At 61.4% G+C, this 54,947-nt stretch carries 57 protein-coding genes, 1 tRNA gene, 1 pseudogene and 1 riboswitch (2 of these 60 only partly in view); of the genes and pseudogenes, 24 read left to right on the top strand and 35 right to left on the bottom strand.

Features of this window, described 5'->3' with window-relative positions; translation table 11 throughout:
* The 7 genes from EFQ99_RS21275 to EFQ99_RS21245 form a co-directional block, all read right to left on the bottom strand.
* Positions 1-453, bottom strand: partial view of a tripartite tricarboxylate transporter permease gene (locus EFQ99_RS21275; protein WP_126923222.1) — the beginning only. Its footprint begins 1,053 nt before the window's first position; 453 of the gene's 1,506 nt are visible here — the first part of the coding sequence; it begins with the start codon at positions 451-453; its stop codon lies beyond the left edge, outside the window.
* A 9-nt stretch (positions 454-462) separates the two neighbouring features.
* Positions 463-924, bottom strand: a complete 462-nt coding sequence (locus EFQ99_RS21270) for a tripartite tricarboxylate transporter TctB family protein (RefSeq protein WP_126923184.1) — start codon at positions 922-924, stop codon at positions 463-465.
* 222 nt (positions 925-1,146) lie between these two features.
* Positions 1,147-2,130: a tripartite tricarboxylate transporter substrate-binding protein gene (locus tag EFQ99_RS21265; RefSeq protein WP_126923183.1), complete on the bottom strand. Its 984-nt coding sequence runs from the start codon at positions 2,128-2,130 to the stop codon at positions 1,147-1,149.
* A 205-nt stretch (positions 2,131-2,335) separates the two neighbouring features.
* Positions 2,336-2,785 carry an SRPBCC family protein gene (locus tag EFQ99_RS21260; RefSeq protein ID WP_126923182.1) on the bottom strand — a complete coding sequence of 150 codons (450 nt, stop codon included), beginning with the start codon at positions 2,783-2,785 and terminating at the stop codon, positions 2,336-2,338.
* A 48-nt stretch (positions 2,786-2,833) separates the two neighbouring features.
* Positions 2,834-3,157 carry an ArsR/SmtB family transcription factor gene (locus EFQ99_RS21255; protein WP_126923221.1) on the bottom strand — a complete coding sequence of 108 codons (324 nt, stop codon included), beginning with the start codon at positions 3,155-3,157 and terminating at the stop codon, positions 2,834-2,836.
* 104 nt (positions 3,158-3,261) lie between these two features.
* Positions 3,262-4,596, bottom strand: a complete 1,335-nt coding sequence (locus EFQ99_RS21250; RefSeq protein ID WP_126923181.1) for a sigma-54-dependent transcriptional regulator — start codon at positions 4,594-4,596, stop codon at positions 3,262-3,264.
* Positions 4,593-6,467, bottom strand: a complete 1,875-nt coding sequence (locus tag EFQ99_RS21245) for a sensor histidine kinase (protein ID WP_281024254.1) — start codon at positions 6,465-6,467, stop codon at positions 4,593-4,595. Before EFQ99_RS21245 ends, EFQ99_RS21250 begins: the two co-directional genes overlap by 4 nt.
* 112 nt (positions 6,468-6,579) lie before the next feature.
* Here EFQ99_RS21245 and EFQ99_RS21240 point away from each other — a divergent pair, with 112 nt between their 5' ends.
* Positions 6,580-7,242 carry a sulfite oxidase-like oxidoreductase gene (locus tag EFQ99_RS21240; protein WP_126923180.1) on the top strand — a complete coding sequence of 221 codons (663 nt, stop codon included), beginning with the start codon at positions 6,580-6,582 and terminating at the stop codon, positions 7,240-7,242.
* On the opposite strand, the gene EFQ99_RS21235 is transcribed toward EFQ99_RS21240, so the two are convergent.
* From EFQ99_RS21235 to EFQ99_RS21225, 3 genes are all read right to left on the bottom strand, one after another.
* The gene (locus EFQ99_RS21235; protein ID WP_126923179.1) at positions 7,227-7,859 is read right to left on the bottom strand and encodes a hypothetical protein; all 633 of its coding nucleotides are present in this window, start codon (positions 7,857-7,859) and stop codon (positions 7,227-7,229) included. The genes EFQ99_RS21240 and EFQ99_RS21235 overlap by 16 nt on opposite strands.
* A gap of 49 nt (positions 7,860-7,908) precedes the next feature.
* On the bottom strand, positions 7,909-8,655 hold the full coding sequence (locus EFQ99_RS21230) for a CbtA family protein (protein ID WP_126923178.1): 747 nt from the start codon (positions 8,653-8,655) through the stop codon (positions 7,909-7,911).
* 12 nt (positions 8,656-8,667) lie between these two features.
* Positions 8,668-8,877 (bottom strand): CbtB domain-containing protein, encoded by a 210-nt coding sequence (locus EFQ99_RS21225; protein ID WP_126923177.1) that lies wholly within the window; start codon positions 8,875-8,877, stop codon positions 8,668-8,670.
* Positions 8,876-9,032, bottom strand: a riboswitch (adenosylcobalamin (AdoCbl) riboswitch). It overlaps the preceding gene by 2 nt.
* A 180-nt stretch (positions 9,033-9,212) precedes the next feature.
* Between EFQ99_RS21225 and EFQ99_RS21220 the strand changes: the two genes are divergently transcribed.
* Both EFQ99_RS21220 and EFQ99_RS21215 read left to right on the top strand, forming a co-directional pair.
* Positions 9,213-9,776: a histidine phosphatase family protein gene (locus tag EFQ99_RS21220; RefSeq protein WP_126923219.1), complete on the top strand. Its 564-nt coding sequence runs from the start codon at positions 9,213-9,215 to the stop codon at positions 9,774-9,776.
* Between the two features lie 442 nt (positions 9,777-10,218).
* Positions 10,219-11,790, top strand: a complete 1,572-nt coding sequence (locus EFQ99_RS21215; protein WP_126923176.1) for a putative bifunctional diguanylate cyclase/phosphodiesterase — start codon at positions 10,219-10,221, stop codon at positions 11,788-11,790.
* Between the two features lie 69 nt (positions 11,791-11,859).
* On the opposite strand, the gene EFQ99_RS21210 is transcribed toward EFQ99_RS21215, so the two are convergent.
* Positions 11,860-13,461 (bottom strand): inorganic phosphate transporter, encoded by a 1,602-nt coding sequence (locus EFQ99_RS21210; protein ID WP_126923175.1) that lies wholly within the window; start codon positions 13,459-13,461, stop codon positions 11,860-11,862.
* Positions 13,462-13,743: 282 nt separating this feature from the next.
* Here EFQ99_RS21210 and EFQ99_RS21205 point away from each other — a divergent pair, with 282 nt between their 5' ends.
* A complete protein-coding gene (locus EFQ99_RS21205) occupies positions 13,744-14,922 on the top strand; it encodes an acetate/propionate family kinase (protein WP_126923174.1) in 1,179 nt (392 codons plus the stop codon).
* A gap of 27 nt (positions 14,923-14,949) precedes the next feature.
* Here EFQ99_RS21205 and EFQ99_RS21200 read toward each other — a convergent pair whose 3' ends face one another.
* Positions 14,950-15,312 (bottom strand): hypothetical protein, encoded by a 363-nt coding sequence (locus EFQ99_RS21200; protein WP_126923173.1) that lies wholly within the window; start codon positions 15,310-15,312, stop codon positions 14,950-14,952.
* Between the two features lie 245 nt (positions 15,313-15,557).
* On the opposite strand from EFQ99_RS21200, the gene EFQ99_RS21195 reads away from it, so the two are divergent.
* Complete coding sequence (locus EFQ99_RS21195) at positions 15,558-15,746, top strand: hypothetical protein (protein WP_126923172.1); 189 nt, start codon at positions 15,558-15,560, stop codon at positions 15,744-15,746.
* A gap of 19 nt (positions 15,747-15,765) precedes the next feature.
* On the opposite strand, the gene EFQ99_RS21190 is transcribed toward EFQ99_RS21195, so the two are convergent.
* The gene (locus tag EFQ99_RS21190; RefSeq protein WP_126923171.1) at positions 15,766-16,668 is read right to left on the bottom strand and encodes a helix-turn-helix domain-containing protein; all 903 of its coding nucleotides are present in this window, start codon (positions 16,666-16,668) and stop codon (positions 15,766-15,768) included.
* A 117-nt stretch (positions 16,669-16,785) separates the two neighbouring features.
* Between EFQ99_RS21190 and pobA the strand changes: the two genes are divergently transcribed.
* The 6 genes and pseudogenes from pobA to EFQ99_RS21165 all read left to right on the top strand — a co-directional run bounded on the left by pobA (position 16,786) and on the right by EFQ99_RS21165 (position 21,026).
* Positions 16,786-17,958, top strand: coding sequence for a 4-hydroxybenzoate 3-monooxygenase (gene pobA, locus EFQ99_RS21185; RefSeq protein WP_126923170.1), 1,173 nt, complete (start codon positions 16,786-16,788; stop codon positions 17,956-17,958).
* A gap of 41 nt (positions 17,959-17,999) precedes the next feature.
* A pseudogene (locus tag EFQ99_RS21180) lies at positions 18,000-18,171 on the top strand (branched-chain amino acid ABC transporter permease); the annotation flags it as partial.
* A gap of 57 nt (positions 18,172-18,228) precedes the next feature.
* Positions 18,229-19,218, top strand: a complete 990-nt coding sequence (locus tag EFQ99_RS21175; RefSeq protein ID WP_126923218.1) for a potassium channel beta subunit family protein — start codon at positions 18,229-18,231, stop codon at positions 19,216-19,218.
* Between the two features lie 121 nt (positions 19,219-19,339).
* Positions 19,340-19,699, top strand: a complete 360-nt coding sequence (locus EFQ99_RS36305) for a DUF982 domain-containing protein (protein WP_126923169.1) — start codon at positions 19,340-19,342, stop codon at positions 19,697-19,699.
* Positions 19,700-19,729: 30 nt separating this feature from the next.
* Positions 19,730-19,867, top strand: a complete 138-nt coding sequence (locus EFQ99_RS35115; RefSeq protein WP_164736414.1) for a hypothetical protein — start codon at positions 19,730-19,732, stop codon at positions 19,865-19,867.
* A gap of 196 nt (positions 19,868-20,063) precedes the next feature.
* The gene (locus EFQ99_RS21165) at positions 20,064-21,026 is read left to right on the top strand and encodes a phosphatase PAP2 family protein (RefSeq protein WP_164736417.1); all 963 of its coding nucleotides are present in this window, start codon (positions 20,064-20,066) and stop codon (positions 21,024-21,026) included.
* Between the two features lie 28 nt (positions 21,027-21,054).
* Here EFQ99_RS21165 and EFQ99_RS35370 read toward each other — a convergent pair whose 3' ends face one another.
* Positions 21,055-21,357 (bottom strand): hypothetical protein, encoded by a 303-nt coding sequence (locus EFQ99_RS35370; protein ID WP_208722798.1) that lies wholly within the window; start codon positions 21,355-21,357, stop codon positions 21,055-21,057.
* A 110-nt stretch (positions 21,358-21,467) separates the two neighbouring features.
* Here EFQ99_RS35370 and EFQ99_RS21155 point away from each other — a divergent pair, with 110 nt between their 5' ends.
* The 3 genes from EFQ99_RS21155 to EFQ99_RS21145 all read left to right on the top strand — a co-directional run bounded on the left by EFQ99_RS21155 (position 21,468) and on the right by EFQ99_RS21145 (position 23,279).
* Positions 21,468-22,004: a hypothetical protein gene (locus EFQ99_RS21155; protein WP_126923167.1), complete on the top strand. Its 537-nt coding sequence runs from the start codon at positions 21,468-21,470 to the stop codon at positions 22,002-22,004.
* Positions 22,005-22,129: 125 nt separating this feature from the next.
* Entirely contained in the window at positions 22,130-22,813 is a 684-nt protein-coding gene (locus tag EFQ99_RS21150) for a methyltransferase family protein (protein ID WP_208722797.1), read from the top strand.
* Positions 22,814-22,877: 64 nt separating this feature from the next.
* On the top strand, positions 22,878-23,279 hold the full coding sequence (locus tag EFQ99_RS21145; RefSeq protein ID WP_126923166.1) for a hypothetical protein: 402 nt from the start codon (positions 22,878-22,880) through the stop codon (positions 23,277-23,279).
* On the opposite strand, the gene EFQ99_RS21140 is transcribed toward EFQ99_RS21145, so the two are convergent.
* From EFQ99_RS21140 to EFQ99_RS21120, 5 genes are all read right to left on the bottom strand, one after another.
* Positions 23,274-23,350 (bottom strand) — tRNA-Met (locus EFQ99_RS21140). The two genes, EFQ99_RS21145 and EFQ99_RS21140, sit on opposite strands and share 6 nt — an antisense overlap.
* A gap of 136 nt (positions 23,351-23,486) precedes the next feature.
* Positions 23,487-24,686, bottom strand: a complete 1,200-nt coding sequence (mnmA, locus tag EFQ99_RS21135) for a tRNA 2-thiouridine(34) synthase MnmA (protein WP_126923165.1) — start codon at positions 24,684-24,686, stop codon at positions 23,487-23,489.
* 404 nt (positions 24,687-25,090) lie between these two features.
* Positions 25,091-25,579, bottom strand: coding sequence for an SRPBCC family protein (locus tag EFQ99_RS21130; protein ID WP_126923164.1), 489 nt, complete (start codon positions 25,577-25,579; stop codon positions 25,091-25,093).
* On the bottom strand, positions 25,579-25,938 hold the full coding sequence (locus EFQ99_RS21125) for an ArsR/SmtB family transcription factor (RefSeq protein ID WP_126923163.1): 360 nt from the start codon (positions 25,936-25,938) through the stop codon (positions 25,579-25,581). The genes EFQ99_RS21130 and EFQ99_RS21125 overlap by 1 nt, the downstream gene beginning before the upstream one ends.
* A gap of 125 nt (positions 25,939-26,063) precedes the next feature.
* Positions 26,064-28,148 carry a putative bifunctional diguanylate cyclase/phosphodiesterase gene (locus tag EFQ99_RS21120; protein ID WP_126923162.1) on the bottom strand — a complete coding sequence of 695 codons (2,085 nt, stop codon included), beginning with the start codon at positions 28,146-28,148 and terminating at the stop codon, positions 26,064-26,066.
* Between the two features lie 208 nt (positions 28,149-28,356).
* Between EFQ99_RS21120 and EFQ99_RS21115 the strand changes: the two genes are divergently transcribed.
* Positions 28,357-28,623: a hypothetical protein gene (locus EFQ99_RS21115; RefSeq protein WP_126923161.1), complete on the top strand. Its 267-nt coding sequence runs from the start codon at positions 28,357-28,359 to the stop codon at positions 28,621-28,623.
* A gap of 79 nt (positions 28,624-28,702) precedes the next feature.
* On the opposite strand, the gene serA is transcribed toward EFQ99_RS21115, so the two are convergent.
* The 13 genes from serA to ybgC form a co-directional block, all read right to left on the bottom strand.
* Positions 28,703-30,298, bottom strand: coding sequence for a phosphoglycerate dehydrogenase (gene serA / locus EFQ99_RS21110; protein WP_126923160.1), 1,596 nt, complete (start codon positions 30,296-30,298; stop codon positions 28,703-28,705).
* Positions 30,299-30,380: 82 nt separating this feature from the next.
* Positions 30,381-31,559 (bottom strand): phosphoserine transaminase, encoded by a 1,179-nt coding sequence (locus EFQ99_RS21105; protein WP_126923159.1) that lies wholly within the window; start codon positions 31,557-31,559, stop codon positions 30,381-30,383.
* A 186-nt stretch (positions 31,560-31,745) separates the two neighbouring features.
* Positions 31,746-32,582: an outer membrane protein gene (locus EFQ99_RS21095; RefSeq protein WP_126923157.1), complete on the bottom strand. Its 837-nt coding sequence runs from the start codon at positions 32,580-32,582 to the stop codon at positions 31,746-31,748.
* 256 nt (positions 32,583-32,838) lie between these two features.
* Complete coding sequence (gene glmM / locus EFQ99_RS21090) at positions 32,839-34,191, bottom strand: phosphoglucosamine mutase (RefSeq protein WP_126923156.1); 1,353 nt, start codon at positions 34,189-34,191, stop codon at positions 32,839-32,841.
* 244 nt (positions 34,192-34,435) lie between these two features.
* The gene (ftsH, locus tag EFQ99_RS21085) at positions 34,436-36,367 is read right to left on the bottom strand and encodes an ATP-dependent zinc metalloprotease FtsH (RefSeq protein ID WP_125847151.1); all 1,932 of its coding nucleotides are present in this window, start codon (positions 36,365-36,367) and stop codon (positions 34,436-34,438) included.
* Positions 36,368-36,464: 97 nt separating this feature from the next.
* Entirely contained in the window at positions 36,465-37,805 is a 1,341-nt protein-coding gene (tilS, locus tag EFQ99_RS21080; protein WP_126923155.1) for a tRNA lysidine(34) synthetase TilS, read from the bottom strand.
* A 9-nt stretch (positions 37,806-37,814) separates the two neighbouring features.
* On the bottom strand, positions 37,815-38,804 hold the full coding sequence (gene ybgF, locus EFQ99_RS21075) for a tol-pal system protein YbgF (RefSeq protein ID WP_126923154.1): 990 nt from the start codon (positions 38,802-38,804) through the stop codon (positions 37,815-37,817).
* Positions 38,805-38,964: 160 nt separating this feature from the next.
* Positions 38,965-39,498, bottom strand: coding sequence for a peptidoglycan-associated lipoprotein Pal (gene pal, locus EFQ99_RS21070; protein WP_126923153.1), 534 nt, complete (start codon positions 39,496-39,498; stop codon positions 38,965-38,967).
* 151 nt (positions 39,499-39,649) lie between these two features.
* Positions 39,650-40,960 (bottom strand): Tol-Pal system beta propeller repeat protein TolB, encoded by a 1,311-nt coding sequence (gene tolB / locus EFQ99_RS21065; RefSeq protein ID WP_126923152.1) that lies wholly within the window; start codon positions 40,958-40,960, stop codon positions 39,650-39,652.
* Positions 40,961-41,069: 109 nt separating this feature from the next.
* Positions 41,070-42,209: a hypothetical protein gene (locus tag EFQ99_RS21060; RefSeq protein WP_126923151.1), complete on the bottom strand. Its 1,140-nt coding sequence runs from the start codon at positions 42,207-42,209 to the stop codon at positions 41,070-41,072.
* A gap of 8 nt (positions 42,210-42,217) precedes the next feature.
* On the bottom strand, positions 42,218-42,673 hold the full coding sequence (tolR, locus tag EFQ99_RS21055; RefSeq protein WP_126907430.1) for a protein TolR: 456 nt from the start codon (positions 42,671-42,673) through the stop codon (positions 42,218-42,220).
* Positions 42,674-42,691: 18 nt separating this feature from the next.
* On the bottom strand, positions 42,692-43,411 hold the full coding sequence (tolQ, locus tag EFQ99_RS21050; protein WP_064247637.1) for a protein TolQ: 720 nt from the start codon (positions 43,409-43,411) through the stop codon (positions 42,692-42,694).
* A gap of 380 nt (positions 43,412-43,791) precedes the next feature.
* On the bottom strand, positions 43,792-44,247 hold the full coding sequence (gene ybgC, locus EFQ99_RS21045) for a tol-pal system-associated acyl-CoA thioesterase (protein ID WP_126923150.1): 456 nt from the start codon (positions 44,245-44,247) through the stop codon (positions 43,792-43,794).
* Positions 44,248-44,388: 141 nt separating this feature from the next.
* Between ybgC and EFQ99_RS21040 the strand changes: the two genes are divergently transcribed.
* From EFQ99_RS21040 to EFQ99_RS21010, 7 genes are all read left to right on the top strand, one after another.
* On the top strand, positions 44,389-45,609 hold the full coding sequence (locus EFQ99_RS21040) for an NAD-dependent epimerase/dehydratase family protein (protein WP_126923149.1): 1,221 nt from the start codon (positions 44,389-44,391) through the stop codon (positions 45,607-45,609).
* A gap of 10 nt (positions 45,610-45,619) precedes the next feature.
* Positions 45,620-46,447: a glycosyltransferase gene (locus tag EFQ99_RS21035; protein ID WP_126923148.1), complete on the top strand. Its 828-nt coding sequence runs from the start codon at positions 45,620-45,622 to the stop codon at positions 46,445-46,447.
* Positions 46,444-47,361, top strand: coding sequence for an NAD-dependent epimerase/dehydratase family protein (locus tag EFQ99_RS21030; protein WP_126923147.1), 918 nt, complete (start codon positions 46,444-46,446; stop codon positions 47,359-47,361). The genes EFQ99_RS21035 and EFQ99_RS21030 overlap by 4 nt, the downstream gene beginning before the upstream one ends.
* Before the next feature lie 57 nt (positions 47,362-47,418).
* Positions 47,419-48,105, top strand: a complete 687-nt coding sequence (locus EFQ99_RS21025; protein ID WP_126923146.1) for a hypothetical protein — start codon at positions 47,419-47,421, stop codon at positions 48,103-48,105.
* Between the two features lie 97 nt (positions 48,106-48,202).
* On the top strand, positions 48,203-48,790 hold the full coding sequence (locus tag EFQ99_RS21020) for a 5-formyltetrahydrofolate cyclo-ligase (RefSeq protein WP_126923145.1): 588 nt from the start codon (positions 48,203-48,205) through the stop codon (positions 48,788-48,790).
* Between the two features lie 3 nt (positions 48,791-48,793).
* Entirely contained in the window at positions 48,794-49,618 is an 825-nt protein-coding gene (locus EFQ99_RS21015) for a TIGR00282 family metallophosphoesterase (protein WP_008536261.1), read from the top strand.
* 151 nt (positions 49,619-49,769) lie between these two features.
* Positions 49,770-50,615: an MBL fold metallo-hydrolase gene (locus EFQ99_RS21010; protein WP_126923144.1), complete on the top strand. Its 846-nt coding sequence runs from the start codon at positions 49,770-49,772 to the stop codon at positions 50,613-50,615.
* A 71-nt stretch (positions 50,616-50,686) separates the two neighbouring features.
* Here the strand turns inward: EFQ99_RS21010 and EFQ99_RS21005 are convergent, their stop codons facing one another.
* The gene (locus EFQ99_RS21005; protein ID WP_126923143.1) at positions 50,687-51,187 is read right to left on the bottom strand and encodes a pyridoxamine 5'-phosphate oxidase family protein; all 501 of its coding nucleotides are present in this window, start codon (positions 51,185-51,187) and stop codon (positions 50,687-50,689) included.
* 138 nt (positions 51,188-51,325) lie between these two features.
* Here EFQ99_RS21005 and EFQ99_RS21000 point away from each other — a divergent pair, with 138 nt between their 5' ends.
* Both EFQ99_RS21000 and EFQ99_RS20995 read left to right on the top strand, forming a co-directional pair.
* Positions 51,326-51,760 (top strand): DUF6636 domain-containing protein, encoded by a 435-nt coding sequence (locus EFQ99_RS21000; protein ID WP_126923142.1) that lies wholly within the window; start codon positions 51,326-51,328, stop codon positions 51,758-51,760.
* A 116-nt stretch (positions 51,761-51,876) separates the two neighbouring features.
* Positions 51,877-52,623 (top strand): YebC/PmpR family DNA-binding transcriptional regulator, encoded by a 747-nt coding sequence (locus EFQ99_RS20995; protein ID WP_126923141.1) that lies wholly within the window; start codon positions 51,877-51,879, stop codon positions 52,621-52,623.
* A 93-nt stretch (positions 52,624-52,716) separates the two neighbouring features.
* Here the strand turns inward: EFQ99_RS20995 and EFQ99_RS20990 are convergent, their stop codons facing one another.
* Positions 52,717-53,718, bottom strand: coding sequence for an LLM class flavin-dependent oxidoreductase (locus tag EFQ99_RS20990; protein WP_126923140.1), 1,002 nt, complete (start codon positions 53,716-53,718; stop codon positions 52,717-52,719).
* 126 nt (positions 53,719-53,844) lie between these two features.
* On the bottom strand, positions 53,845-54,947 hold the final stretch of the coding sequence (locus tag EFQ99_RS20985) for a methyl-accepting chemotaxis protein (protein ID WP_126923139.1). The gene runs 1,213 nt beyond the window's last position; only the last 1,103 of its 2,316 coding nucleotides appear in the window; its start codon lies off the right edge, out of view — the gene reads right to left on this strand; its stop codon occupies positions 53,845-53,847.

The following is a 54,947-nucleotide window of genomic DNA, read 5'->3' as shown; positions in this document are numbered from 1 at the left end:
CATCAGCGAGAAATATTCGGCCGAGCCGAATTGCAGCGCGATTGCGGTCAGCGGCGGCGCGAAGATCGCCACGAGAAAGGTCGAGACCGTGCCGGCAAAGAACGAGCCGAGAGCCGCGATCGCAAGCGCTGCCCCCGCCCTGCCCTTGCGCGCCATCTGATAGCCGTCGATGGCGGTGACGGCGGACGAGGATTCGCCCGGCATGTTGATCAGGATGGCGGTGGTCGAGCCGCCGTATTGCGCGCCGTAATAGATGCCGGCGAGCATGATCAGCGAGGAGACGGGCTCCAATTGGAAGGTGATCGGCAGCAGCATGGCGATCGTCGCCGTGGCGCCGATACCGGGCAGCACGCCGATCAGCGTGCCGAGCAGGACGCCGATCAGACAGAAGAACAGGTTTTCCGGTGTGCCGGCTGTCGCAAAGCCGAGCGCGAGATTGCTGAAAAGATCCATCATCGCCTCCTAGAACCGGACCCAGGGGCCGAAGCGCTCGAATGGCAGCCCGAGCCCATAGCTGAAGACGGCGACCGAAAAGATCGTCAGCAGCAGCGACAGCACGACCGCGAAGAACACGTTCATCTTGCGTGATGCGAAACAGGCGATGAAGGCGGTGACGAACAGCGCCGGCGCAAAGCCCAGCCCGCGTACCGTCAAACCGAAGAAGACGGGAGCCGGCAGGATGAAGAGCATGCCGCGCCAGGCGAAGGGGTCGACCGGCTCGCCCTCCACGCGCAGCGCCTGAATAAAGATGATCGCGCCGAGCAGCACGAGCGCGCAGGCAAGGATGAACGGGAAATAGCCGGGGCCCATGCGCAATGCCGTGCCGAGGTCGAGCCCGAGCGACTGAAAGGCGAAGAAGGCGCCGGTCGCGACGAAAAGCGCGCCGCAGATCGCATTGGTGCTATCGATACTGATGGATTTCATGGTGTCTCCTGGTGTTGGAGATGGTTGATGTCGTACCGTGGCGCCCCCTCATCCGCCCTGCCGGGCACCTTCTCCCTGCTGGGGAGAAGGGAACTAGCGGTACCGCCTTCCCGTCAGTTCGCGAGCGGCGACATTGCTGCAATTGGAGGCGTATCGCATGGCACATTCCCTCTCCTCAGCGGGGAGAGGGTAGGGTGAGGGGCTCCTGGCACCCCCTCACGATTAGTCGGCATATTCCCCGGCAGCTTCGATCACCGGCTTCCAACGGGCGATCTCGCTTTCCAGCTTGGCCTTCAGCGCAGCGGGCGTCGCATCAGCGTCGGAGGACGGCGCCGTGCCGAGCTCGGCGAAGCGGGCGGCGACGTTCTGGTCCTTCAGCGCCACCTGCAGCGACTTCGACAGGCGTTCGTTGATCGCAGCCGGTGTGCCCTTCGGCGTGTAGATGCCGTGCCAGATGCCGACTTCGAAGCCCGGCAGACCGGCTTCGACAGCCGTCGGAATGTCCTTCATGACATCGAGGCGCTTGGGCGAGGTCACGGCATAGGCCTTGATCGTACCGCCCTGGATCTGTTTCGTCGTATTGGTGGTCTGGTCGCACATGATATCGACCTGGCCGCCGAGCAGATCAGTCATGGCAGGGCCGGTACCCTTATAAGGAACGGTCGTCAGCGGCGTCTGGATGGCGCTCATGAACATCATGCCGCAGAGATGCGAGGCTGCGCCGATGCCGGCATTGGCGACCGTCACTTTGTCCTTGTTGGCCTTGACATAATCTATCAGCCCCTTGAGGTCGGCCGGCTCGAAATCCTTGCGGGCGACGATCGTCATCGGTACCTCGGTGACGAGGCCGACATAGTCGAAGGCGCCGAGCGTGTCATAGGCGAGCTTGCGGTAGAGCGTGGCGCTGGTCGCCATGCCGATATGGTGCAGCAGGATGGTGTAGCCGTCGGGATCGGCGCTCGCCACGCGGCCGGCGCCGAGCGTGCCGCCGGCGCCGCCGACATTTTCGACAACGATCTGCTGGCCGAGATCCTTGGACATCGATTCGGCGACGAGGCGCGCGACGGTATCGGTCGGACCACCCGCGGCAAAAGGCACGACCATGGTGATGGTGCGCTCGGGATAGGTCTGCGCCGAAGCGACGCCGGCGAGAAGCGAGACCGCGGCAGCCGCGGTCAGGCCGAGCATGGCCTTCAGAATTTTCATCGTTTCCTCCCTGATGAAACAAGCAAGCCCGCCGACACCTCCATGCCGGGGATGACTTATTTGCCGCCGGGAAAAATCGACCCGCAATCGTCACCGCCTCTTTCGAAAGACGATTCTGCGGGCGTGCGATGCAGCATGGGTCGATTTGGAAACAAACAGCGGATGCGATGGGTGGAAATCCACCCATCGCATCGAGACGACAGCCCTACTTTTTGGGTGGCAGCACCACCTCGCCGGTCTCGATCAGCGATTTGAGGTTGGAGAGAATGCGCGGCCAGCCGCCGGAAACGGCGTTGATGAGCTTGGAATTCTCGACTTCGATGGAATGGACGACCGTCAGCTTGGTGGCTGTCTCAGTCACCGGCTCGATCTCCATCACGCATCGAGAATAGCCCTCCGCCTTCAGCTCCGGCATGAACTCGTTGCGCCACTTCAGAACGAGCCGTTTCGGCGGATCGCATTCCAGGATTTCGCCGGTATCGGCAACCGATCCGTCCTCGAACAGAAGCTTCCAGGCAGCGCCTGCCCTCCATTCGGTTTCGAAATGGGCGCCGAGCCAGAACTTCTTCATGAATTCGGCTGTCGTCAACGCCGCCCAGAGCTGCTCCGGTGTCGTGCGGATAAAGGTGACATAGTTATATGTACTGCCAGCCATGTTGATGCTCCTTTTGGCCAAGTGTCAGTACTCCCGATGGCAGGGCCGTCAGTTGCGGCCCTTGGCTTCGAGGGTCTCCTTCAGGTCGGCCAGCGCATTCAGGTGCTGCCGCTCGAACTTGCTGATCCAGCGCTGCGCGATCGCGTTGATCGGCACCGGATTGATGAAATGCAGCTTCTCCCGGCCCTGGCGCTCAGATGAAACCAGATTGGCCTCCTCCAGGATCGCAACATGCTTCGCCACCGCCTGGCGCGTCATGGCGAGCCCCTGGCAGAGTTCGCCCAGTGTCTGGCCGTTCCTCGCATGCAGCCGGTCCAGCATCTGCCGACGGCTCGCATCCGCCAAAGCCCGGAAAACCGCATCATCATCCATGTCTATATACGGAACCATTTGGTTGCCTGTTGCACCCCTTATAGGCAACCAAACGGTTGCATGTCAAGTCACAAATGCCGTTGGGAAAGCATCCCCAAGAGACGCTAGCTCTCAGTGATGAGCATCCGCTTGTCGAGGCCGTATTTCTGCATTTTTTCGTAGAGGGTCTTCCGGGAAATACCGAGCGACTCGTAGACCGGCCTGAGGCTGCCGCCATGCGCAACCAGCGCGCTGGCAATAACGCCTCGCTCGAATTCAGCGACACGCTCGGCAAGCCCGGTCGCCTCCTCGGCCTGCCGCCCGCCATTGTCGAGGCCGAGGACTAGGCGGTCGGCGGCGTTTCTCAGCTCCCTGACATTACCGGGCCAGTCGCGCTGGGCAATGTCGGAGATCACCCCCGGCGGCACGGCCGCCTCGTCGCGGCCGTAGCGGGCGGCTGCTTCCCGGACCAGCTGGAGGAAAAGCAACGGAATATCCGCCCGCCGTTGCGACAGCGATGGCACGTGCAGCGTCGCGACGTTCAGCCTATAGAGAAGATCGGCGCGGAACCGACCCGCCGCCACTTCCGCCTCGAGATCCACCTTGCTCGTCGCGATGAAGCGCACGTCGAGCGCCACAACCTCGTTCGATCCGAGTCTTGTTATCACCCGCTCCTGCAGCACCCTAAGGAATTTCGCCTGCAGGTCGAAGGGCATGGAACCGATCTCGTCGAGCAGGATGGTGCCGCCGCGCCCGTGTTCGAATTTTCCGTAGCGCGGCCGGACCGCGCCGGGAAAGGCGCCGGCCTCATGGCCGAAGAGCTCGCTCTCGATCAGGTTCGCCGGGAGCGCCGCGCAATTGATCGCGATGAACGGCCGGCTCGCCCGCGCGCTGATATCATGCAGCGCCCGCGCCACCACCTCCTTGCCCGCCCCGGTCTCTCCGACGATGAGCGTATCGGCATCGCTGGCACCAATCGCGCGGATACGGTAGCGCAGATCCACCATCACCTGCGTGCGCCCCGGCAGCCGCGCCTCGATATCGTCGCGCTTGCCGGCGACTGCCTTCAGCAGCCGATTTTCGAGCACGAGGCCGCGCCGCTCCATCGCCCGGCGGATGACGCCGGCGAGCATCTCCGGGGTGAACGGCTTCTCGATGAAATCATAGGCGCCCTCGCGCATCGCCTTCACGGCAAGCTGCACGTCGCCATGACCGGTGACGAGGATGACCGGCACCTCCTGATCGATCTCGCGGATCTTCTGCATCAGCGTCATACCGTCCATCCCCGGCATGCGGATATCGCTGACGACCACGCCGGGAAAGCTGTAGCCGATCAGTTCCAGCACATGGTCACCGCTCGCAAAGGTCTCGATGCTGAAGCCCGAAAGCTCCAGCGCCTGCGCCGTTGAACGGCGCAGTTCCTCCTCGTCGTCAACAAGCAGGATCTTGGCATCGTTCATTCCGCCGCCTCCGGCATCAGCCCTGCAGCCGATTGCAGCTCGATGCGGAACACCGCGCCTCCCTCGGGGTGGTTGGCAGCAGTAAGGCTGCCGCCGAAATCCTTGACGATGTTGTAGGAAATCGAAAGCCCAAGACCCAGCCCCTTGCCGACGCCCTTGGTGGTGAAAAAGGGATCGAAGATGCGCTCGGCAATTGCCGCCGGCACACCCGGTCCGTGGTCGCGCACCGTCAGCACCACCTTGCCGGCCTCCTCGACAGCGCAAACCTCGATGCGCCTGTCATCCAGACCTTCCACCGCATCGGCGGCATTGGAGATCACATTCACCAGCACTTGCTGCAGACGCACCGAGCCGGCGCGCACGACCGGCGGCCGCATGCCGAGATCGAGCCGCAGCTCGGCGTCTGCCGCCTTCAGCCGCCAGGCGATGATCTCCAGCGTGTCGCGCATCGCCTCATCGAGGGCAACCGGTCCGAGCTTCTCGTTCGGCTTGCGGGCGAAGTTGCGCAGGTGCCGGCTGATCGAGGCCATGCGGTCGATCAGCCCGCCGATGCGCGTGATGTTGTCCCGCGCCTCCTCCATCCGGCCGCGATCGATCAGCACCGAGGCACTGTCCGTATAGGTCTTGGCGGCGGCGAGCGGCTGGTTGAACTCATGCGAAAGCGCAGCCGACATCTGCCCGAGCCCGGCAAGCTTGCCCGCCTGGATGAGATCGGCCTGGGTCTGGCGAAGCTGCTGCTCGGTCAGCCGCCGCTCGGCGATCTCCTCTCCGATGCGGCTGTTGACGCGGGCAAGATCGGCCGTGCGCTCCTCCACTCGCCGCTCCAGCTCGTTGCGCGCCTCGGCCTGCATCTGCATGCGCTCGGTAAGCCGCGCCCGCCGCTGGCGAAGGACGGCGACCGTAAGTGCGGCGATGCAGAGGATGAGAAAGACGGCCGCAAGCGCCGTACGCGCCTGGGTCCGGATGGAGCTCGTTTCCATCAGCACATTCACCGTCCAGTCCTCGGCCGGCATGTAGTGCGACAGCACCAGATATTCGCTCGCGCTCCGGTCGCTTGCGAGCGTCATCAGGTCGTGCTGCTCGAAGCGGTGTCGGGTCACGGGCAGTGACGTCAGTTTGGCATTGGCATAGCGCCGCGAAGCTTCCGTGCGGGCAATGCGATCGGCCGTCAGCGGCAGAATGGCGCCGTAGAGCCATTCCGGGTTGCCGGACATGAAGATGATGCCTTCCGGATCGGAGACGAAGATCTTGTATTCTCCGCCGCTCCAGGAGGATTCGATCATGTCGATATCGACTTTGAAGACGATGACGCCGCGAATATCCGCGCCCACCCGGATCGGAGCCGAGAAATAATAGCCGCGCTTCAGCGAGGTGGTGCCGAGCGCGTAAAAGCGGGCCTGCCGTCCTTCGATCGCCTCCTGGAAATAGGGCCGGTAGTTGAAGTTCTGCCCGACGAAACTGCCCGGTCCATCATAATTGCTCGCCGCGATCGTTTCTCCATCCGGCTTCACCACATAGATATCGGAGGATTTCAGAAGCCCGTTGATGGCCTTGAGATAAAGATTGGCCGTATCGCGCAGCGCCATGTCGTCGGGCGCGCTGACCAGTTCCTGAATATCGTCGTGATCGGCGATCAGCGCCGGCAGCGCCTCGTAGCGGTTGAGGTGGCCGCTGAGGGCCGAAACGGCAAGGCGCAGCGTCGTTCCCGCCTGCGCCGAAGCCTCTTCCATATAGGCGCGCGTCGCAACCGCGCTTCCAAAGGTGAAGAAGGCGAAGATGACGAGCGGCACCGCCAGCAGCGCCGCTATCCCACGATATCTCGAAGACAGATCCGGCTCCTCCCTTTCTGCCTCCACTCCCCAGCAAGGCATGCCCGACGAGCCCGAGTTTAGTCAGGCGAACGAGGATTTCCAAGGGCCCGCCGAAACTTGACACCCGGCGGGAGCGGATGTCCTATTGCTGCACCGCAAGGAGACACCGCTCATGAGCGACGACCAGACGCCCGCCGACAGCAAACTCACCAGCTCCAAGCGCCGCTGGGCGGCAGAGGGCAAATTCCTGACCGGCCGCACCAGTCGTCCCGAGGCCGAGCGCCTGCCGCCCGGCCAGCACCTCGTCAAGAACTGGCCGGTGCTCGATCTCGGCCAGCAGCCGGTGGTTTCGACCGACAGCTGGCGGCTTGAGGTACGCGGCCTCGTCGAAACGCCGCTGACGCTCGCCTGGGCCGATTTCCAAGCGATCGAGCAGAGCAGCAGGGTGAGCGATATCCACTGCGTCACCACCTGGTCGCGCTATGACAACAAATGGAAAGGCGTTTCGACCCGCGATTTGCTCGACCTCGCCATGCCGAAATCGGAGGCAGCTTTCGTCATGCTGACGAGCTATGACGGCTATACCACCAATCTGCCGCTCTCCGATTTCGCCGCCGAAGATGCAATCCTCGCGACCTCCTGGGAGGGCCTGCCGCTGACGCCGGATCACGGCGGCCCGATGCGCCTCGTCGTGCCGCATCTCTATTTCTGGAAAAGCGCCAAATGGCTGCGCCGCATCGAGCTGATGCCCGAGGATACGGCCGGTTTCTGGGAAAAGAACGGCTACCATATGTATGGCGATCCGTGGCGCGAGCAGCGCTATTCCGACGACTGAGCCCTCGGCCGCAGAAAGCGGCGAAGCGCGAAAGCCATAAGCCCGAGCAAGGAGGCAAGCCCCGTCAGCGACGCCAGGCTGGCCGGATGAAACGGCAACTTGCTCCAATGCGGCTTGACGATATCGGCCGTGTTGAAGGCTTCGCCGCTGAACCGGCAAGTGATGAGCGCAAGCCCGCGGCCTACCATCTCTGCATCGATGGCGGAGATGATTTCGCCCGCGGCAGGCGCCTCTCGCGGCATCTCTCGCATCGACATCAGCACGGCTTTGGTTGCCGCGAGATAGGCATGGGCGCATTCGTTGAACGGGCTTTCCTCATCCGTCACGCTGCCCGGCACCCTGCCCCACAAACAATAGGAATACTGGATTTCGGCGTAGTTCAGGACGCGCCGGAACGGCTCGTTCGTATCGACCGCGCTTGCAGCGAGATCCATGATGCGGCCGCGATAGTCGGCAATCACAGCCATCTCGCCATGGGAAATTTCCGGGATATCCAGGCCGGCATGGCTGCCACCCGCCGTCCGGCTATGCGCACAGGCATTGCCGGCGACGGCGAGAAGAAAGGTCGCGGCAGCAAACGTCGTCAGCGGAAATGGCCTGGTTCTCTCACTTTTCATGGTCGCTCGAAAAGTTGAGGGCGCCGGCAAGCGGCGCCCTTCGATGCATTCAGCGAAATGCCGTTACCGGCCGTCCGCGTTGCCCGCCCTTGGCGGCAAGCCGCCTTTCCGCCAGCGCCCCGAAGGCAAGACCGAGTGCTGCCCAAAGGATCGCATGCATGCCGAGCGAGGTCGTGCGGAAGCGCCAGAGCACCATCGCCGAGAAATTCTCGGGAACCTCGTTGATCGGCGGCAGCAGATAAAGCACGAGGCCGATGAAGACGAGATAGGCGATGCCGGCAATGATCGCGCCGTTCCAAGACCCGAAGCGCTCGGAAAGGCGGCGCGAAAGCACCACCGCCGCAATCAGCGCGGCCAGCGATACGACGATCATCAGGAAGAAAAGCTCTGTCCTGACGCCGATCGTGTCGGGATTGCCGACTGCCGGCGGGTTGGCCGGATACTTGACGGCAGGAACGAGCACGATCGCCACGAAAGCGGCAATCGCGATGACGGCCGAGGTGCCGCGCGCCGAAAGGCTACTGAAGCGGCCGTGCACGAAGGCGAAGGCGAGCGCGAAAAGCCCGCCGACGGCAACGCTGTAGGCCATGACGCCAGTGAAAAGGCCGAGGCCGGCCTGCGTGGCGCGGCTGACGATCTCAGGTTCGGCGGCTTCGCCGGCCGCCTGAGCGCTCGCCTCCTCAAAGGCGATCGCTGCGTCGACCAGCGGCTCGCCGAAGGTGTGGGCGAAGGCGAAAACGAGGATGCCAGCAATCAGGCCCGCGAGCATGCCGCGAAGCAAAAGGTTTCCAACCATGTCGGTATTCCCTTAGTGGCAGGGAAAGCCGAGAAGATGCCGGCCGTCATGCACGAATTCATGCACATACATGCCGTTGAAGAGCGCCATGGCGCCTTCCTCGGTGCCGACGAAATAAAGGGCGATGAGCATCAGCAGGCCGCCGAAGATCGCCCAGGGCAGGATCTCGCCTACGGGGATCGGTGCCGGCACTGCTGCGGGCGCGAAAGTGGTATCAGACATGTATTCCTCCGGAATGACGCGTTCAGTCGAAAGAGTGTTTGTGCGGCTGGGTCTGACTTCCAACGCGAAGAGCTTTCGACACGCTGGTCACAGTGGCGCGACCGCGCCGGATTTCCACCGGCTTCCAAACCCGCAACAGCACGGTTATATCTGCACGCCGGAGAGACTGTCAACGAAACTTCACGAGCCGGCAAAGGGCCGTCCCACTGCATAATTCCTTAACTCGGAATCGATTTAAGGATAAAATTATGCAGCAATTTAAAGTGCTACAGCGTCCTTTGCGCGCCTAAAAAGACGCGCGGCGCTGTAGCCGCGTTCCGGAGATCAGAACGATGGTGAACACGCGCCTGACCTGGATCTGCCACGGCGCGACGGCGGCAAGCCGCAAAGCCCTGTTCCCGCTCGACGAACCGCTGGAAAGCAAGGCCGCGGAGGACGCGGCCGGGATGGCCGCGCTGCCCCGCGCCGACCGAATTTTCACAAGTCCCGCCCTGCGCACCCGCCAGACCGCGAAAGCCCTCCGCCTCGACGCCGGGATCGACCCGGCGCTTCGCGATTGCGACCATGGCCGCTGGGCCGGCAGGCCGATCGTCACGATAGGGACGGAAGAGCCGGAGAATCTGGAAATCTGGATGAGCGACCCGCAAGCGGCCCCACATGGCGGCGAAAGTCTTTCCGACCTGCGCGCGCGGATCGCCGGCTGGATGGATGCTCAGTCCATCCCCGGCGGCCATGTGATTGCCCTCAGCCATGCTGCCGTCATCCGGGCGGCGGTCGTGCATGTGCTTCAGGCCCCACTCTCCTCCTTCTGGCTGATTGACGTCGGGCCGCTCGCAATCGTCCGCATGACCAGCGACGGGCGACGCTGGTCGCTGCGCTTCAGTATTAGTGACCTCTAACCCTATCCAGCCTTACGCAAGCAAATCGCGTCATCTCTATTGAACCCGGTTTCGCCGGGACTACTTCCTTGTCCCAAGGAGATGGAAGAAATGACATATGACTGGAGTGGGGAACGCACGCGGCGCCTGCGTCTGATGCGTGTCGCCACAATTGCGGTTCTGGTCGGTCTCATCGTCAGCGTACCGCTGCTGATCGTTACCGCCTGAAGCACGAAAAGGGCGAGCGGTGCCACGGCACGCTCGCCTTCGTTCTTTCCCTTACCTGCCGGTCTGCAACCACGACGAGGATCGCGCTCAGCGTTTTACCCGGTCCGGCGAAAGCGCCTTCGGTCTCGACACGGCACAGCCACAGGCTGCCGCTCCAAAAATTCGCCTTCTGGTTTCAACGAACATTTCAGACTTTCATGATTACTTCGGCGCGGGTGGAGTCGGAGAAGACCATATGCCGGTGTTTTTCCAAAGCAGGGCCGGAAGGCAATGCGTGTCGATCATGGCGTTCGGAGTAACCCTCTGGCTCCTCGGCACGCTGTTGCAGTTCGACGACGGCCTGGCCTCCTTCATGACCGCCTTCGGCGAATATGGCGCCGACAAGCTCGTCCTGGCGCTCGGCATCGCCGGCGCCATGAGCTTCGTCTATTCGGTGCTGCGCATCGCCGACCTGCGCAAGGAAATGGAACTGCGCGCGACCGCCCAGACAAAGGCCGACTGGACCGCCACCCACGATCACCTGACCAAGCTGCCGAACCGCTATGCCTTCGAGCGCAAGATCCTCTCGCGGCCGATCAAGAACGACGAGGCCGAGATCGAGGAGTGGGAAGGCAACGTCACTATCTTCTCGGTCGACCTCGACGGCTTCAAGAAGGTCAACGACCTCGTCGGCCACAAAGGCGGCGATGTGCTGTTGATCGAGGTTGCCAAGCGCATCTGCGCGCTTGGCAATGCCGATTGCGTCTATCGCTTCGGTGGCGACGAATTCATCATCGTCGCCTTCGCGCTGACGGAGCAGCGCGAGGAGCGTTTTGCCAGGTTGCTGATCCAAGCCGTCACCCGGCCCATCCATATCGACGGCTTTGCCGTCGAAGTCGGCGCCAGCGTCGGCTACGACCGCTGGGCCGAAGGGGCAGAGCCGCTGGAGGATGCCGCCCACCGCGCAGACCTTGCCATGTATGAGGCGAAATCGCGCGGACCCAACCACCATCTCGTCTTCGAAGCCTCGATGCAGGACAGGGTGACGGAACGCGCCGCGCTGGAAACCAGGCTTCGCGCGGCAATTTCAAAAAAGGCGATCAAACCCTTCTATCAGCCGCTGATCGATCTCAAGACCGGCCAGCTCTGCGGCTTCGAAGCATTGGCGCGCTGGATCGGCGACGACGGCGTCAACATCCCGCCGCCCCTCTTCATCGACATCGCCGAGGAAACCGGCATGATCACCGCGCTGTTCGAGGATCTTCTCGCCCAGGCCTGCAGCGACGCACTCAGCTGGCCGGAGCACGTGACCTTGTCTTTCAACGTCTCGCCGGTGCAGATGGAAGACCGGCTCCTGACCTCCCGCATCTTGAAGGTTCTTTCGGCAAGCCGGCTGTCGCCGCAGCGCCTGGAAGTCGAGATCACCGAAAATGCGCTGATCCAGGATCCAGCCGCAGCAGCCCTCGTCCTCGACGAACTGCACGCGGCCGGCATTCAGATCGCGCTCGACGATTTCGGCACGGGCTATTCGAGCCTCGCCCAGCTCGCCCGCTATCGTTTCGACAAGATCAAGATCGACAAGAGCTTCATCGCCACCTGTCGCGACGACGAGCGCCAGGAAAAGATCGTCCGCGCCATGTTGGGCCTCGGCAGAAGCCTCAATATCAAGACGACCGCGGAAGGCGTCGAGGAGCACGGCCAGCTCGCTTTCCTGCTGCAGCTCGGCTGTGACATCGGCCAGGGCTATCTTTTCGGCAAGGCGATGCCCGCCGCCGAGGCGGGCATCTTCATCAACGATCGCAATGCCAGTCTGGCCTCCACGGCCTGACGATACGCTCTACCTTTTCTGACACAATTCCGGACGGAAAACCGCTTCGCACTTTTCCTGGAATTTGCTCTAGAAAACCTGGCGCAGGATCACGAACAGCACGAAGGCAATCGCGATCGAGGCCGGCAGCGTCAGCACCCAGGCCATCAGCATGTTGCGCACGGTCAACCATTGCAGGCCGGAACCGTTCGCCGCCATGGTACCGGCGACGCCGGATGAGAGCACATGCGTGGTCGAGACCGGCAGGCCGAGATGATCGGCGGAGGCGATGGTGACCATCGCCACGACTTCGGCTGCCGCACCCTGCCCGTAGGTCAGATGCGTCTTGCCGATCTTTTCGCCGACGGTGACGACGATGCGCTTCCAGCCCACCATCGTGCCGAGGCCAAGCGCGATCGCGACCGCAACCTTCACCCAGAGCGGGATGAACTTCGTCGCGTTGTCGACCGCCTTGTGATAGCTCGTCACCGCGGTGAGGTCGCCGGCATCCATCGGCAGCAGCTTCTGCTTGTCGATTAGCTTCAGCGCCTCGCCGATCAGGTAGATGTCGTTGCGGACGTTGCCGACGAGATGGGTCGGCACCGCTTCAAGCGTCGGGAAGGCAGCGACTTCGGCGCTCGTCTGGTGGATATATTGCTGCAGGGCCGGCGTCGTCGCATCCGTCCAGGTCTTGTTCTTGACGGCGTTGCTGACTTCGGCCTTGTAGTCGGCGACAGCAACACCGGGCTTCACATATTTGGCGAGCGCCGTTTCCACCTGGACCGATGCCGACTTATAGGCTTCGAGATAGTTGACATCGGGCGTGCGGTTCAGCGCGAAGGCCGTCGGCACGAGGCCGATCAGGATGAGCATGATGAGGCCCATACCCTTCTGGCCGTCGTTGGAGCCGTGGGCGAAGCTGACGCCGGTGCAGGTGAAGATCAGGATCGCGCGGATCCAGAGCGGCGGCGGCTTGTTGCCCTTCGGCTCTTCATAAAGCGCCTTGTTGCGCACCAGAAACTTCATGACCACGAGAAGCACCGCGGAAAGACCGAAGCCGATCAGCGGCGAGATCAAAAGCGACAGACCGATATTGGTCGCCTGCGTCCAGTCGACGCCGCTCGTAGCGGTGCCTGCCGGCGCCAGGAACTGGTTGGCGAGGCCGACACCGATGATCGATCCCACAAGCGTATGCGAGCTCGATGACGGCAGGCCGAGATACCAGGTTCCGAGGTTCCAGACGATCGCGGCAATCAGCAGCGCAAAAACCATCGCAAGGCCGGAACCGGAGCCGACCTGCAGGATCAGTTCCACCGGCAGCAGCGCCAGAATGCCGAAAGCGACGGCACCGCTCGAGGTCAGCACGCCGAGGAAATTGAAGAAACCCGACCAGATGACGGCGAATTCCGCCGGCATGGAACGGGTGTAGATGACGGTGGCCACGGCATTGGCCGTATCATGGAAACCGTTGACGAATTCGAAGCCGAGCGCGATCAGCAGCGCGAGGCCAAGCAGAATCCAGGGAACGGCAACTGCGGTTGTCAGGTCACGGGTGAGTGCATAGGCGACATAACCGAGGCCGCAGACCAGAACGAGTGCGAATACCGGCAAGAACCATTTGCCGGATGAATTCGAACTGTGGAGCGGGTGGGAAGTGTCGCTATGAACCTGGCTGGGGGCAATATCGGCCATGACATAGTTCCTTATTCCGTTTTCAAATTTGCCTTTTGTTAATAATTCCGCAGCGTGAAGCTCTCATGACGCCCCGCCTGTCTCGCCCCGTAAGGCACTGACATCAGGCAATTTTAGCCGTCACACACTGTCCGGCGCATGGAAGAAAATACCCCATCGCACGTCCCACTGACCGGAATGACAGGCCGGGCAGCGACAAAAACACGCGACCGGCGAATAAATGCCTTTCCGTGCGAAGCCCCGGCGCTAAATTCGGCCATCGTGACGCGGAGTCTTCGAAACATGCCATCGACCGACCTCCTCCTGACCTTCAACGCCGGCTCCTCGACCGTCAAGATCGGTATCTTCGCCATGGATGGCGCTGCGGCCCGGCGCGTCGGCAAAGGTGTGATCGACTTTCGCGCCGAACCGCTCTCGCTCGGCCTGGCGAAGGGATCGCAGACATTCGCGATGCCATTGAAGGCCGAAGTGACGGACGACCTGCAGGGCGTCATCGACGAGACTTTCGCGCTTCTGGCCGATCATTTCGACATGACCGCCGCACGCGCCGCCGGCCATCGTGTCGTCCATGGCGGCGACCGCTTCACGAAGGCGATCGCCCTCGACGCCGCCGCAATCGATGCCATCGATGCGCTGACCTCGCTTGCGCCGCTGCACCAGCCGCAGGCGCTGCGTTTTATCCGCGCTCTCCGGCATCTGAAACCGCATCTTGCCCAGATGGCCTCCTTCGACACCGCCTTCCATGCCACGCAGGACGATCTTGTTCGCCGCTTCGCCATTCCCCGTGCGCTGCATGACGAGGGCGTCAAGCGTTACGGCTTCCACGGCCTTTCCTATAAGTTCATCGTCGGCGAACTCCGCCGCAAGGCGCCGCGCGCGGCAAAAGTGGTCGTCGCCCATCTAGGCAGCGGCGCCAGCCTCTGTGCGCTCAATGCCGGCGTCAGCCGCGATTGCAGCATGGGCTTTTCGACACTCGACGGCATTCCGATGGCGACGCGCCCAGGCTGGCTCGATCCCGGCGTCATCCTGCATCTGGCAGGTGAGAAGAAGCAGTCCTTCAGAGAGATCGAAGACCTGCTCTACCGCCGCTCCGGCCTGCTCGGCGTTTCCGGCATCAGCGCCGATACCCGTGACCTGTTGAGGGACGCACGGCCGGAGGCACGCCAGGCGATCGACCTTTTGACACTGCGCATCGCCGGCGAGATCGGCCGCATGGCGGCAACGCTTAATGGCCTCGACACGCTCGTCTTCACCGCTGGCATCGGCGAGCATCAGCCGGAGATCCGCGCCGGCGTGGCGAAACGGCTGTCTTGGCTCGGCCTTGCGATCGACAAAAAGGCCAATGCCGCCAATGATTTCACGATCAGCACTGGGGAAAGCCGCATCGCTGCCCATGTCATCGCCACCGATGAAGAACAGGTCATCGCCGACGAGGCGCTGTCCATTCTTCGCGCTGACTGATCCAGATCAACGGCGCCAGGATCGCCGTTATTGCGTCTTGCCGGCCGCACCGGGCGTTATCGTCTGCGTTTGCCCGCCACCGGCATCCGGTATCGTCCCGGCTGCGTTCGGAGGCAATGTCGGTCTCGAGGGCTCGGCCGCACTCGGGACACCCGGCGTCGTCGACGCGGTCTGAGTGGGATCGGTCGTCTGCCTCGGCCAGAGTGCCGCGCCTGCGGTTGCGAGAAGAACGACGACGATGCCGGTGCCGATCACATGCCAGGCCGAGAAGGCCTGCCGATCGCCGGCTGTGATATCTTCATCCTCGTCGTCCTCCGGCACGTATTCCAGCGGCAGGCCGGTCCTTTCATCCACGGGCAGATTGTTGTGGTCATCGAGATATCGACTCATGTGATGCCCTCCCATCTGTGCGGTGCGAACGCGGTATCCGGCGAAATGTTCCCATTGGCCGGGCAACGAATGGAACAGGCGTAAAATCCATAGCGTCATCGGTTTCCGCGCGCAGATTGTCCGCCCGGAACAGCCGACAAGCAAGATCTAAAGTTGGTGAAAACCATCGGCGCGCTGTTCCCGGAAGCTCGCATCGTCGGCTATGTATCTCGGACGAGCTTTCGAGGCCCAACCGAGGAAACGACATGAAGGGTTTTGCTGCCACACTCACCGCCGCCCGGCTGGAAAAGGCGCTCGCCTTCTACATAACGCCCGACGCCCGGCAGGATGGTTCAGCCGATACCGTTGAATCGACGAAAGAACGCGAGGCCTACGAGAACCGTACCAGCGAACGCCCCCATGATACCGAAGACCGCGCCGAAGCTGCGTGGTAGCTGATCGCCCTCCGGCGATTTATTGCAAGGCCGATGCTCCTTCAAGTCGGACCTTCTCCTTCATGCGCCAGACCCGCGGCGTTTCTCCGGTATATTTGAGGAAGAAGCGCGAAAAATAGGCGGGATCGGCAAAGCCGAGCCGAAATCCGATCTCCTGAACGCTGGCGAGCGTAAAAACGAGCTGACGTTTCGCCTCTTCGACAAGTTTGCCAGCAATCATTTCATGGGGAGTATTGCCCGTCATCGACCGGACGATGCGGGTGAGATGCGTCGGCGAAACCCCAAGCTCCCTGGCGTAGAAAGAAGCGGGCTTATGCGATCGAAAATGCTGCTGAATGAGCTCGCTCAGCATTTCCATCCGCCGCTCGTTCTCGTTTGACGGACGCTCATGCGCATTCTCCTCATGCGAAATCCTTGCCGTTAGCCGCAGCGCCAGGGCGACATAGGCCGCCAGCACCTCGTTGCGGCCGCTGCGGCGGTTTTCGAACTCATCGCCCAACCGCTTCAATGTCTGCATGGCATAGACAGACTCGGCATTCTCAGGATCGAGCGGCGTCAGATGCGGCGTCGCCAGCCATTCGCCGAGATGGCTTCGCTCGCCGGGCGGATGGCTGAGATGGGATCTCAAGACGGTGATGACCAGTCCATCAATATCGCGTGAAAAGCGAAAGCCGTGATTGAGACCAGGAGGAACGGTGATGATTGCCGGCGGATGGATGGCGTGGCTCCTCTCGCCGAAGATCGCATCGCCCGAACCGGCTTCGATGTACAATATCTGAAAGAAGCTCTCGTGACGGTGGAGCCGAATTTCCCATTGATGCAGGCTGCTGCGTGAGTGAATTGTTTCGCAGTGCAACCAAAAATCCGGCTCTCGGCCGGTATTTTCGCCATAGAGCTCATAGGTGGGTACATGTCTACTCATCGGGCTCCTCCCGAACTAATGTTCGATGAATGCAATTTTTAGGCTGGAATGTCCATTGTTGCGGCGGGGCCGACACGGCAGAATCTGGCAAAACGCAAAATTGCAGGGAGGAAGCATTTGCGAACCCAGGTCGCCATCATCGGTTCGGGCCCATCCGGCCTGCTGCTCGGCCAGCTTCTGACGGAAGCCGGCATCGACAATGTCATTCTCGACCGTGTGAACAAGGACTACATCCTTGGCCGGGTCCGCGCCGGGGTTCTTGAGGAAGGCACGGTCGGGCTGTTGGACGAGGCCAAGGCTGGAGCACGGCTGCATGCCGAGGGCCTGCCGCATGATGGCTTCTCGCTGGCCTTCGACGGACGCGACCATCGCATCGACCTCTACGAATTGACCGGCGGCAGACGCGTCACCGTCTACGGACAGACCGAGGTGACGCGCGATCTGATGGAGCGGCGCGAAATGAGTGGCGCCCCGTCGATCTACGATGCCGTCAATGTCACGCCGCATGATTTCGACAGTCGCTCTCCCTTCGTCACCTACGCAAAGGACGGTGTCGTCAAGCGCATCGATTGCGACTTCATCGCCGGCTGCGACGGTTTTCATGGCGTGAGCCGTAAGGCCGTCCCCGAGCGGGCGATCCGGAATTTCGAAAAGGTCTATCCCTTCGGCTGGCTGGGCGTCCTTGCCGATGTGGCGCCTGTCAGCCATGAACTGATCTACGCCAACCACCCAAGAGGTTTTGCGCTCTGTTCGATGCGTTCGGCCACGCGCAGCCGTTACTACATCCAGTGCCCACTCGACGAAAAGGTCGAGAAATGGAGCGACGACCGCTTCTGGGACGAGTTGAGACGGCGCCTGCCCGCACATCACGCCGAGGCACTAACGACCGCGCCATCCTTCGAGAAATCGATCGCTCCACTGCGCTCCTTCGTCGCCGAGCCGATGCGCTTCGGCCGGCTTTTCCTGGTCGGAGACGCCGCCCATATCGTGCCGCCGACCGGCGCCAAAGGGCTGAACCTCGCTGCCAGCGACGTCCACTATCTTTTCTCCGGGCTCCTTGAACATTACCGGGAACACTCGAACGGCGGCATCGACGCCTATTCCCATCGGGCGCTCGCCCGTGTGTGGAAAGCCGTGCGGTTCTCCTGGTGGATGACGACGATGATGCATCGATTTCCCGATACGGGCGATTTCGACCAGAGGATCCAGGAGGCGGAGCTCGATTATCTCACGCACTCCCGCGCCGCCTCCACAGCGCTCGCGGAGAACTATGTGGGCCTGCCGTTCTGATAGCGGGATAGTTCCATAACGCGCAATCATAATCGCGCGGTCTGACCCGCATGATCACGATCGCGCTGCTCGTCCTGTCGCTCGATCTCGTGACCGGTTACTGCGGCGTCGCTCGGCCATGCCGCGTCTTTCGGTTCCGGCGCCGATGCCGCCGGAATATTGTCGGCGCATTGCGGCATCAATGACCCGTTGCTGATGATGCTCGCCGGCATTGTGTTTGTTCCCTCTATGCGTCTATGTTGCCGCATCTTTGTCTCGGAGGACCGCGCCATGGAACATCGTCGTCTTGGAAAATCCGGCCTGCAGGTCAGCGAATTTTCGTTCGGATCGTGGGTTACGTTCGGCAGACAGGTCGATGGAAGCGATGCCGTCAGTCTGATGACCCGCGCCTATGACAGCGGCATCAATTTCTTCGACAATGCCGAAGGCTATGAAAGCGGAAAATCCGAGATCGTCATGGGCCAAGCCCTCAAGACCCTGGGCTGGAGCCGGGATAGCTTCATCGTTTCGAGCAAGGTGTTCTGGGGCGGCAGCAAGCCAACGCAGCGCGGGCTGTCACGCAAGCACGTGACCGACGCCGCACATGCAGCACTCAAGCGCCTGCAGGTGGACTATCTCGATCTCTATTTCTGTCACCGTCCCGATATCGATACGCCGATCGAAGAAACAGTTCGTGCCATGCATGACCTCGTCACCCAGGGCAAAGTCCTCTACTGGGGCACGTCGGAATGGTCGGCCCAGCAATTGACCGAAGCCTATGCGGTGGCCCGTGATCTCAGGATCACGCCTCCGACGATGGAGCAGCCGCAATACAATGTTTTCGAACGACAGAAGGTCGAAGCCGACTATCTGCCGCTTTACGAGCTGATGGGGCTCGGCACCACGATCTGGTCGCCGCTTGCATCAGGGGTCCTGACCGGCAAGTACAACAACGGCATGCCCAACGACAGCCGCATGAACCTGCCGGGTTATGAATGGCTGAAGGAGAAATGGACCAGCGACGCCGGCCGCGCGCAGCTTGCGCAGGTCGCGAAACTGGCCGATCTCGCCGGGCAGATCGGCATTTCGATCACCCACCTTGCCCTGCTCTGGTGCCTTTCCAACCGCAATGTCTCGACAGTGATCCTCGGGGCCTCGCGGATGAGCCAGCTGGAAGACAATCTGGCTGCGCTTGCACACAAGGACAAGCTGACCACCGATGTGCTGGACCGCATCGACGCCATCGTCGGAAACAAGCCGGCGGCTCCGCGACGGTTTTAACGAGGAAAGGATGGCAGTTAGAAGCCGTCCGTGAAGATTCCTTCGAAAGCAACTGGTCACACCGGAACGAATCGCCCCGACATCTGTTGAATCGCGAATCTGTGATTCGTGAGGTGCTGCAATGTCCGATTTGACCGACCCGTCACCCGTCCCGATCAAGATGATAACCGCTCAAATCCATGGCGCCGGCAGGTATCGAAGCGCCCGCACCGTCGCCGATCTGGCCGGAATGCTGATATCCGATGACTGGCCCAATAAAGCCGGGGATCCGATATTCCAGCGAGCGTTGGTTGTGTGCCTGACCGCTCTTACAGATCAGTCGGGCGGCGATCGAGCCCGCAAGGCTTTCATCGCCGCTGCGAGAACTGCCGGCATTGCCTTGCTTCCGGAAGATGCGCCGGACCTGATCGGCAGTCGCATGTCCAAGGCGCCACGCCACCGGACCGGCAACCGCCTGCCAGACCTTCACCATCCGCGATAACGACCGGCGTTTGCGGCGCGAGGCGAGCTCATGAAAATGTTGATGATGATCATCGTCGGAGCAATGATAGCCTCGATCCTCGGCATCCTGGTGATCAAGCCATTCGATCGAGGCAGCGGCAAGAGCGAAACACCGCCGACAGTCATCCAACAGTCGGAGCCGAAGTGACGACGTCTGAAATCAAGTGATCACCAATCCCGTCAGGCCATGACGGATGACTTCTGCCGTGCCGTTAGCGACCGGCGGCATGACGGTCAATGCTTTGTCACAACTTGTTGCTGCACGCATTCAATCTTGAATTGGGAACGATATTGCTGACGCTGGCAAAGAATGGTTGTATGCAGGCATGGGGGATAATCGTCGATTGGTCTGGGTCATCGTCGCCGTGACTGTATTGTTCGCGGCCATTGACGCCGCTTGGCTTCCTTTCTCGACGGTCAGCCTTGATCCGAGGAACCTTGGCGTCTACCTGACATCAGCGGCGGTCCTTCTTGCCGCCTACCTTTTTGGTAAAGTTATTCTGTACCGGCTCCGCGATGACACGTCACGCGGCGCTGACCGGCTGCGTTGGGCCGCAAAGAGTTTGATGACGCTCGTTCCGGTCCTAGCGATATTCACCGCGCTTGGTTGTGCGGGCGGCATATTCTCTTATTTGGCTTCCGCCACCGCCGCGCCCCTGATCGATGGTCACCTTGCGGCTATTGACGCAGCGCTCGGCTTTCATTGGCCGAGCTTCCTAGAAACAGCCAACGGGTCGCCGGTTCTGGCTACAGCTTTGGTGATCGCCTACCATAGCTTTGGGCCGCAGATCGTTGGGCTGACGCTCGTGTACAGCGCGGTCCATCGCGTGGATCGGCTGTTGGAGTTTTTGGCCCTGTTAGCCGTTTCGTCTGCCTTCACAGCCGCTCTGATGGCGCTGTTTCCAACCGCTGGCGCGTATGCGTATTTCCAACCCGCATCGGAGGCGTTTGAGGCGTTCACAGCCAAGGCGGGGATGTGGCACTATGCCGACCTGTTGAAGCTCAGGTCAGGTGAGCCATTCAACCTACTGGTATGGGAAGCCCAAGGGCTTGTGACATTCCCGTCCTATCACACGGTCGTCGCGATAATGATCGTCTATTCCTTGCGCCGTGTCCCGCATGTGGTCGGCCCCGCCGCGTTTCTGAACGCCGCCTTGATTGTCGGCACCATGCCGGAGGGCGGGCACTACCTGATAGATGTGATCGCGGGCGGGATGGTCGCTGTGGTGTCGATCCTTGCCATTCGGGCAATCACCGCTCCGGGACAGGAACGATATGAACCCGAACAGACCCCGACGCCACCATAGATAGTCGCCAAAGCAAAAGAAGGCCGGGTTAAACCCGACTTCTCGTCGTCGCATCCTGCCGGTGGGCGCAGGAATAGCAGGATTCTCCACGAGGGCAGGACGGAGCTTTGTTTTCGACCGCGCGGGCATGGCGCAGAGAATGCCATAGCGGGGCCGAATCGTCGCCGCTCTCGTGCATGATCTGCGCATAATACTGGACGGCGCGATGCGGCAGATCCAGCCCGAACATGGAGCCGTAGCTGTCCATGGCCGTGAGAACGGAATTCAGGTTACCAGCGTTCACCGCGCCGTTGGCGGCCGCGCGTAATTGCTGAGCGGAGATAGTGCTCATTGGACAGGCTCCAGATTGTGGATGTGGGAAAGGGCCGCCGCCGGGTGGCGGCGACGAGAAATTGCGAATATTATGCCCAGAACCGCGAGGCCTGCCGAGGAGGAAAGCGAATGCGTGTCTTGGTTCTGACGTTTGTTCGTCTCGGACCTGTTTTGGTCTATGCTGTCGGTGCGGTATATGCCGCCAGCATGCTATTGTTGGCCATGTATCCATCACATCCGTTTGCTTGGGCGCTGTACCTGACGATGCTGCCGGTGTTGCGCTTACCACTTATGTTACTTAGCGTGGCGGGGATGGGGGCGTGGGAACTTCTCACTGCGTTTGCGTCAATGGCGATTTTTGGCGTCTATCTTGCTTTTCATCCGAAACGGTTTCTTAGGGCACGCTTTGTTTATGCTCATGTTGCGCTGCTCGGGCTGGTGTTTGCCAATGCCGCTGCCAGCACAGCCGCAGCAGGTCGCAATGGGGCGTCACTCTCCGCCGGTTATATCGACTGGTCATTGCCGTTGCCTACAGCGCTGCTCGGAACCGAGTTGATCATCTTGGCCGCCCTCGCCTGCCTTTTCACTCACGCCGAGATCATCCGCCGCATCCGCATCCGGGCCAGCATTGATCGGCTGCTGGCGCATCGCGTGTCGTTGCATTGACAGAAGCCGGTGGCGGCGTGGTGTAAGTCATATCCACAATATTTGGTATTTACCAATTCAACCGGTTGCGATTGCCATTTTCCGCAACCGTGCGAAGATGCGTTAAAACAACGCGGGGGGTACCAATGAGTAATAGACACTTGATTATTGCAGACATCATCGGCCGGATAGGCATCTGCTCCTATTCAATACTAGTGGTATGGACCAATATCGCGCTGGCGATGACGACCCGCGACTATCCGTCCCGGGGCGTCGTTTTCTTAATAGCTGAGATCGCTGCGATCTTATTTATCGGCATGATGTGTGTCGTGACCCTAACGAGAATGCCCCCAGTGCGGTCCGCCCGCGGCGTTGAACCATACCTGACGGCGATGGCAGGCACCTTCCTCTTCCTACTAATCGCCTTCCTGCCCCCACCAATGGTGTTGCCAGATACTGTGCGCCTTGCCGCAATGGTTTTAATGATCCTTGGCTTCCTTTCATCGGCATATATGCTTGCGATCCTCGGCCGCAGTTTCAGCATAGCACCGGGTGCAAGAGCTCTGGTCACAACGGGGCCATATTCCATCGTCCGGCACCCGCTCTATCTGACCGAGGAGATATTCGTTGTCGGAATGATTCTATTCAACTTTTCTTCGTGGACGGTATTTCTCGGAATCATGCATTGGTGCCTGCAACTTCGCCGGATGAGCAACGAAGAGACGGTGCTCCGGGCGGCATTTCCAGACTACCGGTCATATGCCGAGCGCGTCCCCATGGTGCTTCCGTTTTTGCCCATGCGCAGCAAACGCGCCACGACCACTGGATAACGGATATATCAGGGTCTACAGCGAGGAAAGGCGGGCGGAAGTCGCCAATGCTTCGCGCGATCGCGTGACGCTCGAACGCAAGCTGATCGACATCATCGGCCAGCTTGATCGCCTGATGCAGGCCTTGACCCGCGGAATCCTGCCGATCGAGGCGATCGAAACGCAGTACATATTCCTCGAGGCAGAAAGAGCGCGCATCACCGTCGACCTTGAAAAGGTCCCGCGGCCGCAAACGATCGAGCTGCACCCGCAAGCGGTTGGCCAATATAAGCGCACAGTGGAAAATCTGTCCGCAAGACTGAGCGAGATGGACGAGAAGTCAGGCGCTGAAATCTTCGCTTCATTCCGCGAACTTGTCCATAGCGTGTCTTCGTTCACGATCGCCAGCACAGCGACATCGAGGTCGTCGGCCACCTGGCAGCCCTGCTTGGAAGCCGCGCCGAAATATTGGGGGGGACTGTGGTAGCGGAGGAGGGATTTGAACCCCCGACACAAGGATTATGATTCCTCTGCTCTGACCTACTGAGCTACTCCGCCACTGGTCAAACGATACCTGCTCGCGAAGCGCTGCGGGCTCGTGGGATGAGCGGCTTATAAGGTGCGCTTCGGCTTTGTGTCAAGCGCATGATGGAGAAAAACGGTGGGCTTTGCCGGATGCTGCTTCCTGCCCGCTTCAGGCGGCGACGGAGCTGGACAACAGGGCCTTCAGCGAAGCTTCGGCCGAAGGTTCGCGCTCGGAGCGTTCGATGAAACCGCCGCCGAAGACGCGGGCGTCGTCGCCGGGCGCGGAATAAAGTGCGCAGGCCTGGCCAGGCGCAATACCCGCCTCGCCGACCGTCAGGTCGACATAGGTGCCGGTGGCGTCGACATGCAGCACGGCGGGTGCCGGAGCCCGCGTCGAGCGGACCTTGGCGTAGCAGGCGAAGCCTTCGCCGGAAGCGGCTTCCGCAAGCGTCTCGTCGCCGAGCCAATTGACGTCGCGCAGGTAGACGCGGTGCGTTTCCAGCGCCTCCTTCGGTCCGACGATGACGCGGCGCGAACGGGCGTCGAGGTAGACGACATAGAGCGGCTCGCCGGTGGCGATGCCGATGCCGCGGCGCTGGCCGATCGTGAAGTGCAGGATGCCTTCATGGCTTCCGAGCACGCGGCCGTCGAGATGGACGATCTCACCGGCCAGCGCCGCATTCGGCTTCAGCTTGGTGATGATGTCGGAATATTTGCCCTGCGGCACGAAACAGATGTCCTGGCTGTCGGCCTTCTTGGCGACGACGAGGCCCATCTCTTCGGCGAGCCTGCGGGTCTCGGCCTTCGGCAGGCCGCCCAGGGGAAAACGGAGATAGTCGATCTGCTCCTGGGTCGTGGCGAAAAGGAAATAGCTCTGGTCGCGGTCGGCATCGGCGGGCCGGAAAAGCGCACGGCGGCCGGGATTTTCGCGCGAAGGGTTCGTCCGCGAGCGGATATAGTGGCCGGTCGCCAGCGCATCGGCGCCGAGCTCCTTGGCGGTCGCCAGGAGGTCGGCAAACTTGACCGTCTGGTTGCAGGAAACGCAGGGGATCGGCGTTTCGCCCGCCACATAGCTCTCGGCAAAGGGATTGATCACCGTTTCGCGAAAACGCTTCTCGTAATCGAGCACGTAATGCGGGATGCCGAGGGTTTCGCAGACACGGCGGGCATCGTCGATATCCTGGCCGGCGCAGCAGGAGCCGGCGCGGTGAACGGCCGCGCCATGATCGTAAAGCTGCAGCGTGATGCCGAGCACATCGTAACCCTGCTGTTTGAGAAGGCCGGCGACGACGGATGAATCGACGCCGCCCGACATGGCGACGACGACGCGGGTCTCTTCCGGCTTCTTATCAAAATCCAGTGTGTTCAACGATGATGCCAATTCTGCGCGGTCACGATCCGCTCTTGCGCTGCAATTACGGCGGATTTGCCGATATCAGGCGGGATCGGCCGCCGTCTCTCGATGAGGCACCGATATAGAAAGGATTGTCCTTGGACGCAAGAGGCGGGCCTTTGGACGCCGGTTGGTTTCGCATTCCCGCGTGAAGGGAGGCGCAGCCGAAGCCGCGCCTTTTGGTAAGCGGGGGGTGCGGCTCAGGTGCCGATCAGCTTGTTACAGGCGAATGCGATGCCCGGATTGGCGATGATGGCAGCCACGAGCGCCAGCCCGATTATCGAGAATGAATAGCGTTTCATAAACATCCTCCTTCCAGCCCACCGCAATTATGACGGTTCGGCCGCCATTCTCAAAATAAAGATTGGTTGATGCTGTCACTAGGCCACATCAAGCTCCCGTGCCAAGGCCTCCATCAGCTCGCGGCAGCCGATTTCGCGGTTGGCGCCCGCCGAGGCATCGTCGAAATAGACGCCCTGCTCGGTATAGGTCATGACGGTGCCCTTGCCGGAGGGGCTGAATTCGATGGTTGCCAGAGAGACCGAGATCGGAGCTCCGCCCACCGCCATCCGGTAGGAGATGACGATGCGCTCGTTCGGCACGATGTTCTGATACTGTGTGTCGTTGATGATCTCAGGCCCGTCACCGAAGCGGAAGCGCGAAAACTCCGAGCCGTCGACGCTGAAATCCGAGGTAAATTCAATCACTTCCCACCCTTCACCCTCGGCGAACCAGCGCCGCTTGCTGTCAAGATCGGAAAAGGCGAAGAAGACGCGCTCGGGCGGAACGGGATAGGCGCGCTCGACGGCGAAGGTGGCGTGGGAAACGGCCGGCTGGGTGGCCGCTGGCTTCGTGGACTGCTCGTTCATCACTCTTTCTCCTCTTGCTGGTTGTTGATCTGGTTGTTGGCCGGCTGTGAGAGCATCTCGCCCAGGCGATCGAACCGCCGCTCCATCAGGCTTCTGCGTTCTGCCACCCAACCGGCGATCCGGTCGAGACCTGATGGTTCGATACGGCAGGTGCGCACCCGTCCGATCTTCTCGCTGCGGATAAGGCCGCTTTCCTCCAGCACCTGCAGATGCTGGACGATCGCTGCAAGCGACATGTCGAAGGGGCGCGCCAGCTCGCTGACACTGGCGGGGCCGCGGCTCAGCCGCTCGACGATCTGCCGCCGCGTCGGCTCGACCAGTGCCTTCAGAATATCGTCTATATCAGAATGGTTAAGCATGGACTTTAGTATTGTGGTACGAGGCTTAATTGTCAAGCCACCACTTAACTATTTACGCAGGCGCTGTCCTCGCGCCCTTTCGAGCGCGACCAGTGCGCAAAATCATAGGCGCCTACGCGGAAGTCTCACTTATGTGACGAGGCGACCTTTGGCACGCCGCCATAAATCAGCGCCTCCGCCTCTTCCTGCGGCATTGGCCGGCCGAGCAGATAGCCCTGCACCTCGCTGAAGCCTTCGGCGCGCAGCTTCTGCAGCTGTTCTTCCGTCTCGATGCCTTCGGCCAACGTCGTGGCATTGAAACCGGAGCCGATGCCGACGACGGCGCGCACGATGGCGAGATTGCCGGCATCCGTCTCGATGCCCGAAACGAAACTGCGGTCGAGCTTGATCTTGTCGAAGGGGAACGATCTGAGATAGCTCAGCGACGAATAACCCGTGCCGAAATCGTCGATGGCAATGCGGATGCCGAGTGCCTTCAGCGTGCGCAGCAGCGGCAGGCTTTGATCGACATCGGTCAGGAACACGGACTCGGTGATTTCGATTTCAAGCCGGTTGGCGTTGAGGCCCGTCTCGTCGAGGGCGGCGACCACGGTCGAAAGCAGGCTCGCATGCCTGAACTGGCTGACCGAGAGATTGACGGCGATCCTCAAGTGGGCGGGCCAGGCGGCGGCTGCGCGGCAAGCCTCGCGGATCACCCAGTCGCCGATCGGCACAATAAGGCCGGTTTCTTCTGCAAGCGGAATGAACTCCATCGGCGCGACCAGACCGCGCTTGGGATGGCGCCAGCGGATCAGCGCCTCGAAGCCGGCGATACCGTCATCGTCGAGCTGCACGATCGGCTGGTAATGCAGCTCGAACTGACGCTTATCAAGCGCTGCCCGCAGCTCGGCCGTCATCACGTGCCGGCGCTCGGCGACAAGCCGCATCTCCGCCTCATAGAAACGATAGGTCGAGCGCCCGCTCTCCTTGGCGGCATAGAGCGCCAGATCCGCATGCCGCATCAACACGTCGGCGTCGACGGCATGATCCGGCGCCAATGCGATGCCGATGCTGCAGGTGACGTGCTCCCGGGTGCCGTCGAGATCGAAGGCGCGACCGAGCGCCTGCAGCAGCCGCTCGGCAAAACGCCCGGCCCGCTCCGGCTCGTCGAGCTGCAACACGACGGCGAATTCGTCACCGCCGAGACGGGCGACGAGATCGCCCTCTTCCGCGAGCTGCATCAGGCGCTGCGATACCTGGCAAAGCAGCGCGTCACCGGCGGCATGTCCCTTGCTGTCGTTGATATGCTTGAAATGATCGACGTCGATATAGAGCAGCGCGATCGGGCTCTCTGCAGTCGCTTCGGCCGTGCGCTCGCTGATATGCCTGGAAAAGGCCGCCCGGTTCGACAGGCCCGTGAGGGAATCGTGCATGGCGAGATGGGCAAGCTTTGCCTCGACGGCACGCTCTTCCGTCACATCCTGCGAGATGCCGAGCAGGTAACGCGGCGCGTGCCCCTCCGGCGCCGGCAGGGCGCGCTTGACCGTGCGCAGGATGCGCTGTGCACCATCGGGGCGCAGCATCGTCTCTTCGAAGCTGATCGCGGCGTCCGCCTCGAAGGCTAGGCGATCCTGCTCGCGGAAGGCATCCGTCTGGCCGCCGGCAAACAGCGCCCGGTCGGTTCGGCCGGCGATGTCCTGAGCCTTCATGCCGACAATGTCGCCGCAGGCTTCGTTGAAGAGGATGTACAGCCCGTCCGCTTCCATGTCCTTGACGAAGACGCCGACCGGCAGGTTGTCGACGATACTGTCGAGAAGCGAGCGTGTATCGCTGATCTGACGCCTGATGGCATTGACCTCGGTGCGATCCTGCACGACCGCCAGGATCGCGCTCCGCCCCTCGAAGCGCACCTCGCGGCCATAGGTCAGGACTTCGAAGGTCTCGCCGCTTGCCTTGCGGTGAATCCATCGCTCCGCCTTTTCCACGTCGGTGCGGCTGTTGACGGCATCGACCATCCGCATGCGCTCATGCTCGGGACGAATGTCCAGGACCGTCATGCCCGGGTATTCGTCTGCCCTGTAGCCGTAAAGCGCCGCCGCCGCTTCGTTGACGATGAGAAAGCGTAGCGACAGCGGATCATAGACCCACATTGGCGACGGATGCATCGCAAACAGTGCGCGAAAATCCTCGTTCGGTGCCTCGGTATGCTCGGTCGTCGTCAAAGGGGCCATAGAATTCGCGTGGGTTGATGCCGATCTCACCCCTATACTGATAAAAGTTAAATAAAATCAGAATCATACGCGGCTTGAACTTGAGGCTAGATCTATAGAATGAGCAAAGGCGGACTTTCTTAAAAATATTTTGGCCGCCATGGAACAATTCCCTCGATCACACGTTGCGGGGTGATCGATGTCGCAATCGAACGGTGAGGAGGGTTTCATGGCCAGGTTCGGCACGACGACCGATTACATCAGAATCAAACATTGGATCGAGGAACGCGGCGGCCATCCCGCCCGTATCAAGAACGCACGGGATAGCGAAACTGTCCGTGTCGATTTTTCCTCGGAACCGCAGGAGGAGATCTCCTGGGACGAATTCTTCCAGGGCCTCGACGACAGCAGGCTCGCCTTCCTTCACCGCACGAAGGCTGAGGACGATGTCGCCCGTTTAGGCAAGATGGTCCGCCGCAAACGCCGGCACCACTGAAAATCACCATTCCCAACACAGAAAACCCGGCGCCGTTTCCCGCGCCGGGTTTTCTATGTTTTCCTTGGGAGGAAGAGACTCAGTCGATGTTGAAGGTCAGCAGCTTTGCCTGGCGGATCGCGTGGTGCGCCGTCAGCTGTGCAAGCACGCCGTCCTCCACCTCGCCGTCGACATAGAGCAGCGCGATGGCGTCGCCGCCCTGCTTGTCGCGGCCGAGCTGGAAGTTGGCGATGTTGACGCCCGCAGAACCAAGCGTCGTGCCGATGAAGCCGATCATGCCGGGAACGTCGGTATTGGTGATATAGATCATGTGCGAGCCGACATCGGCATCGAGGTTGATGCCCTTGATCTGGATGAAGCGCGGCTTGCCATCCGAAAACACCGTGCCGGCGACCGAGCGCGTCATGCTTTCGGTCGTCACCGTCAGCTTGATATAGCCGTCGAAGACGCCCGTCTTGTCGCGCTTGACCTCGGAAAGCACGATGCCCTTTTCCTTGATCATGATCGGCGCCGAAACCATGTTGACGTCGGCGACCTGCGGGCGGATGAGGCCGGCGAGAACCGCGCTCGTCAGCGCCCGGGTGTTCATGTTGGCGGTGACGCCGTCAAACAGGATCTCGATTTCCTTGATCGGCTCCTCGGTGACCTGGCCGACGAAGGCGCCGAGAACATCGGCGAGACGGATGAAGGGCTTCAGGATCGGCGCTTCTTCCGCGGTGATCGACGGCATGTTGATGGCGTTGGAGACCGCACCCTTGACGAGGTAGTCCGCCATCTGCTCGGCGACCTGCAGAGCGACGTTTTCCTGCGCCTCGGTCGTCGAAGCGCCGAGATGCGGCGTGCAGACGACGTTCGGCAGGCCGAAGAGCGGGCTTTCCTTGGCGGGCTCGACCTCGAAGACGTCGAAGGCGGCACCGGCGACATGGCCTGATTTGATGGCTTCGGCAAGGGCTGCCTCATCGACCAGACCGCCGCGGGCGCAGTTGATGATGCGTACGCCGGGCTTGGTCTTAGCCAGCGCTTCCTTGTTGAGGATGCCGCGCGTCTTGTCGGTCATCGGCACATGCAGCGTGATGAAATCGGCCCGGGCAAAAAGCTCATCGAGCTCGACCTTGGTGACGCCCATCTCTTCGGCGCGCTCCTTGGAGAGGAACGGGTCGTAGGCGACGACATGCATCTTGAGGCCGATGGCGCGGGCGCAGACGATCGAGCCGATATTGCCGGCGCCGATGACGCCGAGCGTCTTGCCGGTGATCTCGACCCCCATGAATTTCGACTTCTCCCACTTGCCGGCCTGCGTCGAGGTATCGGCTGCCGGAAGCTGGCGGGCAACGGCGAACATCAGCGCGATCGCATGCTCGGCCGTGGTGATCGAGTTGCCGAAGGGCGTGTTCATGACGATGATGCCGCGGCGCGAGGCGGCCGGGATATCGACATTGTCGACGCCGATGCCGGCGCGGCCGACGACCTTGAGGTTGGCCGCCCCTTCGATGATTTTTTCCGTCACCTTGGTGGCCGAGCGGATGGCGAGTCCATCATACTTGCCGATGACTTCGAGCAGACGGTCCTTGTCCTTGCCGAGCTGCGGTTCGAAATCGACTTCGACGCCGCGGTCACGGAATATCTGGACGGCGGTTTCCGACAATTCGTCGGATACGAGAACGCGAGGTGCCATTGTGGCCTCCTTCAAAAGTGTTCAGCGATGAATGAATGGAGATGCTGGGCTCCGCCCTGTGGCGGAGCCGGATGCGATCACATCAGGCTGCGGCCTGAGCAAGCTGCGCCTTCTGGGTTTCGAAAGCCCAGGAAAGCCAAGGCATCAGCTTCTGCATGTCTGATGCTTCGATCGTGGCGCCGGCCCAGATGCGCAGGCCGGACGGCGCGTCGCGGTAATGGCCGACGTCATAGGCGACGCCTTCCTTTTCCAGCAGGCCGACGAGACCCTTAGCGAAATTCGCCTGGCCGTCGTCGTCGAGGGCGCTCACATCCTTATCGACGATCTTCAGGCAGACGGAGGTGTTGGAAGCCGTTTCCGCCTTGACGGCGAGATTGGCGATCCACTCATTTGCCGCGACGAAATCGTGGATGACCTTGGCATTGGCGTCGGCGCGCGCGATCAGCGCCTTGAGGCCGCCGAGGCCCTTGGCCCAGACCAGCGCATCGATATAGTCTTCGACGCAGAGCATCGACGGCGTGTTGATCGTCTCGCCCTGGAAGATACCTTCCGTCAGCTTGCCGCCCGAGGTCATGCGGAAGATCTTCGGCAGCGGCCAGGCTGGCGTGTAGGTGGTGAGGCGCTCGACAGCGCGGGGCGACAGAATGATGACGCCGTGTGCGCCCTCGCCGCCCAGAACCTTCTGCCAGGAGAAGGTGACGACATCGAGCTTGGCAAAATCGAGTTCCTGCGCGAAAGCGGCCGAGGTCGCATCGCAGATCGTCAGGCCCTTGCGGTCGGCAGGGATGAAATCCGCATTCGGCACGCGCACGCCCGAAGTGGTGCCGTTCCAGGTGAAGACGACGTCGCGGTCGAAATCGACGGCCGAGAGATCGGGAAGCTCGCCGTAACCGGCTTCGAGCCTGCGCACATCCTTGAGTTTCAGCTGCTTGACGACATCGGTTACCCAGCCGGCGCCAAAGCTTTCCCAGGCGAGCATGTCGACGCCGCGCTCGCCGAGCAGCGACCAGAGCGCCATTTCGACGGCGCCGGTATCGGATGCCGGAACGATGCCGATGCGGTAATCCGCCGGCACCTGAAGAATCTCACGGGTAAGGTCGATGGCCTGCTTGAGCTTGGTCTTGCCGACCTTCGCACGATGCGAACGGCCAAGAGCCGCGTCGGAAAGAGCGTCGAGCGACCAACCGGGGCGCTTCGAGCAGGGGCCAGAAGAAAAATGAGTATTTTGCGGACGGATGTCCGGCTTTGCGGTCTTCGCCATGATGCTATCCTCTCAGATAGAAAGCCCTTCGTTGGGGAAGGGTGTCCCGCCGCTGTGTGTATGGATCGGGCGCTTCATAGTCAAGATCGAAGTGTCGCAAGTTGAGGATATTTTAACGCAAGCAAGGTGGCCGAAACGAAAAAAACCGCCCGGGGTCGGGCGGCTTTCCGATGCAAGAAATTGAATTTACTTGTAGACCGGCTGCTGCAGCGGGATTGCCGGCGGCTCGTAGGCGACCGGCTGGGCACAGCCGCTGAAGAGGTAGCGCGCGCCGATACGGGCTTCGTGAGCGGTGAGACCCTTGTCGCGGCCCGGGCCGCCATTTTGGGCGTAGCCGAACATGTTGCCGCCGTCGACATGCAGGTAGCGATAGCCGACATCGGCCTTGATGTTGCAGGTCACGTCGATCGAGGCGCCGGCCATGAGGGCGTAGGTGAAGCGCCAGTTGCCCTTGCCGCCGTGGGTGACTTCGTCGTCGCAGAAGCTGCCGTCATCGGCGCAGGCAACGTTCTTCAGGTTCTTCCACTTCACGTAGGAACCACCGATACCGGCGCCAACATAAGGTGTCACGTAGCCATAGGTGCCGAGATCGACATAGGCGTTGGCGAGCAGCGTATAGGCCGTCAGCGAGGAGGAGTCGCGCGAGGTGCAATCCACCAGCGGGAAGCCGCACTGCCCGACCGTCGAGCCGTGGAAATCCGCCTGCGTGAGGTAGTCGAAGGTCAGATCGGTGCGGAGGTAGCTGTTGATCTGATAACCGACACCGCCGCCGACGGTCCATGCGTCATCGAGGTCCGCGCGGTCGAAATCGACTTCCGTGGCGTTGCTGCCCTGGAAATAGCGGGCGCCGCGCAGATCGGTGAAGGCATAGCCGACATCGCCGCGCAGGTACCAGCCGGTCGCTTCGGTGACTGTCACCTCAGGCGGCTGTTCCGGGATCGGCTCGGCAGGAGCGAGATCCGCGGAATAGGCGTTTGTCGCGATCAACAGTGCGGCGAAGATGCCGGACAAGCTTCTTTTCATGATCCCACTCCAAAATCCCGTTGCGTCGGCAGGCTCGGTCGCCGCCAATCTGGTACGCTTCGGATGGATAATGGATTGGAAACGTTAAAACCTGCTTAACCACGATTATTTACCTTGATGCTCAGGCATCTCAGCAGCCTGAAACATAAGGCGGTTGGATTTTTGGGCTCGGTCCCGGCGACCGGATCGCTGCCGCCGCAGGCACAAAAAAAGCCGGCGCTTGCGCACCGGCTTTCGATAGTCTGCCTCGCAGGGATCAGGCGGCCGTGCGAACGTTCGAGATCGTGCCGATCAGCTCGTTGACGATGCGCTCGATCTGGGCGCGGTCGTCGCCTTCGGCCATGACGCGGATCAGCGGCTCGGTGCCCGACGGGCGGATGACGAGCCGGCCGTTCTTGGCGAGCTCAGCTTCGGCATCGGCGATCGCCTTCTGCACCTGGATATCCTCCAGCGGCTTGCCGCCACTGATACGGACATTGCGCAGAAGCTGCGGCACCGGCTCGAAGCGGCGGCAGACCTCGCTGACGGTCCGCCCCGTGCGCTTGACTGCGGCAAGGATCTGCAGTGCCGCGACGAGGCCGTCGCCGGTCGTGCCGTATTCCGAGAGCACGATATGACCGGACTGTTCGCCGCCGACATTGTAATTGTGCTGGCGCATATGCTCGACGACATAGCGGTCGCCGACCTTCGTGCGGGCAAGCGCCATGCCGCGCTCGTCGAGGAAGCGCTCGAGGCCGAGATTGGACATGACAGTGGCGACAATGCCATTGCCGCGCAGCTGCTGGCTTTCGGCCCAGCTCTCGGCAATGACGGCCATGAGTTGGTCGCCGTCGACGATCGAACCATTCTCGTCGACGATGATGACGCGGTCCGCGTCGCCGTCGAGAGCAATGCCGATATCGGCGCGTACCTCGTCGACCTTCTTCTGAAGCGCGACCGGGCTGGTGGAGCCGCAATTGAGATTGATGTTGGTGCCGTTCGGCTCGTTGCCGATGGTCACGACATCGGCGCCAAGCTCCCAGAGCACGGCCGGCGCCACCTTGTAGGCAGCGCCGTTGGCGCAGTCGATCGCAATCCTCAGGCCCTGCAGCGTCACGTCGCGCGGCAGGGTGCGCTTGGCATGTTCGATATAGCGGTCATGCACGCCGTCGACGCGCTTGGCGCGACCGATGTCGTCGGACTTTGCGAGCTGTGCGTTCAGGTCCTTTTCGAGCAGATCCTCGATCTCGGCCTCGATGTCGTCGGAAAGCTTGTAGCCGTCGGGGCCGAAAAGCTTGATGCCGTTATCCTCGTAAGGATTGTGCGAAGCAGAGATCATCACGCCGATATCGCAGCGCAGCGACCGCGTCAGCATCGCGACGGCAGGTGTCGGGATCGGGCCGAGAATGAAGGCATCGAGACCGGCGGCTGTGAAGCCCGCGACCATGGCATTCTCAAGCATGTAGCCGGAAAGGCGCGTGTCCTTGCCGATGACGACGCGATGGCGATGGTTGCCGCGGCGAAAGATCGTGCCGGCGGCAATGCCGACCCGCATCGCGAGATCCGGCGTCATTGGGAAGACATTGGATTGGCCGCGAATGCCGTCGGTCCCGAAATAGCGTCTTTTCATCTGCACTCCTGCGCTTTCCGCGCGCCATTCAAGGCAGCGCATCGTTCCAAGCGAATGTGGCTTCAAAGGTCCGTCGTCAATCCCAGAGCGTGCGAGTCGGACCTGCCTTATTTCATCGGGATGCCATAAAACATCGAAATCGGCACGTAAATTACCGAGAAAAATGAATATATCCCGTTACCAATAGAAAAGGCCGGGTTTCCCTCATGGGGAAATCCGGCCTTGTTCAGGGTGGCAGCGCCGTTCAATGCGGCTGCGGTTCGAGGCCGCCTTCGGGCTCATCGCCCTTGGTGGCAGGCCGCGCGCCGGCCTTCGGAACTGCCGAGCCACGGCTCGGCGGCGAATCGTCACCGAGATCGCGAGACGGCTTCTCGCCACGGATCAACGCCTTGATCTCTTCGCCGGTCAGCGTCTCGTATTCGAGCAGGCCTTCGGCAAGGGCGACGAATTCGTCATGCTTTTCCGTCAGGATCGTGCGGGCCTGCGTATAGGCTTCGTCGATCAGGCGGCGCACTTCATTGTCGATCTTCTGCGCGGTTGCTTCCGAAACGTTCTTCGACTGCGAAACCGAGTGGCCGAGGAAGACTTCCTGCTGGTTTTCACCATAGGCGACCTGACCGAGCTGATCGGAGAAGCCCCATTGCGTGACCATGGCACGGGCAAGCTTGGTGGCCTGCTCGATGTCGGAGGAAGCGCCTGAGGTGATGTTCTCCTTGCCGAAGGTCAGTTCTTCGGCAACACGGCCACCCATCATGATGCAGAGGCGCGAAACCATCCACTTGTAGCTCATCGAGTAGCGATCGCCCTCGGGAAGCTGCATGACCATGCCGAGCGCACGGCCGCGCGGAATGATCGTCGCCTTGTGCAGCGGATCGGCAACGGCGACGTTGAGCGCGGTAATGGCGTGGCCAGCCTCATGGTAGGCAGTGAGCTTCTTTTCCGCCTCGGTCATGGCCGAGGAACGGCGCTCGGCGCCCATCATGATCTTGTCCTTGGCGTCCTCGAATTCCTGCATGGTGACGACGCGCTTGTTGCGGCGCGCGGCCATGAGGGCGGCTTCGTTGACGAGGTTCATCAGATCGGCGCCGGAGAAACCGGGCGTGCCGCGGGCGAGAACCTTGAGATCGACATTCGGCGCCAGCGGAACGTTGCGGGCATGTACCTTGAGGATACGCTCGCGCCCGACGATGTCGGGGTTCGGCACCACGACCTGGCGGTCGAAACGGCCGGGACGCAGCAGCGCCGGATCGAGAACGTCGGGGCGGTTGGTGGCGGCGATCAGGATCACGCCTTCATTCGCCTCGAAGCCGTCCATCTCAACCAGCAGCTGGTTCAGCGTCTGCTCGCGTTCGTCGTTGCCGCCACCGAGACCGGCGCCGCGATGGCGGCCGACGGCATCGATTTCGTCGATGAAGATGATGCAGGGCGCATTCTTCTTCGCCTGCTCGAACATATCGCGCACACGGCTTGCACCGACGCCGACGAACATTTCGACGAAGTCGGAACCCGAAATGGTGAAGAAGGGCACATTGGCCTCACCGGCGACCGAGCGGGCGAGCAGCGTCTTGCCGGTGCCCGGAGGGCCGACGAGCAATACGCCGCGCGGGATCTTGCCGCCGAGACGCTGGAATTTCTGCGGGTCACGCAGGAATTCGACGATTTCCTCGAGATCCTGCTTGGCCTCGTCGACGCCTGCAACATCGTCAAAGGTCACGCGGCCATGCGCTTCGGTCAAAAGCTTGGCCTTGGACTTGCCGAAGCCCATTGCGCCGCGCGAGCCACCCTGCATCTGCCGCATGAAGAACAGCCAGACGCCGAGAATCAGAAGCATCGGCAACAGCGTGCCGAGATAGCTCAAAAAACCCGAGGAGCCGTCCGTTTCAGGACGGGCGGAAACCAGGACATTCTTCTGCTGCAGGCGATCGAGCAGGCTGTCGTCGATGACAGGCGAATAGGTCTGGAAGGTGGTGCCATTTTCAACATAGCTTCCGGAGACACGGTTGCCCGTGACCACGACTTCCTTCACACGGCCCGCATCCACCTCACGCAGAAACTGCGAATAGGGGATCTCGCGGGAGCCCGTCTGCGCCGGCGCCGTCTGGAACATACTGAAAAGGGCGATCAGCAGAAGCGCTATGATCGCCCACAAGGCGAAATTACGTAAGTTAGGGTTCATCGAACTCCCCAGCACTGGAACAGCCGCCTCATGGCGACCGTCTTATTCTTCTCTAACATAGGGTTGCGCCGGGCCGTTGCCAAGGCAATCCCCCATGTCAGATGGTTTTTCCGTCAATACTTCTTAAAGGCAGCCCCGCATAGGGCGCCGTTGCGAAAACCGCCGAAAGCCTGTCGGCAAAGATGAAATCAAATCGTGTCAAAAAGCGGTCGAAGGGCGCGAAATAGGGCATAAGGTCGACCCTGCGGACGGATTCCTCAGATAAAGGGGCTCCTTCGGAGGTTAAAGCCGGCGCGGAGGCGACGGCGCGCTTCCATGCCGCCTTGGGCAAGCGCTCAAAATACTCTCCCCTCATTCCTGTCCTCGGACTTGATCCCGTCTCGACCACTATCGAGGTGGGCGAACCATTGCATGCATAAAACCTTCCATCCCACACCCCCGCCTCTCCCGGCCGCAGCACTAGAGGCAATATCCCCCGGTTCTCGCGCGCCAGATAAAGCCCATCACGTCGCAGGTCGAACACCACCCGGCCGACTGTCATCCGCCCGGGCTCTCTGCCGACGGCAAATGGAAGGAGTCGCTCCATCTGCGCCCTCCCCGGCACAAATGGCTGCCCGCCAAAGACGGCCGTCAAGCGGCCGAGCGCATAGTCGAGGACGGCTTGATCCTGCCTCAACCCATCGGGCAGCACATGCCCGAGCAGGCCGCCGTGAAGTGCGAAATGGCGGTCCAGCCATTCGGCTCCCCTCGACGACAAAGCGAGCCGCTCTTCCCAGGCCGCTCGAATATCCTGCTCCATGCCTCCATCGGTCGTAAGCTGCTGGCGCATCCGCACCCGCTCGTACTTCTCATCCTCGTTGCTGGGGTCGTCGATCCACGGCACGCCCCGCTCTTCCAGGAAGGTGCGGATATCTGCCCGGGTAGAAAACAGAAGTGGCCGCAAAATCCAAAAACGCCGGTCGAAGAGCACCGCATCGGCAATACCTGATGAAACCTGCTCCGTTCGCATCCCACGCATCTGCAACGTTTCGCGCTGATCGTCGAATGTATGGCCGGTAACGATGAGATCGGCGGCAAGCTCCTCCGCTGCCTCGGCCAAAAGGCGATAACGCGCCTCGCGGGCCGCCGCCATGATGCCGGTTTTCGGCTTGTCGCCCTGCCAGTTCGCGACCGTGTGGGGAATGCCAAGCGATGCGCAGAGGGCAGCGACTTCTCGCGCCTCATCTGCGGAGCCGGCGCGCAGCGCGTGATCGACGGTCGCGGCGCAAAGGGAAATCTTGAGGTGGGGCGCGGCCTTCACGGCTTCGTCGAGGAGGAGAAGCAGGCCGGTGGAATCGCTGCCGCCCGATACTGCGACGAGAATGCGCGCGGGGCTTTGGAGCGAGAAGAGAAACTGACGGATCGCCGATCGAGGCGATGACGGGCGTTCGGCACACATGCCGGCGGCCTAGCAGGCGAGGCGCTTCTGTTCGCTCGCAACTTTAGTGATGACGGCGCGTGAGGCCTTCGGATAACGCTTCGAGACTTCGCGCAGCGTCGCGCAGGCCGTCTCGGTATTGTCGAGGGCGGCAAGCGACATGCCGAGCTTCAGGAGCATTTCCGGCGCCTTTTCCGATGTGCCGTATTTCTGATGGGCATTGAGGAAGGTCTTCGCCGCCTCATTGTACTTGCCCTGCGAATAGAGCGCCTCGCCAAGCCAGAAATTGGCGTCCGCCGCCCGCGCGCTGCTCGGGTAACGGGTGATGTACTGCGTGAATTCCTGCTCGGCCGTGCTGTAATCGCCGGAAAGCACATGCCCGTAGGCGGACTTGTACTGATCGGCCTCGCCGCCGAGCGAAGCGGTCTGCTGAGACTTCCCGCTATTGGCATCAGGAATCGGCCCGGAGCCGATTGTGGCATTGTCGTCGATCGTTCCGCCGATCTGTTTGCCGTTCTGATCGAAGTCGATCGAGCCAAGCTCCTTCGGCGGCTGGCCGAGACCACTATTCTGAGGCACGTTGCTGGAGGGAGCCGTTTCGGCTCCCTGCGGCGCTTGGATCACCTTGGCGATATCGTCGCCGCCCGAGGCTGCCGGAGCGGGATCGGTTTCGCTCTTCTTGACGGGCGCCTTGGTCGTATTGCCGCCGGCGCCTGTCTTTTCCAGCTGCTGGAAGCGGAATTCATTATCTTCCTGCTGCTTGCGGATCGTCTCCTGCATCTGCAGAAGCTGAAAGCTCATCTCCTCGATGCGGCCGTTCAGCTGCCGCAACTGCTCTTCGAGCTGCTGCACGCGAACCTCCGCATCGCCGCTCTGCACCTTGACGACCGGCGGCGCCGCCTGGTTTTCCGTGGATCGGTCGCCGAGATGCAGCCCGAAGAACGAAGCGGAATAGGCCGCCCGTTCGCTCCCGGTCACAGCCGCGAGGCACAGCATGCCTGCCACGACAAGTTTCTTCATATGTATCGTCCTGTCCCAGTGATTCTTCGCGCCTCGATGGCACGAACAGGAGATTTTTCCAATTGCTTTCAAAAAGCAACGGAGTCTGGCCAAAGTGTGGTCAAAAAGAAAAGGCGGCCCCTGCAGGGACCGCCTTTCGAAAGCAAACTATGTCGGCAAATTACATGCCGGCGCCGCCGAGAACCGTGACCGCGCGGCGGTTCTGCGACCAGCAGGAAATATCGTCGCAGACGGCGACGGGGCGTTCCTTGCCGTAGGAGATCGTCTTCAGGCGCTGTGCGGGAACGCCGCGCGAAGCGAGATAGTCCTTGGCGGCAGCCGCGCGGCGGGCGCCGAGTGCCAAGTTATATTCGCGGGTGCCGCGTTCGTCGGCATGGCCTTCGACAGTGATCTGGTAGTTCGGGTAGCGGGCAAGCCACTGCGCCTGACGGTCGAGCGTCTGCGAGGCATCGGCGCGGATCGACGAGGAGTCGGTGTCGAAGAAGATGCGGTCGCCGACATTGACCGTGAAGTCCTGGGCGGAGCCCGGCGTTGCTGCACCGGCGCCGAGGCCAAGTTCGCCAGCGCTATTCGGTACGCCGCCGTTCTTCTTGGCGCAGCTTGCAAGTGCAAGACCGGCGACGAGCGCGATCATGACGGGGTTGCGGGCGAAATTCTGCATGCGGCTCATTGCCGGGGTGTGAATTCGGCTCATGGCCGGGTCTCCTTGCGATTTCAGGGTTTCCGGACAGTAACCGCACTCGGTTAACCGCCCCTCAAAGATTATGGTTAACAATTTATTGATTTGTCCCGTAGCCGCCCGGTTTTCATGATTCTGGGGCGACATAAAGGCATTGCCGCGCCCGCTACTCCAGAAGCGGCGACCAGGCCGGGTCGGAACCGTAGCTCGGCGTCTTGACGAGCTGTTCATTGTAACCGGTCAGATCGATCGAATAGAGCTGCGGACCGCCTGCGCCTGCTGCCTGGCGGAAGAACATCAGCACGCGGCCATTCGGCGCCCAGGTCGGACCCTCGTTGTGGAAGCCGGTCGTCAGGATACGCTCACCCGAACCATCAGGCTTCATCACGCCGATCGAGAACTTGCCGCCGGCCTGCTTGGTGAAGGCGATCAGATCGCCACGCGGCGACCAGACCGGCGTCGAATAGGAACCGTCACCGAAGGAAATGCGGGTCTGGCCAGAACCATCGGCATTCATCACGTAGATCTGCGGCTTACCACCACGGTCGCTTTCGAAGCTGACACGCGCACCGTCAGGCGAATAGGAGGGCGAAGTGTCGATCGCAGCCGTCGAGGTCAATCGCGTCGTCGTGCGCGAGCGCAGGTCCATCGTGTAGATGTTCGAATTGCCTTCCTGCTGCAGGCTCATGATCACCTTCTGGCCATCCGGAGAAAAGCGCGGCGAGAAGGTCATGCCCGGGAAATTGCCGACGACCTCGCGCTGCCCGGTTTCGAGCTGCAGCAGATAGACCCGCGGCTGCTGGTTGGCGAAGGACATGTAAGTGACTTCCTGCCGGCTCGGCGAGAAGCGCGGCGTCAGCACGAGATCGCTGCCATCCGTCAGCATCTTAATGTTGAAACCGTCCTGATCCATGATCGCCAGCTGGCGCTTGCGCTGCTGCTTGGTGCCGGATTCGGAGACGAAGACGACGCGAGTATCGAAATAGCCTTCCTCACCGGTGATCTGCTTGTAGATCGCATCGGCGATGATGTGGGCGACGCGGCGCCAGTTTTCCGGCTGCGTGTAGAACTGCTGTCCGGTCATCTGCTGGCCGGCAAACGGGTCCCAGAGACGGAATTCGGCACGAAGACGGCCATCCGCCTCCTGCGTCACCCGGCCTGTAACCAGCGCCTGCGCATTGATGACCTTCCAGTCCTCGAAACGTGGTGCGGCATCCGGATTGGAGATCTTCTCGATGAAGGCGCTCTTGTTGATCGGCGCGAAAAGGCCGGAGCGCTGCAGATCGGCCGCGATCACCTGCGAAACCTGCGCGCCCATATCACCCTGCAGGAAGTCCGTCACCGCAATCGGCAGCGGCTGGACATTACCCTTTCGAATATCGAGGGTGACCAACGCGTTGGCTGGCGTCGTAAAGGCTGCGACCCCGATCAGGCCTGCTATGACCATCAGAGCGCGGATGAGGGAACACTTGACCATATCAAACAAGCCTTTCAGCACTTCATGAATTCAAATTGCCGGCAGCGAAGTTAAAGACAACTTCCATCCAGGCATCGTATTTATCTTTGGAAGCCAGGCTTCTCGACATCTAGATTCCCATGCTGCTTGGATCGAAGTTGAGCTCGACTTCATTCCAGGCGTCATACTTGTCCTTCGGAAGCGTTGAGAAAGGTGCCGACTTCATGACAGCTCTATAAGCACCGCCTTCCAACGCACGGCGTGTGGAGTCGCTGCTGTTGCCGCCCGACGACTCGACTTCCGGCTGGCCAATAATGTTGCCGTCTTTGTCGAGCTTCATGTGAACCTTGATGACCATGCCGGAAAGGCCTTCCATTCCGGGCGTGACAAGCCAGTTACCCTCGATCAAGCTGCGCATCGCATCTTCTTCGCTCTGGCTGAGTTTCGAGCCACCATTGCTCTTCTTCGCACCCAGCGATGCCTCCTGCGTCGAGCGCTTGGCGCCGCCCGCGGAGGGATCGGTCTTGTTCAGCAACGCCGCGACCTCGTCGGCATTGAAGTCACTCTTCATCGACGAAGCCGATTTCGCGACTTCCTGCTTCTTGTCGGCCTTCTTCTTGTCTGTCGGTTTTTCGGCGGCCTTCGGCTCGTCCGGTGTCTTTTCCGGCGGCTTTTCGGCCGTCTTTTGTGGCTCCGGCGGCTTTACCTGCGGCTTGACGACCGGCGTCGGCACCTTGTCCGGCAATGCTTCCGCATCCGGCTTCGGCGGCTCCTCGGGCTTGGCCTGTTCTTCCGGCGGTTTTTCCTCCGGTTTCGGTGGCGTCACCTCGACCGGCTTCGGCGGCGGAATGGAAGCAACTTCCTTCGGCTGCTCGACCTCGGTCTCTTCCTTGTTGATTTCCTTGACGTCGTTCGGCTTGGGATCGACCTGCGGCAGCGGCTTCTCGCTCGAATTCGCCGCGGCGGCCTCGCTATTGCTCGGCTTGGCGTTCGGGACCGGCGGCGTTTTCAGGTCGGCATTGTTGTCGCCGGCATTCTCGGCCGGCTGTGCGATCGGCGGTCGCGTCGTCGGCACGGGCGCGGAAGTCTCCTTCTTCGGAGCCTTCTTGTCGCCCTGCTGCATCTGGGTGATCGATTCCACCGGCACGAGGTCGACCGGCATCGCCTCGAAATCCTCCACCTTGAAGGATTCCGGCGCACTGAGCGACACCATCGCCCAGGTTAGCACCAGGCCGTGCAAAACAGCAGATGTGATGACACTGGCCTTCATCTTGAGCGCTATTGGTCCTTCTTCTGCTGCGTCACGAGGCCGATATTCTTGAAGCCGGCCCCCTGGATGCGAGCCATGACGTCGGCGATGACGCCGTAGGGCGCCGTCGCGTCGCCGCGCACGAAGATGCGTTCGTTATAACCGGTGGTCGCGATCGCCTCGAGCTTGGCGGCGATTTCGGCCGCCGGGATCGACGTTTCCTGCAGGAACACCTCGCCGTCGTTCTTGACCGAGATCGTGATTGGCTGCGTTTCGGAATTCAGCGCCTTGGCCTGCGTTTCCGGCAGGTCGATCGGCACGCCGACGGTCATCATCGGTGCCGCGACCATGAAGATGATCAACAGCACGAGCATGACGTCGACGAGCGGCGTCACGTTGATTTCGGAAATCACGGCCTTGTTGCGACCGCCGCGACGGCGGCGTCCGCCGCCTCCGCCGCCATTGCCTCCAACAGCCATACCCATGTTCGAATACTCCGTTGGTTACTGAGCGGCAGCGCGCGGCTGCAGCTTCTCGTCGATCTGGCGCGAAAGTATGGCGGAGAATTCATCCGCAAAACCTTCCATGCGGCCCGAGAGCTTGCCGGCATCGGCAGAGAACTTGTTGTAGGCGATAACGGCCGGGATAGCAGCAACGAGACCGATCGCGGTGGCAAGTAGCGCTTCGGCGATACCGGGCGCCACGACCGCAAGATTGGTGGACTTCGATCCGGCGATCGCCTGGAACGAGGTCATGATGCCGACAACCGTACCGAAAAGGCCGATGAACGGACCGGCCGAACCGATGGTCGCGAGCGATCCGAGGCGGGCGCCGAGAAATTCCGATTCGCGTGACAGCGTCACGTCCATCGCCCGGTCGATACGCATCTGCAGGCCGATCGGCGAGCGGGCGCCGCGTTCGAACGACTTCTTCCACTCACGCATGGCCGCGACGAAGATCGCCGCCAGACCCGTATTGTTGCGCTCCGACAGCGATCGGTAGAGTTCTTCCAGCGACTGGCCCGACCAGAAAACCTGCTCGAACTTGTCGAACTGGCGTCGTGCGCGGCCATAAGCCAGGTACTTGTCGATGACGATCGCCCACGTCCATACCGAAGCCGCGATGAGCCCGAGCATGACGAGCTTGACGACGATGCCGGCCTGCATGAAAAGCGACCAGAGGCTGACGTCCGTCGCGGCTGCTGCCAATCCTACTTGTTCCATTGAACCAAAATCCTCGAATCCAAACGCCCGGCGCAGGACCGGGCGGCACAAAGTGATCTCGCAAGAAGTGTCTGGCGGCCGCTGCCCAAAGCCCTGGTCAAGCTTCCAAGCTCATCTTCCGCCTTCTTGCCGTCAAATTTGGTCAAAGGAAGGCGTGCACCGCACAAACTCTGACTTTCCCAGTAAGACACTATTATGGTTAATAGATCGTTAGTGCCTGACTGTGACAGTAAGCCTGCGTGCGGAAGATTTTGTTCCATGGAATACTTGACCGGGAGCAATGCCCGGCTGCCCGAGCGCCCATTCTGCGGCGCGCAAATTCCTTCACATAAAACTCATGTTTTGACAAGCGGGCAACTGCGAATTCCAGGCGATTCGAACTACAGCGGTTTGCTGCCTTCCAGGAATTTCGCCGCCAGCGTTTCCGGCAGCCGCCTCGGCCGCCCCTTGGCATTGATGACGGCAATGATCACCTTGGCGGCGATCAGCAGCGTCTCGCCCGAGCGGATCTGCTGGTTGAGCACCATCTTGGCCCCTCCGGCTTTTTCCGTGTGCGTCAGGATCGTCAGCACGTCGTCCATGCGCGCCGGGCTCTTGAAGTCGATCTCCATGCGGTGCACGACGAAAACCAGCCCCTCCTCGTCGGCGCTGACGAGTTCACGCTGCTCGACGCCGAGGCAGCGCAGATAGTCGGTACGGCCGCGCTCGAGGAAATGCAGGTAGCGGGCGTGATAAACCAGGCCGGAGAAATCCGTATCTTCATAATAGACCCGCTGAACGAGGCGATGTCCGGCCTCCGTCAGCTCTCCCGAAATGGAAAAAGGGCGTTCCGTCATAATTTTCTCCAAACTCAGGTGCCCTCTTTGGCGCAACGCTTCCCGACAGGCAAGCATTGAATGCCCGACCGGCAGGCATTGAATGATTGTCATAATTCCTAACTATTCCCGATAATAAGCGACCGATCAGGAGACGATGCGATGAAGATTGCGGTAATGGGCGGAGACGGTTTCATTGGCTGGCCCACCTCGCTCCACCTTTCCGATGCCGGTCACGACATCCATATCCTCGACAATCTCTCGCGCCGCTGGATCGACACCGAACTTGGTGTTCAGTCGCTGACGCCGATGGATTCGATCCAGGAGCGCACTCGCATCTGGCATGCCGAAACCGGACGCCGTATCCACTTCAATCTGATCGATCTCGCCAAAGATTATGAGCTCTTGAAGAAGTGGCTTGCCGAAAACCGCCCCGATGCCGTCATCCATTTCGCCGAACAGCGCGCCGCGCCCTATTCGATGAAGACCGACCGCCACAAGAACTACACCGTCAACAACAATGTCAGCGCCACGCATAATCTGCTGAACGCGCTGACTGAACTCAATCTCGACGCCCACCTCATCCATCTCGGCACGATGGGCGTCTATGGTTACTCGACCGTCGGGGCCGCCATTCCCGAAGGTTATCTGCCCGTCGGCATCGAAACCGCGGGCGGCGAGACCGTCAGCCAGGAGATCTTGTACCCCTCCAATCCGGGCTCGATCTACCATATGACCAAGTGCCTGGATCAGCTTCTCTTCCAGTTCTACGCAAAGAACGACGGGCTGAGGATCACAGATCTGCACCAGGGCATCGTCTGGGGCACTCATACCGAGCAGACGCGCCGCCACGCGCAGCTCATCAACCGCTTCGATTATGACGGCGACTACGGCACGGTGCTGAACCGCTTCCTCATCCAGGCCGCGATCGGCTATCCGCTGACGGTGCACGGAACCGGCGGCCAGACCCGCGCCTTCATCCACATCCAGGACTCGGTGCGCTGCATCGAGTTGGCGCTGGAGAACCCGCCTGCCCCAGGCGCCCGCGTCGAGATCTTCAATCAGATGACGGAAACCCACCGGGTGCGCGACCTCGCCGAGATGATCGCCAGAATGACCGGCTCCAAGATCGCCTGGCTGCCCAACCCGCGCAAGGAAGCCGCCGAGAACGAGCTGATCGTCCGGAACGAAAAGTTCCTCGATCTCGGCCTCGCTCCGATTACCCTGGAAGCCGCCCTGCTCGACGAGATCGTCGACGTGGCGAAGAAATTCTCCTATCGCGTCGACCGCTCGCGCGTGCCGGCCGTTTCCGCCTGGACCAAGGACATCGCCGCGACGATCAATCACGATCCGGAAGGCAAGCGGCTGAAATCCGTCTCGTGAGCGCTGAGATATGACGAGCACCAGCGGCCGTTTTGCCTACGTCACCCTCGTCACCAACGCCGACTACGCCATGGGCGCAACCGCCCTCGCCCGCTCTCTGCGGCATACCGGCACCGCGGCCGACATCGTCATCCTTCACACCGGCGGCGTCGATGCGGCCGCTCTCATACCTTTGAAGACCCTCGCCTGCCGCCTGATCGAGGTCGAGCATCTGCCGCTGTCCGATGCCTTCAACGAGCGCCACGCTCGCGGTAGCCTTCATTCCGCGGCTCCTTTTACCAAGGGCCGCAAACCGGATTTCCACTCTCCGCTCGATAATTTCTGCAAGCTCAGGCTCTGGCAGCTTGTCGAATATCAGCGCTGCGTCTTCATCGATGCCGATGCTCTGGTGCTGAAGAATGTCGACAGGCTCTTCCTCTATCCGGAATTTTCCGCAGCTCCCAATGTCTATGAAAGCCTCGCCGATTTCCATCGCATGAACTCAGGCGTCTTCGTCGCGACGCCTTCCGATAACACATTCCGGCACATGCTCGAGAGGCTCGACCAGCCAAACACCTTCTGGCGGCGCACCGATCAGACGTTTCTCGAGGCTTTCTTCCCGGATTGGCACGGCCTGCCGGTTTATTTCAACATGCTGCAATATGTATGGTTCACCATGCCTGAGCTTTGGGACTGGAAGAGCATTTCGATCCTGCATTACCAGTATGAAAAACCGTGGGAAAAGGATCATCCCAAGGCAGCGCGACTACAACCATTGATCGATCTGTGGCACCATTTCCACAATGATGACGATGTGCCCGATATTGCGGCGCTGAACAATCCGGAAGGGACGGCATGAAGGTACTGGTATCTGGCGGAACGGGTCTCGTCGGCCGATATGTCGTCGAGGAACTGCTGGCCGCCGGATATCAGGTGATCGTCGGCGGCCGCCGCGCGCCATTGCCCCGCCTCTTCTCCCGCCCGGTTGAGTTCGCAGCGCTTTCGCTTGATCCCGACACCGATCAGATCGACGTCTTCGACGACGCCTATTTCTTTGTCCACGCCGCCTTCAGCCATGTTCCCGGCAAATATCGCGGCGGCGAAGGCGACGATCCGAAGAGCTTCCACAGGTTGAACCTCGACGGTACCGTCCGGCTTTTCGAAGCCGCCAAACGCGCCGGCACGCGCCGCTGCGTCTTCCTGTCCAGCCGCGCAGCCTATGGCGAGTATCCGCCGGGAACCGAGCTGACGGAGACCATGCAGGCCGAACCCGAAACGCTCTACGGCAGGGTGAAGCTTGACGCCGAACGCGCGCTTGCTGACCTCGCGGCACCCGGCTTTGCCGGCGTGAGCCTGAGAGCGACCGGCGTCTACGGCGATTTCCTTCCAAACAAATGGGACGGCCTGATCGCCGATTACCTATCCGGCCGGCCGGTTGCTGTCCGCGCGGGAACGGAGCTTCATGGCCGCGACCTGGGACGCGCGGTACGGCTGATGCTGGAAACGGAAAGCACCCGCATTTCCGGCGAGGTCTTCAACGTCTCGGATATATCAGTCGACACGAACGATATCCTTTCGCCTGTGCAACGCGCAACGAGCTGTCGACACGCACTGCCCGCCCCCACCGGCAAGGCAACGCTCAACCCGATGAGCACGGCAAAAATCGGCGCCCTCGGCTGGGCGCCCGGCGGCGTGTCCCTGTTCGAGGAGACGATGCAGCGGCTGGCCGCCGCACTGCCGCAATCCCCAGGGCACAGGTCCACGCAAGTCTGAAGTTGCAGGATATGCCCGAATTGCAATCGGGGGCCCGATTAGATCGGGGGATTGTCCATGCAGGTCGCAACCACGTCTGCTTCCATCATTTTGCGCGGTACGTCTTCGGCAACGGGACTATCTGCCTCGGGAAACGACGCCGACCAGGGCGTGCTGAGACTGCAGCGCACCACTCAGGCGCAGCAGCAGATTCGTCAGACCTTGGCTAACGCGGGGGATGAATCCAAAGCGAAGGCGCAACGCAAGCTCGAAGAGGCAAAGCAGGAGTTGGAGATGCTGAAGAGCTCCAATCTGCCTCCCGAGGTGGTCGCGCGTCTGGCCTCCGAACTCGCCCGCAAGGTTGGCACCGCCGCCTCGGAATTCGCGTCCTCGGTCGCATCAGGCAGCCCGGCAACCGCCGTTCCCGATGCAACCGCGGATTCGACGGCCGCAGCGACAAGCGGCGCCGATGCGGCGCTGACGGATGCCACAGGAAATACCGACGCGCCGGAACCGACCGACGCCGCCGAGGCTCGCAAGGCCTATGAAAGCGTCGCCGGGGATACTCCCAAATTCTCAGGGATTTCCGCCGATGACCGTGAGGCGATGGAAGAGTTCAAGGGCGCTGTACGCGAACTCAAGCAACTCCTCGAAAAGGCGATGCGCGAACTGCGTCAGGACAGCCAGGCTGGGGCCAATTCTGTTCCCGATATGGCAGGTTTTTCCGCCACCACCACGGCGATACCGACCAGCATCGTCATCTGACGAGGCGTGAAACGGGTGCAGCACTGTCGCGCCCGGCATTGCATCCGATATCCAGCCGTCTATGCTCGGTCGAATTTTCCCGTATCCGGCAGATCCAATGACCGCTAGAGAATTGAAAGCGCAGTTGCGCACCGAACGGCTGTCGGCACGCGACGCCATCCCCGTCGAGGAACGCGTTTCCAAAAGCCTTGCCATGGCCGATCACGCCGGCGAGGCGGTTGGCTTTGCGCCGGGCACGATCGTCTCGGGTTTTCTGCCGATCCGCTCGGAAGCCGATCTCAGGCCGTTGATGGCGCGCTTTGCGGCGCGTGGCGCGCGGCTCTGCGTGCCGGCGATCCTCGACAAGCAGACGATCGTCTTTCGCGAATTGGCCGAAGGCGCGCCGCTTGTTGCGACCGGCTTCGGCACCGTTGGCCCCGCCGAAGACGCCGCTATTCTCGACCCCGAGATCATGCTGGTACCGCTCTCAGCCTTCGATATTCGCGGCCACCGCATCGGCTATGGCGCCGGCCATTACGATCGCGCCATCAGCCGGCTAAGAGAAAAAGGCCTGCATCCGAAGCTGATCGGCATTGCATTCGACTGCCAGGAAGTGGCACATGTGCCCGATGAGCCGCACGACATAAGCCTGGATGCCATCCTGACAGAAAGCGGCCTTCGCTTTTTTGCCTCTTGGATTGGATAGGGAATGCGGCTGCTTTTTCTGGGTGACATGGTCGGCAAGACGGGACGCACAGCGGTCTGGGACCGCCTTCCCGGGCTGATTTCCGACCTCAAGCTCGATTTCGTCGTCGTCAACGGCGAGAACGCCGCCGGCGGCTTCGGCATCACCGAGGACATCTTTCTGGAAACGATCAATGCCGGCGCCGATGTGGTGACGACGGGCAATCACGTCTGGGATCAGAAAGAAGCGGTCGTCTTTGCCGGACGGCACGATCAATTCCTGCGGCCGGCCAATTATCCGCAAGGCACGCCGGGCCGCGGTTCCGGTCTTTTCTATGCCAGGAACGGCGCGCGCGTGCTCGTCGCCAACGTCATGGGCCGCGTATTCATGCATCCGGAGCTCGACGATCCCTTCAAATCCGCGGAGGTGATCCTCGACGCCTGCCCGTTGAAGGAGCAGGCCGACGCGATCATCTTCGATTTCCATGCGGAGGCGACCAGCGAAAAGCAGTGCTTCGGCCATTTCGTCGACGGCCGCGCCAGCTTCGTGGTCGGCACCCATACGCATGTGCCGACGGCCGACGCACAGATCCTGAATGGCGGCACCGCCTATATGTCGGATGCCGGCATGTGCGGTGACTATGATTCCTCGCTCGGCATGGACAAGGAGGAGCCCCTCAACCGCTTCATTTCCAAGATGCCCAAGGGCCGCATGGAAGCGGCGAACGGCCCCGCAACGATTTGCGGTGTCGGCGTGGAGATTTCCGATGCGACGGGACTGGCCGAAAAGATCGCGCCGCTCCGGCTCGGACCGCGCCTGGCCGAAACGGTGCCGGAGTTCTGGCGGTAAGCCACGCACATCAACACACGATTGTGAGCAGCCCTAGTCTGGACCGCTGCGACCTCATGCCGCATCCTCGCGCCGCCTATTCAAAGTGATCGAGCGTCCTTGGCGCGTCTTCGGACGCGCGGCGCTCTCTGTGAAGCGCCGGAGGGGTGGCATGAAGCCGCGATATCTTGTCCTCGCTATCGCATGGCTTGCAACCTTCGCCGCGCCTGTTCCTGCTGCGGCGCAAGAACAGCGAACGCCCGTCAGCCAATGCCAGGCGATCGCGCAAAATCTCCCCAAAGCGACCTTCGCAAGTTTTTCCGGTGCCCCAGCGCTCGTGCCTGCCGTCTCCGAGGGCGAGGACGTCAAGTTCACCTTCCTTGGCCATTCCACCTTCGAGATCGAGACGCCTGCCGGCATCGTCATCGCGACCGACTATAACGGCTGGTACCGGCCGGCGACGACGCCCGATGTCGTGACCATGAACAAGGCCCATCCGACCCACTTCACCCTGACGCCCGATCCCGGCATCAAGCACGTGCTCCATGGGTGGAGCGACGTTCCGGGCGAGAAGGCCACGGTCAATCTGGTCGTCGGCGACGTCTATATCCGCAACGTCACGACCGATATCCGTTTCAGCTACGGCCTCGGCGGTTCGCAGGAGAACGGCAACTCGATTTTCATCTTCGAGATCGCCGGCCTCTGCATCGGTCATCTCGGCCATCTGCATTACGAGCTGACGGATTCCCACTATACCGAGATCGGGCGCCTGGATGTCGTCATGGTGCCGGTCGACGGGGGCCTTACCATGGGCGCCGACAGCATGAGCCGTGTCATCAAGCGGCTGCGCTCGTCGCTGATCCTGCCGATGCACCGCCGCGGTCCGCCGGTCGATGCCTTTCTCTCGATGTTCGGTAAGGACTTCGATGTCGCCTATGCTCCTGACGACAGCATCACGGTCTCCATGCGCACACTGCCGAAGAAGCCGCTGATCTACGTCCTGAAGGGCGTACGATAACAAGGCCCGGCGCAATTCCAGCAAACTGTACGGCGGCCTTTGCTCTGACGGTTGCATTCAAGCCTTGCGCGTCAGGCGAACTGCAGGTGACGCTTGATGCCGACATCCGGCAGCTTGTCGTCGTCGAGATTGGCCTTGGCGATCTCCCAGCCAAATTTCAGTGCGTTGCCTGTCGAAACCCAGATCTCGGCATCGTCGACATGCAGGGAAAGCATGGTGAGTTTGGGATCCTTTTTGCCGTCATACCAGGCCGCCACCACCGAACTCCAGTATTCCTCGATCTTCGCAGGGTCGGGACGCACGTCGATCATGCCGGCAAGGCAGGCATGATAATCGTGGTCCTTGCCGATGACGCAGAAATGCGCGCGGCTGCCGGGCTTGATGGCGCGCACGATATCGGCATCGGTCTTGGTATAGAACCAAATGGTGTTGGTCGTGGGATCGGCATGCGGCGCCATCGGCTGCATGTGCATGTCCAGTCCGGAAACGCCGAGCATGCCGGCATGAACACCGTTGACCTGATCCCAAAGCTGACGTGCTGGTTGTTCCCGCGCCTCGCTGAGACTTGCCATGACCGTTCCTTTCCGTTGGAGGGAGTTCGGTTGAAACGCCATCCCCCTGCCTTTGTTCCCCGCAGAGGCAGCCGACGACGCCGTCTTTTCAGCGTGCGGGAATATGCGATAGTGCGCCCGACCGAGAAAGGATCACCCATGCGAACAAAACATTCGATTCTGGCTTTGATTTTTTGCGCAGCCTTTGCGCCAACAGTCCTTGCGGCGGAAAAGACCTTCAAGCCCGACGAGAATGGCCAGGTCGTCTTCGTTACGCCCACAAATAACATCGGCTGTATCTATACGCCAAAGGGCGGCGTCGAAATGTACGTTCCCGAAGACGGTGGTCCGGAGCTTGCCTGCGAACGCAAGGAGCCGCTCTATATGCGCCTGATCCTGCGGGCGAGCGGCAAAGGCATTCTCTTCAAGATGTTCGGCGATACCGCCTGCTGCAGCGAGGAACATATTCTCGACTATGGCGATACCTGGAGGGGTGGACCCTATTCCTGCACCTCCGGCACAGAGGGACTGCGTTGCCGACGCCAGGACGGACATAGTTTCTTCGCCAGCCGCAAGCGGTTGACGGCTGACTGAGATGGGTGGCAGGCCCGCGCATGGCGCGGCAAATCCACCGCTTTTTCCTTGAACGGGTGCCGTTTCGCTCTTATAAGGCGGCCCATTCCGAACAATGAGACGTGAACAGGGGTGCCATGGCTGGCCATTCACAGTTTAAAAACATCATGCACCGTAAAGGCCGTCAGGATGCCGTGCGGTCGAAAATGTTCTCGAAGCTTGCGCGCGAAATCACCGTTGCCGCCAAGGCCGGCCTGCCCGACCCGACGATGAACGCCCGCCTTCGCCTGGCGATCCAGAACGCCAAGGCCCAGTCCATGCCGAAGGACAATATCGATCGCGCCATCAAGAAGGCAGCTGGCGCCGACGGCGAAAACTACGACGAAGTCCGCTATGAGGGCTATGGCCCGGGCGGCACGGCGATCATCGTCGAGGCCCTGACCGACAACCGCAACCGCACCGCCTCCAACGTCCGCTCGATCTTCACCAAGGCCGGCGGTGCGCTCGGCGAAACCGGTTCCGTGTCCTTCTCCTTCGACCATGTCGGCGAAATCACCTACAAGCTTTCAGCCGGCGACGCCGACAAAATGATGGAAGCCGCAATCGAAGCCGGCGCCGATGACGTCGAGACCGACGAGGACGGCCACTACGTCACCTGCGGCTTCGAAGCTCTCGGCGAAGTGTCGAAAGCCCTGGAATCAAGCCTCGGCGAAGCCGAAACCGTCAAGGCCGTCTGGCGCGCCCAGAACAACGTGCCGGTGGACGAGGAAAAGGCTCAGTCGCTGATGAGGCTCATCGATAGCCTCGAAGACGATGACGACGTGCAGAACGTCTATTCCAACTTCGAAGTCTCGGAAGAGGTTCTGGCGAAGCTCTCCGCCTGATTTGTTCAGACCGCCGCCAATCGAAAACCCGGCCGTGACGCCGGGTTTTTTGTTTGCGCAGATGAATCTTCTGCAGGGCGCCAGTTGGCAAACCTACGCGGCCGCCCGCATGAAATTTCCCAATCCGGCGAACAGTTCCACCGATCGCAGCCGCGCCTCAATGTCGTGGATCGGCATCGAGATGATCACCTCGTCGGCCTGCGTTTCCTTCAGGAATTCCGTCAGTTTCGCCTCCGCCGTCTTCGGCGATCCCACCACGGCATAACGCAACGTGTGTTCGACGTTCATCTTCTCCATCGGCGACCAGAAGTTCTCCATATCGGCCACCGGACGCGGGAACGGCCCGCGGACGTTGCGGCGCAGGTTGACGAACTGTTGCTGGGCGGAGGTGAAATGGTACCGCGCCTCCTCGTCCGTCGCCGCCACCGCACCCATGACGCCGACCATCACATAAGGCTTGTCGAGCCTCGCCGAGGGCTGAAAGCGGTCGCGGTAGATTGCGATGGCGTCGAGCAGCATGTCGGGCGCGAAATGCGAGGCGAAGGCGTAGGGAAGCCCGAGCATGCCGGCAAGCTGGGCGCTGTAGAGGCTGGAGCCGAGCAGCCAGATCGGAACATGAGAATTGTTGCCCGGCACCGCAAGAATTGCCTGGTTCTCGACCGGCGCGTCGAGGAGCTGCTGCAGTTCCACCACATCATTCGGGAAGCTGTTCGCCCCGGCCTCGAGGTTGCGCCGCAGCGCCTGCGCCGTGCGCATGTCCGTTCCCGGCGCGCGCCCGAGGCCGAGATCGATGCGGCCGGGGAAAAGCGCCTCCAGCGTGCCGAACTGCTCGGCGATGACGAGCGGTGAATGATTGGGCAGCATGATGCCGCCGGAGCCGATGCGGATGCGCTTGGTCGCAGCTCCGACATGGCCGATGACGACTGCGGTGGCGGCGCTGGCAATCCCCGGCATGCCGTGATGTTCGGCGAGCCAGAAACGCTTGTAGCCGAACTCCTCGGCCTTCTCAGCCATCCGCGCCGAGGCCTCGAAAGATTGGCTGACGGTGCGGCCTTCGGCAACGGGGGAGAGGTCGAGTATGGAGAAGGGAACCATGGGAAACCTGCCAGGCAGTTGAAGGATGCCGTCTATGTAGGTTCCCGCCCGCACCATTCCAAACGATGCGCGCAAACAAAAAGGGCCGCGCGAACGCGACCCGTGCCCGGTGTCGGAGCCGACCGTTTACCGGTGACGGCGCAGCACATGCACCTCGGCGCTCGGCGCGTGATGGCCGTGCGGCAGCGTGAAGTTGCCGAGCTGACGGTCCATCTCCAGGGCTTCCGTCGCCAGCCGGTGGATTGCCTCGGTCGTCTCTTCGACCATCGACGCGTTCTGCTGCGTCATCGCATCGAGTTCGGCAACAGCGCTGTTGATCTCACGCAGCGTGCCGGCCTCTTCGCGGGTCGATTCCATGATCTCGTTGATCTGCCCGTTGATCGCCTCGACATGGCCGCCGATGCCCGTCAGCGCAACGCCCGCTTTTTCCACCAGCGCAACGCCGCTTTCGACCTCATGCGTCGATTTCTGCAGCAGGCTGGAGATTTCCTTGGCAGCGCTCGACGAGCGCTGCGCGAGTTCGCGCACTTCCATGGCGACGACGGCGAAACCCTTGCCCGATTCACCCGCGCGCGCCGCCTCGACGCCGGCATTGAGCGCCAGAAGGTTGGTCTGGAAGGCGATGTCGTCGATGACCGAGATGATCGTGTTGATCTGGCGCGAGGAGGCCTGGATTGCCTCCATCGCCGCGATGGTCTCGCGCATGATCTGTCCGGAGCCGGTCGTCTCCTTCTTGGCGTCGCGGGCAATGCGCTCGGCCTGTTCGGCTCGCTCGATCTGCCGGCGGACGGATTGGGTGATGGCGCTGATCGCATTCGCCGTCTCGGTGATCGAGCCGGCCTGGCGCTCGGTGCGCGCAGCAAGCTCGTCGGCGCCGGTGCGCATCTCCTCGGAGCCGGCGCGCACGGCCATCGAGTTGCCGCCGATCGCCGTCATGGTTTCGCTCAGCGTCGCCAGCGCCTCGTTGAAGTTGACGCGCAGGCTTTCGAGCTCGTTCGGGAAGCGGGTATCGATCTGATAGGCGAGATCACCGTTCGCCAGATGATGCAGGCCCTCGTCGAGCGCCTCCACCACCTGCTGCAGCGACTTCGCCTCGGCTTCGCGCTCGGCAAGATTCTGCTGGCGGTCGTGCTCTGCCTGCAGGCGCGTCTCCTCGCTGGCGGCTTCGAGTTCGCGGCCTTCGATCAGCGACTGCCGGAAGCGGGCGAGCGCGTTCGCCATCGTGCCGA

Source organism: Rhizobium vallis (assembly GCF_003985155.1).
GTDB lineage: Bacteria > Pseudomonadota > Alphaproteobacteria > Rhizobiales > Rhizobiaceae > Rhizobium > Rhizobium vallis.
This window is presented reverse-complemented; position numbering and strand designations above follow the sequence as displayed.

What these genes read in the sequence shown, in the direction of transcription:
- EFQ99_RS21175 (WP_126923218.1), top strand. Translation starts at nt 18,229, where the DNA reads ATGGAACATCGTCGTCTTGGAAAATCCGGCCTGCAGGTCAGCGAATTT.
- EFQ99_RS21120 (WP_126923162.1), bottom strand. Translation starts at nt 28,148, where the DNA reads ATGGCCCCTTTGACGACGACCGAGCATACCGAGGCACCGAACGAGGAT.
- EFQ99_RS21195 (WP_126923172.1), top strand. Translation starts at nt 15,558, where the DNA reads ATGAAGGGTTTTGCTGCCACACTCACCGCCGCCCGGCTGGAAAAGGCG.
- tolQ (WP_064247637.1), bottom strand. Translation starts at nt 43,411, where the DNA reads ATGGAACAAGTAGGATTGGCAGCAGCCGCGACGGACGTCAGCCTCTGG.
- EFQ99_RS20995 (WP_126923141.1), top strand. Translation starts at nt 51,877, where the DNA reads ATGGCTGGCCATTCACAGTTTAAAAACATCATGCACCGTAAAGGCCGT.
- ybgC (WP_126923150.1), bottom strand. Translation starts at nt 44,247, where the DNA reads ATGACGGAACGCCCTTTTTCCATTTCGGGAGAGCTGACGGAGGCCGGA.
- EFQ99_RS21200 (WP_126923173.1), bottom strand. Translation starts at nt 15,312, where the DNA reads ATGAGTCGATATCTCGATGACCACAACAATCTGCCCGTGGATGAAAGG.
- EFQ99_RS21205 (WP_126923174.1), top strand. Translation starts at nt 13,744, where the DNA reads ATGCCATCGACCGACCTCCTCCTGACCTTCAACGCCGGCTCCTCGACC.
- EFQ99_RS21130 (WP_126923164.1), bottom strand. Translation starts at nt 25,579, where the DNA reads ATGAACGAGCAGTCCACGAAGCCAGCGGCCACCCAGCCGGCCGTTTCC.
- EFQ99_RS21060 (WP_126923151.1), bottom strand. Translation starts at nt 42,209, where the DNA reads ATGAAGGCCAGTGTCATCACATCTGCTGTTTTGCACGGCCTGGTGCTA.
- tolB (WP_126923152.1), bottom strand. Translation starts at nt 40,960, where the DNA reads ATGGTCAAGTGTTCCCTCATCCGCGCTCTGATGGTCATAGCAGGCCTG.
- pal (WP_126923153.1), bottom strand. Translation starts at nt 39,498, where the DNA reads ATGAGCCGAATTCACACCCCGGCAATGAGCCGCATGCAGAATTTCGCC.
- EFQ99_RS35115 (WP_164736414.1), top strand. Translation starts at nt 19,730, where the DNA reads ATGAAAATGTTGATGATGATCATCGTCGGAGCAATGATAGCCTCGATC.
- serA (WP_126923160.1), bottom strand. Translation starts at nt 30,298, where the DNA reads ATGGCACCTCGCGTTCTCGTATCCGACGAATTGTCGGAAACCGCCGTC.
- ftsH (WP_125847151.1), bottom strand. Translation starts at nt 36,367, where the DNA reads ATGAACCCTAACTTACGTAATTTCGCCTTGTGGGCGATCATAGCGCTT.
- EFQ99_RS21270 (WP_126923184.1), bottom strand. Translation starts at nt 924, where the DNA reads ATGAAATCCATCAGTATCGATAGCACCAATGCGATCTGCGGCGCGCTT.
- EFQ99_RS35370 (WP_208722798.1), bottom strand. Translation starts at nt 21,357, where the DNA reads ATGAGCACTATCTCCGCTCAGCAATTACGCGCGGCCGCCAACGGCGCG.
- EFQ99_RS21010 (WP_126923144.1), top strand. Translation starts at nt 49,770, where the DNA reads ATGAAGCCGCGATATCTTGTCCTCGCTATCGCATGGCTTGCAACCTTC.
- EFQ99_RS21000 (WP_126923142.1), top strand. Translation starts at nt 51,326, where the DNA reads ATGCGAACAAAACATTCGATTCTGGCTTTGATTTTTTGCGCAGCCTTT.
- tilS (WP_126923155.1), bottom strand. Translation starts at nt 37,805, where the DNA reads ATGTGTGCCGAACGCCCGTCATCGCCTCGATCGGCGATCCGTCAGTTT.
- EFQ99_RS21225 (WP_126923177.1), bottom strand. Translation starts at nt 8,877, where the DNA reads ATGTCTGATACCACTTTCGCGCCCGCAGCAGTGCCGGCACCGATCCCC.
- EFQ99_RS21030 (WP_126923147.1), top strand. Translation starts at nt 46,444, where the DNA reads ATGAAGGTACTGGTATCTGGCGGAACGGGTCTCGTCGGCCGATATGTC.
- glmM (WP_126923156.1), bottom strand. Translation starts at nt 34,191, where the DNA reads ATGAAAAGACGCTATTTCGGGACCGACGGCATTCGCGGCCAATCCAAT.
- EFQ99_RS21260 (WP_126923182.1), bottom strand. Translation starts at nt 2,785, where the DNA reads ATGGCTGGCAGTACATATAACTATGTCACCTTTATCCGCACGACACCG.
- EFQ99_RS21235 (WP_126923179.1), bottom strand. Translation starts at nt 7,859, where the DNA reads ATGAAAAGTGAGAGAACCAGGCCATTTCCGCTGACGACGTTTGCTGCC.
- EFQ99_RS21190 (WP_126923171.1), bottom strand. Translation starts at nt 16,668, where the DNA reads ATGAGTAGACATGTACCCACCTATGAGCTCTATGGCGAAAATACCGGC.
- EFQ99_RS21115 (WP_126923161.1), top strand. Translation starts at nt 28,357, where the DNA reads ATGGCCAGGTTCGGCACGACGACCGATTACATCAGAATCAAACATTGG.
- EFQ99_RS21265 (WP_126923183.1), bottom strand. Translation starts at nt 2,130, where the DNA reads ATGAAAATTCTGAAGGCCATGCTCGGCCTGACCGCGGCTGCCGCGGTC.
- EFQ99_RS21245 (WP_281024254.1), bottom strand. Translation starts at nt 6,467, where the DNA reads ATGCCTTGCTGGGGAGTGGAGGCAGAAAGGGAGGAGCCGGATCTGTCT.
- tolR (WP_126907430.1), bottom strand. Translation starts at nt 42,673, where the DNA reads ATGGGTATGGCTGTTGGAGGCAATGGCGGCGGAGGCGGCGGACGCCGC.
- EFQ99_RS21155 (WP_126923167.1), top strand. Translation starts at nt 21,468, where the DNA reads ATGCGTGTCTTGGTTCTGACGTTTGTTCGTCTCGGACCTGTTTTGGTC.
- EFQ99_RS21020 (WP_126923145.1), top strand. Translation starts at nt 48,203, where the DNA reads ATGACCGCTAGAGAATTGAAAGCGCAGTTGCGCACCGAACGGCTGTCG.
- EFQ99_RS21105 (WP_126923159.1), bottom strand. Translation starts at nt 31,559, where the DNA reads ATGGCGAAGACCGCAAAGCCGGACATCCGTCCGCAAAATACTCATTTT.
- EFQ99_RS21095 (WP_126923157.1), bottom strand. Translation starts at nt 32,582, where the DNA reads ATGAAAAGAAGCTTGTCCGGCATCTTCGCCGCACTGTTGATCGCGACA.
- EFQ99_RS36305 (WP_126923169.1), top strand. Translation starts at nt 19,340, where the DNA reads ATGTCCGATTTGACCGACCCGTCACCCGTCCCGATCAAGATGATAACC.
- EFQ99_RS21125 (WP_126923163.1), bottom strand. Translation starts at nt 25,938, where the DNA reads ATGCTTAACCATTCTGATATAGACGATATTCTGAAGGCACTGGTCGAG.
- EFQ99_RS21215 (WP_126923176.1), top strand. Translation starts at nt 10,219, where the DNA reads ATGCCGGTGTTTTTCCAAAGCAGGGCCGGAAGGCAATGCGTGTCGATC.
- ybgF (WP_126923154.1), bottom strand. Translation starts at nt 38,804, where the DNA reads ATGAAGAAACTTGTCGTGGCAGGCATGCTGTGCCTCGCGGCTGTGACC.
- EFQ99_RS21150 (WP_208722797.1), top strand. Translation starts at nt 22,130, where the DNA reads ATGAGTAATAGACACTTGATTATTGCAGACATCATCGGCCGGATAGGC.
- EFQ99_RS21250 (WP_126923181.1), bottom strand. Translation starts at nt 4,596, where the DNA reads ATGAACGATGCCAAGATCCTGCTTGTTGACGACGAGGAGGAACTGCGC.
- EFQ99_RS21025 (WP_126923146.1), top strand. Translation starts at nt 47,419, where the DNA reads ATGCAGGTCGCAACCACGTCTGCTTCCATCATTTTGCGCGGTACGTCT.
- EFQ99_RS21035 (WP_126923148.1), top strand. Translation starts at nt 45,620, where the DNA reads ATGACGAGCACCAGCGGCCGTTTTGCCTACGTCACCCTCGTCACCAAC.
- EFQ99_RS21040 (WP_126923149.1), top strand. Translation starts at nt 44,389, where the DNA reads ATGAAGATTGCGGTAATGGGCGGAGACGGTTTCATTGGCTGGCCCACC.
- EFQ99_RS21255 (WP_126923221.1), bottom strand. Translation starts at nt 3,157, where the DNA reads ATGGATGATGATGCGGTTTTCCGGGCTTTGGCGGATGCGAGCCGTCGG.
- EFQ99_RS21240 (WP_126923180.1), top strand. Translation starts at nt 6,580, where the DNA reads ATGAGCGACGACCAGACGCCCGCCGACAGCAAACTCACCAGCTCCAAG.
- EFQ99_RS21210 (WP_126923175.1), bottom strand. Translation starts at nt 13,461, where the DNA reads ATGGCCGATATTGCCCCCAGCCAGGTTCATAGCGACACTTCCCACCCG.
- EFQ99_RS21230 (WP_126923178.1), bottom strand. Translation starts at nt 8,655, where the DNA reads ATGGTTGGAAACCTTTTGCTTCGCGGCATGCTCGCGGGCCTGATTGCT.
- EFQ99_RS20990 (WP_126923140.1), bottom strand. Translation starts at nt 53,718, where the DNA reads ATGGTTCCCTTCTCCATACTCGACCTCTCCCCCGTTGCCGAAGGCCGC.
- EFQ99_RS21015 (WP_008536261.1), top strand. Translation starts at nt 48,794, where the DNA reads ATGCGGCTGCTTTTTCTGGGTGACATGGTCGGCAAGACGGGACGCACA.
- EFQ99_RS21005 (WP_126923143.1), bottom strand. Translation starts at nt 51,187, where the DNA reads ATGGCAAGTCTCAGCGAGGCGCGGGAACAACCAGCACGTCAGCTTTGG.